The sequence below is a fragment of the Deinococcus betulae genome, from assembly GCF_020166395.1.
In the GTDB taxonomy this organism is placed as follows: Bacteria; Deinococcota; Deinococci; order Deinococcales; family Deinococcaceae; genus Deinococcus; species Deinococcus betulae.
Genome location: NZ_JAIQXU010000030.1, coordinates 1 through 56,282, shown reverse-complemented (window position 1 = coordinate 56,282; position 56,282 = coordinate 1). Strand labels below are relative to the sequence as shown.

At 59.7% G+C, this 56,282-nt stretch carries 58 protein-coding genes and 1 pseudogene; 28 read left to right on the top strand and 31 right to left on the bottom strand.

The features are described 5' to 3' along the window. The first annotated feature begins 157 nt into the window (after positions 1-157). The 3 genes from K7W42_RS23335 (at position 158) to K7W42_RS18610 (ending at position 3,121) form a co-directional block, all read left to right on the top strand. Positions 158-949: an AraC family transcriptional regulator gene (locus K7W42_RS23335; RefSeq protein ID WP_224576546.1), complete on the top strand. Its 792-nt coding sequence runs from the start codon at positions 158-160 to the stop codon at positions 947-949. A gap of 72 nt (positions 950-1,021) precedes the next feature. Continuing rightward, on the top strand, positions 1,022-2,221 hold the full coding sequence (locus K7W42_RS18615; RefSeq protein WP_224576545.1) for an MFS transporter: 1,200 nt from the start codon (positions 1,022-1,024) through the stop codon (positions 2,219-2,221). Between the two features lie 339 nt (positions 2,222-2,560). Then, on the top strand, positions 2,561-3,121 hold the full coding sequence (locus K7W42_RS18610) for a dihydrofolate reductase family protein (RefSeq protein WP_224576543.1): 561 nt from the start codon (positions 2,561-2,563) through the stop codon (positions 3,119-3,121). Between the two features lie 160 nt (positions 3,122-3,281). Here the strand turns inward: K7W42_RS18610 and K7W42_RS18605 are convergent, their stop codons facing one another. Both K7W42_RS18605 and K7W42_RS18600 read right to left on the bottom strand, forming a co-directional pair. Further along, entirely contained in the window at positions 3,282-4,064 is a 783-nt protein-coding gene (locus K7W42_RS18605; RefSeq protein ID WP_224576541.1) for a carbon-nitrogen hydrolase family protein, read from the bottom strand. Between the two features lie 383 nt (positions 4,065-4,447). Then, entirely contained in the window at positions 4,448-5,359 is a 912-nt protein-coding gene (locus K7W42_RS18600) for a LysR family transcriptional regulator (protein ID WP_224576539.1), read from the bottom strand. 98 nt (positions 5,360-5,457) lie between these two features. Here K7W42_RS18600 and K7W42_RS18595 point away from each other — a divergent pair, with 98 nt between their 5' ends. The 3 genes from K7W42_RS18595 (at position 5,458) to K7W42_RS18585 (ending at position 7,584) form a co-directional block, all read left to right on the top strand. Beyond that, entirely contained in the window at positions 5,458-6,384 is a 927-nt protein-coding gene (locus K7W42_RS18595) for an EamA family transporter (protein WP_224576537.1), read from the top strand. Next, entirely contained in the window at positions 6,381-6,629 is a 249-nt protein-coding gene (locus tag K7W42_RS18590) for a hypothetical protein (RefSeq protein ID WP_224576535.1), read from the top strand. The genes K7W42_RS18595 and K7W42_RS18590 overlap by 4 nt, the downstream gene beginning before the upstream one ends. A gap of 157 nt (positions 6,630-6,786) precedes the next feature. After that, positions 6,787-7,584 (top strand): IS5 family transposase, encoded by a 798-nt coding sequence (locus K7W42_RS18585; RefSeq protein ID WP_224576534.1) that lies wholly within the window; start codon positions 6,787-6,789, stop codon positions 7,582-7,584. A 74-nt stretch (positions 7,585-7,658) separates the two neighbouring features. On the opposite strand, the gene K7W42_RS18580 is transcribed toward K7W42_RS18585, so the two are convergent. The 5 genes from K7W42_RS18580 to kdpF form a co-directional block, all read right to left on the bottom strand. Then, complete coding sequence (locus tag K7W42_RS18580) at positions 7,659-8,762, bottom strand: universal stress protein (protein WP_224576533.1); 1,104 nt, start codon at positions 8,760-8,762, stop codon at positions 7,659-7,661. Positions 8,763-8,769: 7 nt separating this feature from the next. Continuing rightward, positions 8,770-9,378, bottom strand: coding sequence for a potassium-transporting ATPase subunit KdpC (kdpC, locus tag K7W42_RS18575; RefSeq protein WP_224576532.1), 609 nt, complete (start codon positions 9,376-9,378; stop codon positions 8,770-8,772). Positions 9,379-9,389: 11 nt separating this feature from the next. Continuing rightward, complete coding sequence (gene kdpB, locus K7W42_RS18570; protein ID WP_224576531.1) at positions 9,390-11,432, bottom strand: potassium-transporting ATPase subunit KdpB; 2,043 nt, start codon at positions 11,430-11,432, stop codon at positions 9,390-9,392. Further along, a complete protein-coding gene (gene kdpA / locus K7W42_RS18565; protein WP_224576530.1) occupies positions 11,429-13,120 on the bottom strand; it encodes a potassium-transporting ATPase subunit KdpA in 1,692 nt (563 codons plus the stop codon). Before kdpA ends, kdpB begins: the two co-directional genes overlap by 4 nt. An 85-nt stretch (positions 13,121-13,205) precedes the next feature. Beyond that, the gene (gene kdpF, locus K7W42_RS23330) at positions 13,206-13,286 is read right to left on the bottom strand and encodes a K(+)-transporting ATPase subunit F (RefSeq protein ID WP_224576550.1); all 81 of its coding nucleotides are present in this window, start codon (positions 13,284-13,286) and stop codon (positions 13,206-13,208) included. A 241-nt stretch (positions 13,287-13,527) separates the two neighbouring features. On the opposite strand from kdpF, the gene K7W42_RS18555 reads away from it, so the two are divergent. Together K7W42_RS18555 and K7W42_RS18550 are read left to right on the top strand one after the other, a co-directional pair. After that, the gene (locus K7W42_RS18555) at positions 13,528-14,952 is read left to right on the top strand and encodes a sensor histidine kinase (protein WP_224576529.1); all 1,425 of its coding nucleotides are present in this window, start codon (positions 13,528-13,530) and stop codon (positions 14,950-14,952) included. Next, positions 14,949-15,584 (top strand): response regulator, encoded by a 636-nt coding sequence (locus K7W42_RS18550; protein WP_224576528.1) that lies wholly within the window; start codon positions 14,949-14,951, stop codon positions 15,582-15,584. Before K7W42_RS18555 ends, K7W42_RS18550 begins: the two co-directional genes overlap by 4 nt. Before the next feature lie 444 nt (positions 15,585-16,028). On the opposite strand, the gene nucS is transcribed toward K7W42_RS18550, so the two are convergent. From nucS to K7W42_RS18535, 3 genes are all read right to left on the bottom strand, one after another. Then, on the bottom strand, positions 16,029-16,799 hold the full coding sequence (gene nucS / locus K7W42_RS18545; RefSeq protein WP_224576527.1) for an endonuclease NucS: 771 nt from the start codon (positions 16,797-16,799) through the stop codon (positions 16,029-16,031). A gap of 2 nt (positions 16,800-16,801) precedes the next feature. After that, positions 16,802-17,005, bottom strand: coding sequence for a hypothetical protein (locus K7W42_RS18540; RefSeq protein WP_224576526.1), 204 nt, complete (start codon positions 17,003-17,005; stop codon positions 16,802-16,804). Positions 17,006-17,071: 66 nt separating this feature from the next. Next, positions 17,072-17,632: a hypothetical protein gene (locus K7W42_RS18535; protein ID WP_224576525.1), complete on the bottom strand. Its 561-nt coding sequence runs from the start codon at positions 17,630-17,632 to the stop codon at positions 17,072-17,074. 123 nt (positions 17,633-17,755) lie between these two features. Here K7W42_RS18535 and K7W42_RS18530 point away from each other — a divergent pair, with 123 nt between their 5' ends. Beyond that, a complete protein-coding gene (locus K7W42_RS18530; RefSeq protein WP_157461665.1) occupies positions 17,756-18,121 on the top strand; it encodes an HU family DNA-binding protein in 366 nt (121 codons plus the stop codon). Between the two features lie 417 nt (positions 18,122-18,538). On the opposite strand, the gene K7W42_RS18525 is transcribed toward K7W42_RS18530, so the two are convergent. Together K7W42_RS18525 and K7W42_RS18520 are read right to left on the bottom strand one after the other, a co-directional pair. Further along, complete coding sequence (locus K7W42_RS18525; RefSeq protein ID WP_157461664.1) at positions 18,539-19,774, bottom strand: aminopeptidase; 1,236 nt, start codon at positions 19,772-19,774, stop codon at positions 18,539-18,541. Positions 19,775-20,003: 229 nt separating this feature from the next. Then, positions 20,004-20,381, bottom strand: coding sequence for a response regulator (locus tag K7W42_RS18520; protein WP_224576524.1), 378 nt, complete (start codon positions 20,379-20,381; stop codon positions 20,004-20,006). Positions 20,382-20,541: 160 nt separating this feature from the next. On the opposite strand from K7W42_RS18520, the gene K7W42_RS18515 reads away from it, so the two are divergent. From K7W42_RS18515 to K7W42_RS18505, 3 genes are all read left to right on the top strand, one after another. Further along, positions 20,542-20,820, top strand: a complete 279-nt coding sequence (locus K7W42_RS18515) for a hypothetical protein (protein WP_157461662.1) — start codon at positions 20,542-20,544, stop codon at positions 20,818-20,820. A gap of 414 nt (positions 20,821-21,234) precedes the next feature. After that, positions 21,235-22,386 (top strand): hypothetical protein, encoded by a 1,152-nt coding sequence (locus K7W42_RS18510; protein WP_224576522.1) that lies wholly within the window; start codon positions 21,235-21,237, stop codon positions 22,384-22,386. A gap of 346 nt (positions 22,387-22,732) precedes the next feature. Then, the gene (locus K7W42_RS18505) at positions 22,733-22,942 is read left to right on the top strand and encodes a hypothetical protein (RefSeq protein ID WP_157461660.1); all 210 of its coding nucleotides are present in this window, start codon (positions 22,733-22,735) and stop codon (positions 22,940-22,942) included. A 37-nt stretch (positions 22,943-22,979) separates the two neighbouring features. On the opposite strand, the gene K7W42_RS18500 is transcribed toward K7W42_RS18505, so the two are convergent. Beyond that, positions 22,980-23,381 carry a hypothetical protein gene (locus K7W42_RS18500; RefSeq protein WP_157461659.1) on the bottom strand — a complete coding sequence of 134 codons (402 nt, stop codon included), beginning with the start codon at positions 23,379-23,381 and terminating at the stop codon, positions 22,980-22,982. 152 nt (positions 23,382-23,533) lie between these two features. After that, the gene (locus K7W42_RS18495) at positions 23,534-23,758 is read right to left on the bottom strand and encodes a hypothetical protein (protein WP_157461658.1); all 225 of its coding nucleotides are present in this window, start codon (positions 23,756-23,758) and stop codon (positions 23,534-23,536) included. A 586-nt stretch (positions 23,759-24,344) separates the two neighbouring features. Between K7W42_RS18495 and K7W42_RS18490 the strand changes: the two genes are divergently transcribed. Beyond that, entirely contained in the window at positions 24,345-25,811 is a 1,467-nt protein-coding gene (locus K7W42_RS18490; protein ID WP_224576520.1) for a family 43 glycosylhydrolase, read from the top strand. Between the two features lie 210 nt (positions 25,812-26,021). On the opposite strand, the gene K7W42_RS18485 is transcribed toward K7W42_RS18490, so the two are convergent. The 5 genes from K7W42_RS18485 to K7W42_RS18465 form a co-directional block, all read right to left on the bottom strand. Further along, positions 26,022-27,251, bottom strand: coding sequence for a glycoside hydrolase family 64 protein (locus tag K7W42_RS18485; protein WP_224576519.1), 1,230 nt, complete (start codon positions 27,249-27,251; stop codon positions 26,022-26,024). Between the two features lie 244 nt (positions 27,252-27,495). Further along, positions 27,496-30,465 carry an ATP-binding protein gene (locus tag K7W42_RS18480; RefSeq protein WP_224576518.1) on the bottom strand — a complete coding sequence of 990 codons (2,970 nt, stop codon included), beginning with the start codon at positions 30,463-30,465 and terminating at the stop codon, positions 27,496-27,498. A gap of 137 nt (positions 30,466-30,602) precedes the next feature. Next, positions 30,603-31,763, bottom strand: coding sequence for a ligand-gated ion channel (locus tag K7W42_RS18475; RefSeq protein ID WP_157461579.1), 1,161 nt, complete (start codon positions 31,761-31,763; stop codon positions 30,603-30,605). Between the two features lie 84 nt (positions 31,764-31,847). Then, positions 31,848-34,187 (bottom strand): hypothetical protein, encoded by a 2,340-nt coding sequence (locus K7W42_RS18470; protein ID WP_224576517.1) that lies wholly within the window; start codon positions 34,185-34,187, stop codon positions 31,848-31,850. A gap of 194 nt (positions 34,188-34,381) precedes the next feature. After that, entirely contained in the window at positions 34,382-35,824 is a 1,443-nt protein-coding gene (locus tag K7W42_RS18465) for a hypothetical protein (RefSeq protein ID WP_224576516.1), read from the bottom strand. Between the two features lie 885 nt (positions 35,825-36,709). On the opposite strand from K7W42_RS18465, the gene K7W42_RS18460 reads away from it, so the two are divergent. The 3 genes and pseudogenes from K7W42_RS18460 (at position 36,710) to K7W42_RS18450 (ending at position 39,129) form a co-directional block, all read left to right on the top strand. Next, positions 36,710-37,003 carry an MliC family protein gene (locus tag K7W42_RS18460; protein ID WP_224576515.1) on the top strand — a complete coding sequence of 98 codons (294 nt, stop codon included), beginning with the start codon at positions 36,710-36,712 and terminating at the stop codon, positions 37,001-37,003. A 343-nt stretch (positions 37,004-37,346) separates the two neighbouring features. Next, positions 37,347-38,642 carry an IS701 family transposase gene (locus tag K7W42_RS18455; RefSeq protein WP_157461583.1) on the top strand — a complete coding sequence of 432 codons (1,296 nt, stop codon included), beginning with the start codon at positions 37,347-37,349 and terminating at the stop codon, positions 38,640-38,642. A 19-nt stretch (positions 38,643-38,661) separates the two neighbouring features. Beyond that, positions 38,662-39,129: pseudogene (locus K7W42_RS18450) on the top strand (hypothetical protein). A gap of 32 nt (positions 39,130-39,161) precedes the next feature. Here the strand turns inward: K7W42_RS18450 and K7W42_RS18445 are convergent. After that, the gene (locus K7W42_RS18445; RefSeq protein WP_224576514.1) at positions 39,162-39,899 is read right to left on the bottom strand and encodes a class I SAM-dependent methyltransferase; all 738 of its coding nucleotides are present in this window, start codon (positions 39,897-39,899) and stop codon (positions 39,162-39,164) included. Between the two features lie 246 nt (positions 39,900-40,145). Between K7W42_RS18445 and K7W42_RS18440 the strand changes: the two genes are divergently transcribed. Next, on the top strand, positions 40,146-40,388 hold the full coding sequence (locus K7W42_RS18440; protein ID WP_157461584.1) for a helix-turn-helix domain-containing protein: 243 nt from the start codon (positions 40,146-40,148) through the stop codon (positions 40,386-40,388). A 215-nt stretch (positions 40,389-40,603) separates the two neighbouring features. Here the strand turns inward: K7W42_RS18440 and K7W42_RS18435 are convergent, their stop codons facing one another. Continuing rightward, positions 40,604-40,741 (bottom strand): hypothetical protein, encoded by a 138-nt coding sequence (locus K7W42_RS18435; RefSeq protein ID WP_224576512.1) that lies wholly within the window; start codon positions 40,739-40,741, stop codon positions 40,604-40,606. 248 nt (positions 40,742-40,989) lie between these two features. On the opposite strand from K7W42_RS18435, the gene K7W42_RS18430 reads away from it, so the two are divergent. Together K7W42_RS18430 and K7W42_RS18425 are read left to right on the top strand one after the other, a co-directional pair. Beyond that, complete coding sequence (locus tag K7W42_RS18430; protein ID WP_224576510.1) at positions 40,990-41,601, top strand: hypothetical protein; 612 nt, start codon at positions 40,990-40,992, stop codon at positions 41,599-41,601. A gap of 226 nt (positions 41,602-41,827) precedes the next feature. Beyond that, positions 41,828-43,174, top strand: coding sequence for a glyoxalase superfamily protein (locus tag K7W42_RS18425; RefSeq protein ID WP_224576508.1), 1,347 nt, complete (start codon positions 41,828-41,830; stop codon positions 43,172-43,174). Positions 43,175-43,433: 259 nt separating this feature from the next. Here the strand turns inward: K7W42_RS18425 and K7W42_RS18420 are convergent, their stop codons facing one another. The 7 genes from K7W42_RS18420 to K7W42_RS18390 form a co-directional block, all read right to left on the bottom strand. Then, entirely contained in the window at positions 43,434-43,793 is a 360-nt protein-coding gene (locus tag K7W42_RS18420; RefSeq protein WP_255639471.1) for a nucleotide pyrophosphohydrolase, read from the bottom strand. A gap of 43 nt (positions 43,794-43,836) precedes the next feature. Beyond that, a complete protein-coding gene (locus K7W42_RS18415; RefSeq protein WP_224576505.1) occupies positions 43,837-44,286 on the bottom strand; it encodes an EVE domain-containing protein in 450 nt (149 codons plus the stop codon). Further along, positions 44,286-45,101, bottom strand: coding sequence for a bis-aminopropyl spermidine synthase family protein (locus K7W42_RS18410; RefSeq protein ID WP_224576503.1), 816 nt, complete (start codon positions 45,099-45,101; stop codon positions 44,286-44,288). The genes K7W42_RS18415 and K7W42_RS18410 overlap by 1 nt, the downstream gene beginning before the upstream one ends. Next, complete coding sequence (locus K7W42_RS18405) at positions 45,098-45,628, bottom strand: ImmA/IrrE family metallo-endopeptidase (protein WP_224576501.1); 531 nt, start codon at positions 45,626-45,628, stop codon at positions 45,098-45,100. Before K7W42_RS18405 ends, K7W42_RS18410 begins: the two co-directional genes overlap by 4 nt. 4 nt (positions 45,629-45,632) lie before the next feature. Next, the gene (locus tag K7W42_RS18400; protein ID WP_224576499.1) at positions 45,633-46,271 is read right to left on the bottom strand and encodes a helix-turn-helix domain-containing protein; all 639 of its coding nucleotides are present in this window, start codon (positions 46,269-46,271) and stop codon (positions 45,633-45,635) included. Then, positions 46,268-46,834 carry a DUF6932 family protein gene (locus K7W42_RS18395; RefSeq protein ID WP_224576497.1) on the bottom strand — a complete coding sequence of 189 codons (567 nt, stop codon included), beginning with the start codon at positions 46,832-46,834 and terminating at the stop codon, positions 46,268-46,270. Before K7W42_RS18395 ends, K7W42_RS18400 begins: the two co-directional genes overlap by 4 nt. 555 nt (positions 46,835-47,389) lie before the next feature. After that, positions 47,390-47,947, bottom strand: coding sequence for a helix-turn-helix domain-containing protein (locus K7W42_RS18390; protein WP_224576495.1), 558 nt, complete (start codon positions 47,945-47,947; stop codon positions 47,390-47,392). A 266-nt stretch (positions 47,948-48,213) separates the two neighbouring features. On the opposite strand from K7W42_RS18390, the gene K7W42_RS18385 reads away from it, so the two are divergent. The 4 genes from K7W42_RS18385 to K7W42_RS18370 are packed head-to-tail and all read left to right on the top strand — an operon-like array spanning position 48,214 to position 50,763. Then, complete coding sequence (locus K7W42_RS18385) at positions 48,214-48,519, top strand: PadR family transcriptional regulator (protein WP_224576493.1); 306 nt, start codon at positions 48,214-48,216, stop codon at positions 48,517-48,519. A 16-nt stretch (positions 48,520-48,535) separates the two neighbouring features. Further along, complete coding sequence (locus K7W42_RS18380; RefSeq protein WP_224576491.1) at positions 48,536-49,141, top strand: hypothetical protein; 606 nt, start codon at positions 48,536-48,538, stop codon at positions 49,139-49,141. A 7-nt stretch (positions 49,142-49,148) separates the two neighbouring features. Beyond that, positions 49,149-49,763 carry a competence protein CoiA family protein gene (locus K7W42_RS18375; RefSeq protein WP_224576489.1) on the top strand — a complete coding sequence of 205 codons (615 nt, stop codon included), beginning with the start codon at positions 49,149-49,151 and terminating at the stop codon, positions 49,761-49,763. A 52-nt stretch (positions 49,764-49,815) separates the two neighbouring features. Beyond that, positions 49,816-50,763, top strand: coding sequence for a hypothetical protein (locus K7W42_RS18370; RefSeq protein WP_224576487.1), 948 nt, complete (start codon positions 49,816-49,818; stop codon positions 50,761-50,763). A gap of 271 nt (positions 50,764-51,034) precedes the next feature. Here the strand turns inward: K7W42_RS18370 and K7W42_RS18365 are convergent, their stop codons facing one another. Further along, complete coding sequence (locus K7W42_RS18365) at positions 51,035-52,129, bottom strand: hypothetical protein (RefSeq protein WP_224576485.1); 1,095 nt, start codon at positions 52,127-52,129, stop codon at positions 51,035-51,037. A gap of 264 nt (positions 52,130-52,393) precedes the next feature. On the opposite strand from K7W42_RS18365, the gene K7W42_RS18360 reads away from it, so the two are divergent. Next, positions 52,394-53,398: a hypothetical protein gene (locus K7W42_RS18360; protein ID WP_224576483.1), complete on the top strand. Its 1,005-nt coding sequence runs from the start codon at positions 52,394-52,396 to the stop codon at positions 53,396-53,398. A 111-nt stretch (positions 53,399-53,509) separates the two neighbouring features. On the opposite strand, the gene K7W42_RS18355 is transcribed toward K7W42_RS18360, so the two are convergent. Continuing rightward, positions 53,510-53,983 (bottom strand): hypothetical protein, encoded by a 474-nt coding sequence (locus tag K7W42_RS18355; RefSeq protein ID WP_224576481.1) that lies wholly within the window; start codon positions 53,981-53,983, stop codon positions 53,510-53,512. A 30-nt stretch (positions 53,984-54,013) separates the two neighbouring features. Continuing rightward, positions 54,014-54,430: a hypothetical protein gene (locus K7W42_RS18350; RefSeq protein WP_224576479.1), complete on the bottom strand. Its 417-nt coding sequence runs from the start codon at positions 54,428-54,430 to the stop codon at positions 54,014-54,016. Between the two features lie 70 nt (positions 54,431-54,500). Here K7W42_RS18350 and K7W42_RS18345 point away from each other — a divergent pair, with 70 nt between their 5' ends. The 4 genes from K7W42_RS18345 to K7W42_RS18330 all read left to right on the top strand — a co-directional run. Then, positions 54,501-54,950 carry a hypothetical protein gene (locus tag K7W42_RS18345; RefSeq protein ID WP_224576477.1) on the top strand — a complete coding sequence of 150 codons (450 nt, stop codon included), beginning with the start codon at positions 54,501-54,503 and terminating at the stop codon, positions 54,948-54,950. Between the two features lie 25 nt (positions 54,951-54,975). Next, complete coding sequence (locus K7W42_RS18340; protein ID WP_224576475.1) at positions 54,976-55,251, top strand: hypothetical protein; 276 nt, start codon at positions 54,976-54,978, stop codon at positions 55,249-55,251. An 8-nt stretch (positions 55,252-55,259) separates the two neighbouring features. After that, positions 55,260-55,511, top strand: a complete 252-nt coding sequence (locus K7W42_RS18335) for a hypothetical protein (protein WP_224576473.1) — start codon at positions 55,260-55,262, stop codon at positions 55,509-55,511. Between the two features lie 445 nt (positions 55,512-55,956). Next, positions 55,957-56,282, top strand: a 326-nt coding sequence (locus tag K7W42_RS18330) for a hypothetical protein (protein WP_224576471.1), incomplete at its 3' end; no start/stop codon positions are given.

The following is a 56,282-nucleotide window of genomic DNA, read 5'->3' as shown; positions in this document are numbered from 1 at the left end:
TTTGCTTCAATGACTGCGAGATGTCAGGCCATGAGGCCCAGATCTCCCGTACTGGACGACCACTTTTCCACCACTCCGAAAACACATACAAAACTGTCCAGTCAGGCCATCTTGACCTCTGAGCCGCGTTTGTGACGTGATGTCATTATCCTGAAGCGTGTTCGCCCGCCCCTTGACGCCCGACCCCCGCCTGCGTGAGGCCGTGCGGCGTTTCTGGCAGTTCGAGGGGCCGACCGACCCGCAGGCACAGGAACATCAACAGTTTCCGCAGCACGTCTGGTATCTCGACTTTTGCAGCGCCAACTCCTGGCAACTGGGAACAGGTGGGCTGTGGACAGCCGCTCCAGCGGGGGCCTTGCAACCCTTAAGTGTGCAGTCACGCCGCATCACCACCCAGGGGTGTTTCCAGCGGCTGGCGGCGGAACTCTACCCCTGGACGGTGCAGCAGCTCTTCAGCTGGGCCCTGGAACACCCTGATCACCTGGCGCAGGCTCTGGAAGCGCAGGCCATCCGCGCCCTGCTCACGCTGAGCGACTGGGAGGGGGCGCTGGGCACTTTGCAAGACTGGTTGCTGCGACTCCTCGCGCAGTACGGTCGCGAACCGAGAAAGGGCGTGCAGGCCGCCAGAATCCTGTACAGCACGCCCGGGCAGGCAAATATTGGCCTGCTGGCCGAGGAGATGAACCTCAGTTCCCGGCAACTGGAACGCGCTTTTCAGACAGAACTGGGGGTCTCTCCCAAGATGCTGGCCCGCGCCATCCGGTTTGACGCGGTGGTTGAGGGACTGCGCCTCGGCTCAGCAGGACAGTTGACGACTCTGGCTTATGATCTGGGCTTTACGGACCAGTCTCACCTGACGCGGGAATTCAAGACCATGAGTCTGATGACCCCTAGCGCCTTCGTCCGGCAGATTGAGCGCCGTTGGACGGGAGGAGACGAGGAAGATTGACGGCCAGGCGGTTTCTCAGGTCGTCGCGTTTTTACAATTCTGAAGGTGGGTTGTCTCGCTAGCCTCCAGGGCATGAAGCGTTCTCCCCTGCTTTTTCTACTGGTTACGGCCTTTCTCTTTTCGGTGGGCATGTCGTTGGTGTTCCCGGTACTGCCCTTTATCGTCGCGCAATACGTCCCGGATGCGCGACAGCAGACCACCGTGATCGGCTGGCTGGCGGCGCTGTTCGCGCTGCTTTCGTTCTTCTCCAGCCCAGTGCTGGGGGCCGTGAGTGACGCCTACGGGCGGCGTCCAGTGCTAATTCTGACCTTGCTGGGCACCGCGCTGGGCAATCTGGTCTTTGGGATTGGGGGCAGCCTCGCGGTGCTGTTCCTGGGCCGTTTTCTGGAAGGCGTGACGTCTGGCGGCATGGGGGCGCTGATGGCCTATGTCGCTGACTCCACCAACGACGAGAACCGGGGCGCAGTGTTCGGGCAGATCGGCGCGACGGTGGGCGCGGGCATGATCGTCGGCCCCGCTCTCGGCGGTCTGCTGGCACACTTCGGTTACAGCGCTCCAATGTTCGTTGCGGCGGGTATTGCCGTACTGAACGCCCTATGGGGTTACTTCTTCCTGCCGGAGAGCCTGAAACCAGAGAACCGCCAGCACGAGTTCACGGCGGCTCACCTTAATCCGCTCACCCACCTGCGTTCGGCCCTGATCAAACCTCAGGTGCGCCAACTGGTCTTCACGGCCATGCTGTTCATGCTGCCCTTCACCTTGATGCAGATCGTGCTGCCAATCATGACCCGCGACACCCTGCATTGGGGGGCCGCCGAGATCAGCACGCTGTTCATGGTCTCCGGTCTCTGCGACATCGTTGGGCAGGGTGTTGTTCTGCCCAGACTGCTGGCCCGCTTCGGTGAGCGGCGCGTGGCTCTGGGCGGCATCGTGATGGGCGTGATGGGCGTGGTGGGCCTGCTGGCGCTGGCTGGACTGGTCGCCTGGCCTCATGCGGCGCTGTTTTACGCTGCCGTGATCGTGTTCGCGCTGGGCGAAGGGCTGTTTACATCCAGCATCAATGCGCTGATTTCATTGTCTATCCCCGAAGACGAGCAAGGCAGAGTACAGGGCGGCGTGCAGTCACTCTTTGAGCTGACCCAGATCGCGGGTCCCCTGGCAGGCAGCGGGATGTATGCCCACTTCGGCAGCGCCCCCACCTTTGGCCTTGGCGCAGGATTGGCCGCGGTGGCTTACGGGCTGCTGAGCGCCGTTCCGGCTCGGAAGGCCTGACGACAAGAGTTCAGACCATTGTCGAGCGAGGCAAGCAGACTATGGGCGAAATGTTGTCTGGGACACTGATCACACGCCTCCCTTCCTCAACTCTCCCGCGATGGAGCGAAACAGCGTGTTCGTCGGGCCGGTCTACACGGACTGCACAAACTGTTCCAACCATTGGTACACAAGTTCATCAGGCCATGGGACGACTTCGAGGAGTAAGCGAGGGCGCCACCCCGCGCGCGTGGTTATCACAGCCAAACGCTTGTCTGGGTTGACTTCAATTGGCGATATGCTCTAGGCCCGAGTGTGGTGCTGGAAAAATAAGAATCAGGGCTGAACGACAACAGGAGCATGATGCGAAAAGTGATCGTGACCGAGTTCCTCACGCTGGATGGCGTGTATGAAGACTCCACCTTATGGCAGCGTGACTACAGTCCTGACGACGGTGGATTTAAGCGTGCTGAACTTTTTGAGAGCGGGGGGCTCCTGCTGGGGCGCGTCACCTACGAAGGCTTTGCCCAGTACTGGCCCACCGCCAGCGGAACAGGCACCTTCGGCGAACGCATGAACACCCTGCCCAAGTTCGTCGCCACGACGACGAGGACCAACCTGAAGTGGAATGCCACGGCCCTCCAGGGCGATGTGATTGCGGGAGTGGAAGCATTGAAGCGTCAAGAGGGCCAGCCCTTGCTGGTGTACGGCAGCGGCACACTCGTCAAAACGCTCTTGAGGCACGGGCTCGTGGATGAACTTCGCCTGATGGTGTACCCGTTGGTGTTGGGCCATGGGAAGCGCCTCTTCTCAGAGGAAGACAGACTGCCGCTGAGGCTCATTGACTCAAAAGATATGGGAGCGGGCGTACTGCTGCTCACTTACGAACCCGTCCATGAGAGTGCCCCACAGCAGCCCTAAACCAGCTTGAGTTAGGCGCCGCCAAGGGTCCGGCCATACGCCAGCTCATCATTCGGACGGCACCCCCGTCTCCTCGCGCTGTCAGCAAGAGAGGGCAAACGAAAGGGAGGCTTTGTGGGGCCACATGCTGGGTCAGCAGGGGCATGACCTCCGGTCACGCTCAGGGGACAGGCCAAGTCTGCATCCCCTCAAGCTGGAGTTGCCCTGCCTGCGCCTTCCAGGTCACCAGGGCCAACGTTGGGCGCGTCGGATGAATCTCCCAGACCGATTCACCCTTGACGATGACCGCAGAACGCGCGCCAGAGAAATCCTGCGACCCATCCATACCGGAACGGTTGACCACGACCCACGGCACCCCCATCTCGGCAGAACGGGCTTCCCATTCACCCGCAGGGCCGTACAGCCCTGGGCCCCACGCCGAGGGCGCCACGACCAGTTGTGCGTCCTGCTGACTTAGGATGGCGCCCGTCTGAGGCAGAAAAGCGTCGGCACAGATGGAGAAGCCCACGCGAAATCCCATGACCTCGATCACTTGGGCACCCTCACCCGACGTGGCCCAGGATTCAGCACCTGGAATCACGAGCGTTTTGCGTGCCGTCCCCAGCCGCATCCCGTCTGGCCCGAAGACGAACACGGCGTTGAACAGGCGACCACTTGTGGGGTCAAACTCTGGATGGCCGACCATGAGGTGGAGCTGCGTTGCTTGCGCCAGCTCAGCCAACGTATGGGTACAAGCGTCCTGTTGCGGGGCAATCCAGTCGGCGCCCAGTCGGGGAGCAAAGGTGTACCCAGTCAACGCCAGTTCGGACGCGATCAACCAGTGGGCCTGCTGCTGCTGGGCGAAGTGGGCGGCGCGTGTGAGTGTGGCGAGGTTCGCGCTGAGTTCGCCGGGCTGTGGGAAGCCGTGGAACAAAGCCAGACGCAAGGAGGCAGGGACACTCATGGCTCCACTATCCCGTGAGACGAACAGGGTCAGACGACGGATGGTTCGGATAGGGGTGATGACGCGGCCTGGTGAAAGTTCGTTGTCCGGCACGTGAGTCCACCGCATCGCGCTGCGTTCCTGTCCGTCAGCACGCCGACGCTGAGCCCCTCAACCTGTCCGAACCAGAGAGGCTTTTAGGTTGAATGGCTTCGATGTCCTCACTACCATCCAGATGGACGCTCAGCTGTGCTACCTGCCAGTGGCCATGCTCTGGACCTCCGAGAGTACGGCGGACATTCGGCAGGCGTATACCCTCTACTTGGTCAAGACGCTTGAACTCTCCGGAGTCAGTTCCTTCGACACAATGTCCAGCAAGGTCAGATGGAGATACTGCCCTTTCGTCACGCTTGGCAGAGAGCCTGCTGGACCTGCGCGAACGCTGCCGTCTGCTGGTACTGCGTCACGGCTCGGATGAAGGCCTGAAGATGCGGCACCCTCGCCCGCCCCACCTTGAACAGCAGGCCCAATTGCCGCGTCAGCGGCGTGGGCAGCGCCCGCACCGTCACGTCACTCCCCAGCACCGCCAACCGGGGCATGATCGCCACCCCTAGTCCATGCCGCACCATCGAGACCATCACCTCATCCTCCTCGGTCTCCTGCAGCCGCGTCCCTGGCACCAGATGACCGTGCAGGTGCGCGTACAGCCGCTCATTGCAGTCATGCTGCGCCGGCGACACCAGTACCGGCTGAGCGTTGAGGTCTGCCCATGTGGGGCGATCTGCCGCCCACCCCGGCGGCACCACCAGCACATAGTCATCCTGAAGCAGTGGCATTGTTCGCAAAGCCGTCTGCACGGGCAATTCCTGACACGCCAGATCCGCCTGCCCCGCCTGAACCAGATGTTCCTTGCTTGCCCCTGAGGTCCCGTCCATCAACCGCACCTGTAAGTCAGGATGGGCCTGCCGCAGCAAGGCCAGGACCGGCGGCAAGAGATGGATACCCAGGCTCCGGTACGTCGCCACTGTCAGCGTGCCTGTCAGCGCCTGCCCGTCCGCCATGACCCGCCCAAAATCATCACTGTGCTGAAGGCTCAGCCGGGCGTGACTCAGGGCCCGTGTCCCCACCTCGGTCAAGGTCAGGCCCACCGACGAGCGCTGAAACAGCGCTCGCCCATAGTGCCGTTCCAGCGCCTGCACGGCTTCACTCAGACTGCTGGGGGACAGGTTCACCTGCTGCGCGGCCCGGCCAAAACTCCCCGCTTCGGCGGCCGCGACGAACGCCCGCAACTGAATCAGGGTGGGGGCCAGTGCCATACCCCAGTATAGAAAGCCATCGGAACTTCCGACGGCCACCCGTCGCCCTCCCGGACAAAGCCCGTAGGCAACCGCGCCCCCACTCGCCAGACTCAACCATGCTTCAGGCCACCCGCCCCCCGTTGCCCCCCATGCCCGCCCTCCTGCTGGCAGTCCTCAGCGTGCAGGGGGGCGCCGCCTTTGCCAAAGGCCTCTTCGCGCAGCTAGGCCCGGTCGGCGCCACCGGTCTGCGGATCGGCCTGGCGGCCGTCTTCCTTGCCCTGATCTTCCGGCCTCGCTGGCTCGCCCTGACCACTGCCCAGTGGCGCGTCCTGCTTTCCTACGGCCTGGTGCTGGGCGCCATGAACCTGCTGTACTACCTCTCACTCGCGCGGATTCCCCTGGGCCTGGCCGTCACCCTGGAGTTTGTCGGCCCCCTGGTGCTGGCCACCGTCACCTCCCGGCAAAAGCTCGATCTGCTCTGGGTGGCCCTGGCGGCCTCGGGGATCGTTCTGATTACGCCTTGGTCGGGAGAGAGCCTTGATACCTTGGGGATGGTCCTGGCCCTTCTGGCCGGGGCCTGCTGGGCCGTGTATGTCGTGCTCGGTGGCCGCGTGTCGCAAGTACTGCCCACGAGCGTCGGGGTGGCAGCCGGCATGCTGGTGGCCGCGCTGGCGGTCCTGCCAGTGGTGCTGCTCACGCACGCCTGGACTGGACTCACCCCACAGCTGCTCGGGGCGGGCGCTCTGCTGGCGATCCTGTCCAGCGCCGTCCCCTTTACCCTGGAACTCGTGGCGCTGCGTGCCCTGCCCGCGCGCACGTTCAGCGTTCTGCTGAGCCTTGAACCGGCGGTGGCCGCTCTCTTCGGATGGGCGCTCCTGCACGAAACCCTGCTGCCCAGTCAGTGGGTGGCGGTCGCATTGGTGGTGCTGGCCAGCGCCGGTGGGGCCTGGACCATGCGGCCTGCCCCCACGGCACCCGCTGAACCCCCCGCCGACATGCCCCCAACCCTCACCCCAGCTGTCCCCCGCCCAGAGTCCGCATGACCACCACCGCCACCTCATCCTCTGTCCGCCCCAGAGCCCACCTGTTCGGCGTGGCCCTGCTGCTGCTCGTGGCCTTCGTCTGGGGCAGCATGTTCGTGGTCGTCAAGCACCCCAGAACTCATGGCCTGGCGCTACCTGCTCGCCGCCCTCCCCATGCTGCCCTTCTTGCGCCGCCCCGCCTCTCCCCACTTGTGGCGGCATGGCGTGATCATCGGCACGCTCCTCTTCCTGGTGGTCGGCTCTAGGCCTGAGCTACCTCACCCTTTGGGCGGCCGGCCTCGTCCTCCTCCAGAAGTCCTGGCAGCCCGGCACCTTGAGACGTCCAGCCCTCCGACGCTTAGAGGCTGCCAAGGACAGGTTTGAAGTTCAAGAGCTGAACTCGGCAGAGAGCAGAATGGCTGTGTGACACGGCGAGGTTACCCAAGTGATGTGGACGACGACACCTACCTCTTTCTGCTGCCCTATTTGCTGCTGAGTCCGAATGACGCCAGGCAGCGGAAGTCTGTCATCCGTGACGTGCTGAACGCGTTGCTGTGGGTGGCGCGCACGGGGGCACAATGGGCGTATCTTCCCCATGACTTGCCACCCGCGGAGACGGTGCGCCAACAGGCGCACCGCTGGTTTGAGGCTGAGTGCTTTCAGAACGCCGCGCATGATCTGCGGTTGCTCTCCCGAGTGGGGCAGTCCAGGAACGGAGAACCGAGCGCGATCATCATTGACAGCCGGACCTTGCAAAGTACACCTGAAAGCGGGCACCGGGCGGGATTTGATGGGGCCAAGAAACGCCAGGGCACCACAGTCCATCTGGCCGTCGATATTCTGGGTTATCTGCTCGCGGTGCTCACGACACCCGCCAACGAGCAGGACCGGGCACAGGTCAAAAACCTGTGCCTCGAAGTGCAGGAAGCCACGGGCGTGAATGTCGAAGTCGCCTTTGCTGATCAGGCCTACACCGGTGCTCAAGCCGCTCTGGACGCAACAGAGGCAGGCAGAGAACTGGTGGTGGTCAAGCGTCCGGAGGCCACGAAGGGCTTCATCCTGCTGCCCCAACGTTGGGTCGTCGAACGGTCGTTCGCGTGGCTGTCACGCTTCAGGCGTTTGGGTCGAAACCTGGAACGCTTGCCGTCGACGCTGGTTGGATTTCACTTCCTGGCGGCCTCCATTCTGCTCTGCAACAATCTCAGACCGCTTTTCGCATAGGGTTCTTGGCAGCCTCTAGCTCACGCACTCTCTCTGCGCCACTCCCCTCTGCTTTTTGCCTTACCGCGCGGCTGCTAATCGCGACTAATGACATACACATCCACGTTTCTGGTCTCTTGTAACACCGTTTTAATGATGTCCCCCCGTAGAAACTCCGCCCAGCGGGAGCGACTGGTCTCACCCATCACCACCTGGGTGGCATGCAGCTGCTGTACGAAACGCACCAGCGTCGCCGCCACGCTGCCTTGCCTATCCACCACATGAAACTGGCCCCCGAGCGCTTCAGTGATCGCCCGAAAGGTACCCAGCATCCGACTCTGTTCCGGGGTCAGTCGTGGAGGCCGAATGGTCACCACATGGAGTTCGCCCTTCAGACGCTCGGCCAGTTGACCGCCTCGCCGAATGAGGCGTCCCCCAGTTTCTTCAGCCGCAATGGCCACAACCACGCGTTCTAAGACCCCTGGCTGCCCCTCCGGCGCATCCATCTCCACGACATTGGCCACCTGACGCAGCGCGATCTCGCGCAGGGCGGTCAGGTTGGCCGCCGTAAAGAAGTTGCCCAGCGCCTGATCAATTTTTTCAGGACCGTACACATGCCCGGCCTTCAACCGGGCCCGCAGATCGTCTGGCGTCAGGTCAATCAGGACCAGTTCGTCCGCCCCGTGCAGCACGGCGTCCGGCACCCGTTCGCGCACCCGAATACCAGTGAGGCGCGCCACCATGTCGTTCAGTGATTCCAGATGCTGCACATTCACGGTGGAGAGCACATGGATGCCAGCTGAGAGCAGCACCTCGACATCCTGCCAGCGTTTCTCCCGGGGGCTGCCAGGCGCATTCGTATGGGCCAATTCATCAATCAAAACGATGAAAGGCCGGCGGGCCAGGAGGCCATCCACGTCTAGTTCGCTCAGCAGCACATTGCCGTGCGTCACTTCCCGGCGGGGAAACAGCGGCAATCCTTCGGCGGCCTGAATGGTGCCGGCCCGTCCATGAGTTTCCAACACGCCGATCAGAGCATCCTCGCCGCGGTCCAGGCGCTCGCTCAGTTCCGAAAGCGCCCGGTAGGTTTTCCCAACGCCTGCCGCCATCCCCACGAACACCTTATGGATGCCCCGCGTGCGCCGCTCCTCCTGGTGCCCAGGCAGGAACAGCCGCTCTGGGGTCTGCGGGGCCGTCATGCCGTTCTTACCGTCCTGCATCCAGGGCGAGGTTCAGTGTCAACACATTGACGCCCGGTTGACCCAGGCCCAGAACCCCCCGCTCGGTGTGGGACTGCACCAGCGTCCGCACCTGATCGTCCGTCATTCCCCGTGCTTTAGCCACGCGCGCCACTTGTACCGCAGCTCCGGCGGACGTGATGTGAGGGTCCAGGCCTGAGCCAGACGCCGTCACCAGGTCCACCGGCACCTGCGTGACGGGGATGCCCTCCCGCTGCGCAATACTCTGCGCGCTGGCCTGAATGCGTTCACGTAGGGCTGGATTGCTCGTTGCCAGATTACTGCCCGAAGCATTGACTGGATCATAACCAGCACCCGCTGCACTGGGCCGCCCGACAAAATACTGGTCGCCCGAAAACGACTGGCCAATGAGACGGGAACCTACCACGGTGCCGTTCTCCTCTATCAGCGAGCCGTTGGCTTGCCTAGGGAAAAGGGTGCCCGCCAGGACCGTCGTGACTAGGGGGTAGAGCAACCCAGCCAGCAGCAACCAGATCAGCGAAAAGCGGAGCCAAGCTAAAAGACCGGGTTGATGACCACTGGAACTTAAGGATGGGATCTCTGTTTGCAGGGTCATAACCTCTCCTTTCAAGCGCCAACCAGGCCCAGCGCCAGGTCAATGAGTTTGATGCCCACGAAGGGCACGACCACGCCGCCCAAGCCGTAGATCAGCAGGTTACGGGCCAGTAGGGTGTCGGCCGATCCGGGGGTGTAGCGCACGCCTTTCAGGGCCACTGGAATCAGCGCGGGAATCACCAGCGCGTTAAAAATGACCGCCGACAGGATGGCGCTTTCGGGGCTGCGCAGGCCCATCACGTTCAGGGGCGCCAGGGCGGGCAGCTGCGCGGCAAACAGGGCCGGCAAAATAGCGAAGTATTTGGCCACATCGTTAGCGATGGAAAAGGTGGTCAGTGCGCCCCGAGTCATCAGCAGGCCCTTGCCGATTTCTACCACCTCGATCAACTTGGTGGGGTCGCTGTCGAGGTCAATCATGTTGGCCGCTTCTTTGGCCGCCTGAGTGCCGCTCTGCATGGCTAGGCCCACGTCGGCCTGAGCCAAGGCAGGCGCGTCGTTGGTGCCGTCACCCATCATGGCGACCAACTTTCCGGCGGCCTGTTCATCCCGGATCATCTGCAGCTTGTCTTCCGGGGTGGCCTCGGCCAGAAAACCGTCCACGCCCGCTTCTTTCGCTATGGCTTCAGCGGTGAGGGGATTATCGCCCGTGATCATGACCGTTTTCAGTCCCATGCGGCGCAACTGCTCAAAGCGTTCGCGCATGCCCGGCTTCACCACGTCCGACAGGGCCACCACGCCGAGCAGCCGCGCGTCCTCAATAACGACCAGTGGCGTGCCACCTGCGCGGGCCACCTCATCCACCAGGGGCCGCAGGGCCACGGGCACCTGACCACCGCGCTCGCCCGCCAGACGCATGAGCCGGTCCGACGCCCCCTTGCGGATGCTGGTACCGGCAAAATCCACGCCGCTCATCCGGGTCTGGGCGGTGAACTCCACGAACTCCGCTCCAACAGGCGTCTCAACCGTGACACCTTGCTGCCGGGCCAGGGTCACAATGCTCTTGCCTTCGGGCGTGGGGTCGGCCAGCGAGGCCAACGCTGACACCCGGGCCAACTCCTCTTCCGTGACCCCGGGGAGCGGCGCAAACCGCGTGGCCTGCCGGTTGCCGATGGTGATGGTGCCGGTCTTGTCTAGCAGCAGCGTGTCCACGTCGCCGGCCACTTCCACGGCCTTGCCGCTTTTGGCGATCACGTTGGCCTGCAAGGCGCGGTCCATGCCCGCAATGCCGATGGCCGGCAGCAGGCCGCCGATGGTGGTGGGAATCAGGCACACCAGCAGTGCCACCAGCGTCACCACGTTCACCTCGGCGCCCGCAAAGCGCGACAGGGGGAGCAGGGTGGCCACCACGATCAGGAACACCAGGGTCAGGGCGGCGAGCAGGATGCTCAGGGCGATCTCGTTGGGGGTCTTCTGGCGACTGGCGCCTTCGACCAGGGCAATCATGCGGTCCAGAAAGCTCTCGCCGGGCTGCGAGGTCACGCGAATCACGATGCGGTCCGACAGCACCCGGGTCCCGCCGGTCACGCCGCTGTGGTCGGTGCCGGCCTCGCGGATCACGGGGGCGCTCTCGCCCGTGATGGCGCTTTCGTCCACGCTGGCCAGGCCAAAGATCACCTCACCGTCGCCGGGAATCATCTCGCCCGCCTCGACGACGATCAGGTCACCGCTCGCCAGCTGGGTGCTGGGCACCACTTCCTCACGGCCACCCATGCGCCCGTCCAGCAGGCGCCGGGCGGGGGTATCTTCACGCGCCGAGCGCAAGGTGGCGGCCTGCGCCTTGCCACGGGCTTCAGCCAGCCCCTCAGCAAAGTTAGCGAACAGCACCGTGAACAGCAGCAGCACCGTGATGGCGAACTCGTACCCCCAGGGCTGGCCGGTGGCGGCGCTACGGACCGTCAGGATCAGGGTCAGGACGCCGCCCAGCAGCACCACAAACATGACGGGGCTTTTCACCATGGCGCGCGGGTCAAGCTTGATGAAGCTGGCGCAGAAGGCGTTGAGGAGAAGGTCTGGAGAGAACACGCTGTTCTTCTGCGGAGCCGGCTGGGTAGTCATCGGGGGCCGTCCTGGGTGGTCGATGAGGGGGCGGACAAGGTCAGGTGTTCGGCCACTGGGCCGAGGACCAGTGCAGGGGCAAAATTCAGGAGTTGCAGCAGCAGCATGACGCTCAGGAGCATGCCGGCGAAGACGGGGGTATCCACCCGCAGCGTGCCGCTGGTCTCGGGCGCGGCCTTCTTCGCGGCAAGGAAACCGGCAATCGCCAACGGCCCCAGGATGGGCAAGAAGCGGGCGAGAATCAGAACCACCGCGCACGTAACGTTCCACCACGGGGTGTTGTCCCCAAGCCCTTCAAAGCCGCTGCCATTGTTGGCAAACGCCGAGTTGTACTCGTACAGCACCTGCGACAGGCCGTGAAAGCCAGGATTAGAATTGCCGGTCACGCTGGGCAGGGCCAGGGCAGCGGCAGTACATCCCAACACCACCAAGGGTTGCAGCAGGATGATCAGGGAGGCGACCTTGATTTCCCGCGCCTCAATCTTGCGGCCGAACAGTTCGGGAGTGCGGCCCACCATCAGGCCTGCGATAAAGACGGTCAGAATCACGAAGACAAGCATGTTGATCAGGCCTACGCCAATCCCGCCGTATACATCGTTCAGGAACATGCCCAGCTGCGGGACCAGGCCGCCCAGGGGGGTAAAGGAGTCCAGCATCGCGTTGACACTGCCACTGCTGGTCTGCGTGGTGATGGCGCCCCAGAGCGCTGAAGCGTCGGTCCCAAACCGCACTTCTTTGCCTTCCATATTGGGGCCGAGGGCAGCCAACCCAGTGAGGGCGGCATTCGGCTGCCGCTCGGCCAGGACGGCGCCCAGCGTCAGGCCAGCGGACAGCAGGCTCATGACAGTGACCAAGACCACCCCGAAACGTGGTCGGCGCAGGAACAGGCCAGTGGCCACCACCAGGGCAATGGGAAACAGGATGATGGAGATCATCTGCAGCAGATTGGCGAGAGGGGTGGGATTTTCCAGTGGAACGGTCGAGTTCGGGCCGTACCAGCCGCCCCCATTGGTGCCCATCTGCTTGATGGCTACCATGGCCGCCACCGGGCCGACCGGGATGGTCTGGGTCGTAACGGTCTGCCCTTCAACTGTCACGGGCTGAAGAAGCTGTGCCGTCTTGGCCCCATCGAAGGTACTGGGCACGCCTTGCCAGGTCAGGAGGACGGCAAGTACAGCGGAGGCGGCGGTCAGCAGCGCGGCGCCGCGCGTGACATCCAGATAGTAGTTGCCAACGTTGGTCTCGCCGCGCAGCCCACGCAAGACCGCGAACAGGGCGGCCATCCCCACCGCTGGGGTCACGATTTGTAGGGCAGTGATGCCGACCAGCTGCGAGAGGTAAGACAGGCCATTCTGACCGCTGTAGTGCTGCTGGTTGGTGTTGGTGATGAACGACGCGGCCGTGTGCAGTGCCGTGTCCCAGCGCAAGTTGGCAATACCGTCGGGATTAAGGGGCAAAGCCCCTTGGAAGACATAGATCAGGTAAGCGGCGAGACCCAACAGCAGGTTGGTTCCGAGCAACGCGGCGCCGTACTGCTTCCAGGTCATTGTCTGCGCTGCATGAATACCGCTGAGGCGCAGGAAGCCGGCTGTGAACCGTGAGGCCGGCGCCGCAAAGATCCGGGCGATCAGGGCGCCGAGTGGAAGGGCGAGCCCGATGGCACAGAAGTAAGTCAAGAAGATATCCATTACAGCTTCTCCGGAAGACCGAGAAATGCAGCGGCCGCCCCGAACAGGGCCAGCAGCACTAGACAACCAAGAATGAGGCCCATCGTCAGAACTTTTCGGCGCGGAGGAGGGCGTAAAGGAGGTAGGCTGCCAGCGCGACCACCAGAATCAAAAGCAGAAAGTCCATACTGTGAATTCTTCTTGCCAGACCGCTTGACCGGTATGGTTCTTTTGGCCAATCGAATGGCCAAATGGCCAGTGGTGGACGGGCGCAGGAGTCAGTAGGCTGCCCAAGAGCGGAGTGCTGAGCCACGACCCCTCCACCACTTATGTCCACCTTTTCCCACTGGCGCTTCACACCTCGGTCTTCTCCTAAGGGTGCGAGATTTCGTCTAGGTCAGCGTGGCTTACTGGCCGTCACCCTGCTGTTGATTGCCCTCATTACTCTGCTGGACATCCTGACGCCCGCTTCTCTGGTCGTCGCCACCCTGCTGAGTGCGCCGCTGGCGCTGGCCGCCCTGGGCCTCTCGCGTTCCACTACGTTTGTGCTCCTCGGCTTGATCTTGGCGAGCAATGTGATTGCTGGGTGGATGAATGCCCTGCGGGACGGCATGAGTACAACAGACCTCGGCAACCGCTTGGTCAGTATGCTCGCCGCAATTCTTGTGGCCGGCCTCACGCTGCGGGCCCGGCAAGTCAGCCTGCAGGCGGCACAATTGGCCGAAGAAGAGCGCCGTCTGACCCGGGAGCGAGGCCTGCGAACACTGGTGGAAGCGGTCAGTGGGCCATTTGGACAGGCCGAGTTTGTCTCACGCGCAGCGGAGGCGCTGCGGACGCTTGCCGGGGCTCAAGTGGTCGAAATCGGCAGTGTGGACCGGGCGATGCTGCGCGAGCCGCACGCGATCAGTCCGTCTGATGGGGTGTCGCGCTTAGGGACACGGCTTTCACTGGAGGCCCTGACCCAGCCGGCTGGAGTGGGTCCAGTCTGGGCGGTCTCCGGGGGCGACGTGCTGCTGGCGCGTCTTTCCCGGCCGCTGGAAAGCGATCTGCTGCTGCTGTTGACCCGCCCAACGGCACCCCTGGACGTGGTGCAGGAGGCAGTTCAAACGCTCCAACCTCTGCTGGACCGGACCGCTTTGTTAGACGACATCCATGCCCGGCAAGCCCAGCTCCAGGCCAGAGGGGAGGTGCTTCAAGATCTGATCTACGCTTTTTCCCATGACCTGCGCACGCCACTGCTGGCCAATGCTGTGAACATCCGGTCGGCCCTCAAGGGGGCGTACGGCCCATTGCCGGACGCTTACTGCGCGACGCTGCGCAACGGTTTAGAAGCGAACGCGACCTTACTCTCGTTGGCGGATCAATTGCTGCTGGTGGCCAAATACGAGAGTGGCGAGACCGACGACGAGGCGCAGAGTGTCAATCTGCGGGAGGTCATCCTTGGTGTTCTCGCGCAGCTTCAAGGGCCTGCGGCCGACCGAAGTATCACTTTCGAGACTGAACTGGAGGGCGTGACGGTGCCGGGGCGAAAACACGATGTGCGGCGCGCGGTTCAAAACTTGTTGGAGAACGCCCTCAAATTCAGTCCAGCCAATAGTGTCATTCGAGTGACGCTTCAACACGAGGGAGACGAAGCCGCCCTCCGAGTGCTCGACCAGGGGCCTGGCGTGCCGCCGGGCCGGGAAGCCACGCTCTTTCAGCGCTTCCGTTCTGGGGGGGCGGGCGGCGGAACAGGGCTGGGGCTCTATCTGACGCGCCGGATTGCTGAGGGGCACGGTGGGCACGTCACGTACCACCGGACCGTCCGGGCCCAGAGCGTCTTTACCTTGACCCTGCCGCTGGAGACCTTATGAGCTCAGACACAGTTCGTGTGTTACTGATTGAAGACCATGCGTTTACCCGAGATGGCCTCCGGGCAGCGATTAACTTAGAAGCGGATATGCGGGTTGTGGCGGAGGCGCGCAGTGGAGAGGAGGGCCTTGAACTGCTCGCTGCAGAAGGTGTAGTGGACGTAGCAGTCGTGGACATCGGCTTACCGGGGATAGACGGCATTCAAACCGCTGCGGAAATGGCGCGGCGATACCCGGCGGTGCGTGTTGTGATGCTGACGGCCCATAACTTGCGGGAGGAGGTGTTCGCGGCGCTGGCGTCTGGGGCCGCCGCCTACTGCCTCAAGAATGCCGATCCAGAGCTGTTGCTGCTGGCTATTCGGGCGGCGGCGGCTGGGAGCGCTTACTTGGACCCCCAAGTGGCCCATCATGTGCTGGGCGGGATTCGGGCCCCACAAACAGCGTCACCGCTCACGCCACGGGAAACGGAGGTGCTGCGGCTGATCGCTGATGGGCAGGGCAATAAGGAGATTGCGCTTCAACTGGGCGTCAGCGTCAGCACGGTCAAGGTTCATGTGCAAGACCTGCTGGTCAAGCTCAAGGCGGCAGACCGGACCCAAGCAGCAGTACAGGCCCTGCGGCGCGGCTTACTTTAGTTTCGTGATCTCTGCCGCGTGGCACCTCGACCGTACGCTCATTGGCTCACTAAATTACGACCTCCGAGATCTGACCTCTGTCCACAGAGCTTGCGCGAATGGACCGACAGAGCTGAAGCCTCATCGCGCCTCGAAGCGAATCAGGCAAAGGCTGCTCTGCGTTTTAGAAGTGACACCTGAGATTGACCTTCAGTGTCGCTAACGTCTGCACTACGGCCTCTTACTGGCTTCCCTCCCAGGCAGGGCGGCTGGTCAGGACTTCGTCCACCCCCAGAAGAGCGGGCGACCTTCCACAAGTGGGTAACGCTGAACGCACACGCTGCGCCGGTCACACCACGTCAAGAAGCCCAGCCCAACGGTTTTAGTAGAAGACGAGGCGTAGAGCCACCGCCCACCAGGAAATGACCATCGACCTTCCTGAAGATTGAGGGGACGCGAGTGTCTTCAGTCAAACAGCGAGGCCTGGACAGGGGAAGCTGTCGTCACCTGCGGCACCTGCACCACCACAAACTCCAAATTCCGGTCCTCCAGTTCCAAGCGCGCTGGACCCGTAATGTCGGGCGCCGCCAGAATGCCCCGCACCTCCACTGTCCGGTGCGTGCGCAGCAGCATCTCCTCCACCGACCGCACGTAGCGTGCCAGCTGCGACACCGCATCCTGCGTCGCTTTCCCCCGCTTCAGCTCCACAACCACGTACCGGCCCTGTGCATCCTGCGCGTACAGGTCAATACCGCCCGAGGACACAGGCAACTCCCGGTTCAGCACCCGCAAGCCTGGCTCAATCAACTCCGGCTGCCGCGCGAGGAGCTCCTGAAGCTGCTTCTCCGACCCTGACAGCACAAAGCCCGCCGGCTCTCGGATCTCCAACGCCTGCGCCACCTGTGGTTCGAGCCAGATGACCCGCACCAGCTCCTGCGGACTGCACCGCGCGGCCACCAGGATGCACCGCCCGTCCTCCACAAACGCCGTCAGCTCGTCCGTTTTCGGCTGCCAGTTCATCGGCTTCACGCCCTTGGGGGCGTGGACTTGGACGCTCCCGTCCGGCTTGATCAGCAGCAGATAGGCGCCGACATCCGCCGTACTGGCGGCGCGCCCGTGATACACCACCTCCGCGAGCCCAGCCACCTGAATCAAGCATTCCCGCGTCCGCAGGTGTCGAGTCAAGAACGTGGCCAGCTCAGCCGGCGCAGGCGACAGCAGTTGCTCACGCAGCATGCTCAGGCCACCACACCCGCTGGTCGGGGCAGCAGCACCATCTGCAACCCATCCGCGGTGACCGTACACCCCACCCGGTCGCCTGAGCGCACCCCAGCGGGCAAGCGTACAAGCGGCCAGATCTCCTGACTCTCGTCTGGCAGCAACACGGTCGTCAAGCCGCCGTTGATCTCCAGCACCTCCATGACCTCTTCCGCCTCGAACACACTCAGCAGTCTGGCAGATGGCGCACGCCCGTCCGCCGTCCAGGCACGATTCGGGCCTCGCGGCCTTCACTCCGCCTGGTGGCGCGCTCCTGCACTTCCCATCTGCCGCAGACGGGCGCCCTCAGGGCGCGACTGGAAATCAACTCGCGCCGCTTCCAGCAGCGGCGTCCAGTGCGCCCACGGATCACTGAGCGTCCGCCCCATACCGCGTCCAAAGACCATCGCAGGCGTGTGCCCTTTCAACCTGCGCTGACCGACCTGCATCCAGTCACGGCCTGCAGCCGTCGCTGTGGTGGGAAACAGGATGGTGGCCAGTTGTTCCAGACACGCCACCGGTGCCATCAGCCGCTCAAGGCGGTACCCGCGCTCACACAGGGCTTCCCACATCTCTGGAGTGAGCGTGAGCAGGCTCCGCATCAGGCCGGCGCCGTACTGGCGGCCCAACGCTTGATACCGGGGGGCCATGTCCAGGAGAGGCGCTGGCGGCACCGGCAGGAGACAGGCGACGACCTGACCGTCCCGAACGATCTCGAAGCCTTGCCCGGCCTGCACCTGGCGGAGCACCGCCTCCCAGTCCAGATGAGCCGTCGTCTGATCCAATCGTTGAAGCGGGCTGGTCTGTGTCACAAGGCGAAACTGGAGCAGGTCAAGCCAATACTACAGACGCGCAGGGAGAGCGGCACTGCATTGAGGCTTCCGGCACGCGCCACCCCTTGCACGCTTACCCTCCGGCCCTGCACACTGACGCGCATGACGAAAAAATCAACGAAGGCCCCCGCCAAGACACCTGCCGCCAAAGCCGCTGCCCCGAAAGCGGCCACGGCGGCCGCCAGTGAGTCCACGAAAGTCGGTAAGGCCCAACTCGTGAACCTGGTCGCCGAACGCACCGGCCTCACCCTGAAGCAAAGCGACGCCGCCGTCGTGGCCGCCCTGGACAGCATTGTGAATGCCGTCAGAGCGGGTCAAAGCGTGGGTCTCGCTGGCCTGGGCACCCTCAGCGTCAAAGCCACGGCGGCGCGCACGGGCGTGAAACCCGGCACGAGCGAGCGGATTCAGATTCCCGCCGGCAAGAAGGTGAGTTTCAAGGTCGCCAGCACCCTCAAGGGCACGCTCTAACCCACTGGCTGTGCGCGCCCCAGGGCATCGTCCCTGGGGCGCTTTCTGGTTACCGGCACAGGCCTAAGCCGGAACGATCCGAGCCTCGTCCCAATACCGCAAGAACGTCTCCACCTGCTTCAAGAAGCCCTGAAAAGCTTCCGCACACGATTGGTGCGGAGTCAGAGCAAAAATCGATGCCCTACACAGTATTTTCCGAGATTAAGGAATCGAAAGGGCCGCTGTGAGCGATTCTCTGGGCGCGTCCCAGTTCAGCTTTACACCTTCTAGGACAGAGTGCAGAGCCGATAGAATCGACGTTTTTCACCTCTCAATTTCAGAGGCCCCATTTGGGACAAGTGGGACGAGGGCTGAGCGTACAACAATTGGCAAATTGTGTCGTCAGGCCAATCAGCAACCAGAAGGACGCACCTCGCGTCAGAACGCCCAGCGGCCTCCCCGTATGAGCGGCTGACGCGAGCCGTCCTCTGCGATGCCGTCGACCTCTACATCCGCACTGCCGATCATGAAGTCCACATGTGTGAGACTGTCGTTGCCGCCCAGTGCAGCAATCTCCTCCAAGTTCAACTCAGGACCGCGCTCAAAGTTTTCGCTAAACGAAAATCCGAACGCCAGGTGACAGGCGGCGTTCTCGTCATACAAGCTGTCTAGGAAGAGCGTGCCCGTCCCTGCAACTGGTGACTGAGTTGACACAAGGGCGACTTCCCCCAAATACCGAGCCCCCTCATCCGTATCGAGCGCCCGCTGCAGCGCCGCTTCGCCCTCAGACGCCTGGGTAGAGACAATACGCCCATCTTTGAAGCGCACTTCAAGATCCCGCACTAGTGTGCCCGACAAGCTCAGTGGCTTGGTGGCACGGACCGTGCCGCTGACTTGCGTGCGGTGAGGCGCTGTAAACAGTTCCTCTGTCGGAAGGTTCCCAGCGAAGAAGATGCCCGCGGGGGTCGGCGACGCGCCGCCGACCCAAAGGTGCGTGTCAGCCAGACCAACGTTCAGGTCTGTGCCTGGGCCACGGAAGTGCACTGTGCGGTACCGGCGTTCGTTCAGAATCTCAGCACGCCGCGCTAGGGCCTGCAGGTGGTCCCGCCAGGCCTGGACTGGATCAGGCTCGTCCACCCGGTTCGCCGTAAAAACATGGTCCCAGAGGCGCGCCACCGCTTCGTCTGCCGGCAGCGCTGGAAACACCCGGCTGGCCCAGGCCGCACTTGGCGCTGCGGCGCGGCACCAGGCGAACGCGTTCCTACGCATCAGCTCAGTGAAGGGCCGCAGCGGCCCCTGACGGCCCAGACGTTCCCGGTCAATCAGGTCCGGATCGATGTCGGCCAGCAAGGTCGGATCGTCGGAAGTCACGTGCAAAAAGGCGTCGCCACGCTCAGCCGTTTCACGCCAGAGGTCCGCGCGCCACTGCGGGAAGGTGGACAAGGTTTCCAGGGCAGCGTGCTGGAAGCGGACGCGGGCAGTGAGGGCATCGTTCCAGATCACGTTGACAAGAGGCGCGCCCGCCTGATAAGCGTGCTTGGTGATCAGGCGCGCCAGCGGCGCACATTCGAGGTCAGTGCTGATGAGCAGACGTTGCCCAGCTTGAAGATTGACCCCGATGTAGACAAGCAGGGCCGCGTAGCGGTTGAGGCGTTCTTCAAAAGTCAGGGGCATAAGGCCACACCATAAGTGCTGGCTTGCCGAGCCTGCTCGTGGGTATGGCCTACCGTACCCTCCCTGAGATGGCCTACAGAACCTAGGGTCCACGCACCTGAACGCTCTTGGGCACAAGCACCAACGCCCACACAATATCGTTTGACCTCTCTGCGCTGTCGTGCGTGTCGATCCTTCACTTGGGCAGCCCACTGGCCGCTCGTATTGAATTCAATCGCACAGACGCTGGTCAAGCCGGAACGATGCGGGCCTCGCCCCAGTAGCGCAAGAAGGTCTCCACCTGCTTCAGGAAGCCCTGAAAGCTCGCCGCTTTGACCAGGTACGAACTCGCACACAGCGTGTACGCCGTGCGCACATCATCCCGGTCCCCAGAGGTCGAGAGCATTACCACCGGAATCGGCACCAAGCGGGGGTCCGCTTTCAGCGCCTGCAGCACTTCAAAGCCGTTCATGCCCGGCATGTTCACATCCAGCAGGATCACATCCGGCAGGGCCGCGGCAGTCCTGAGGTGAGCAAGGGCGGCCGCGCCCTGCCCGAAGACCTGGAGTTCACAGTCTGGACAGAGGTCACCGAAGGCCTCTATCGCGAGGAGCTGGTCATGCGGCATTGTCGTCAACGAGAAGGAAGCGCCGGGGCGTGACCATACCCGGCCAGCATAAAGGCTTCCTTAAGATACAATGAGCACATATCACAGTGTGAAGAGCGCAGGAGTTACTCACGCTGATGTCCAGCACGGCCTGGCAACGCGCAGGGCTACACTGCCCCAGATGAAGTGGCATTGGCTGCCCGCCGGCGCACGTCACGCTCGGCTCGCTGACGGCGACACCGCCGACACGGCGTGGACCCTTGAAGAGATCATGGGTGAGGCCGATGCCTCAGCGCCCGAGCTGGACTTGGTCTGGTTGATCGGCGGCAACGGTGCGGTCGGCCTTGCGCAGGGGAATGTCTATTTCAGGCCTCACCGCCCCGGTGTCGCGCCCAATGGTGTGGACCGCGCGTTGGCTGATCGCCTGGCCAGGCGCGCGGAATGCCTGCACAAAGGCTGAACTCGGGCAAGCCTTGAAGTCGTGCGGTCCAGCAGGCGGTCGTTGCGCAGCACAAAGCTCGCAGGCAGCGCGGCCATGATGGGCAGGGCAGCCGGGCGAATTCACTCCGCTGAGAGGCCCGCTGGCTGAGCAGCAGATGCAGTGCCCAGGGCGAGCAGAGCGGCAGACGACAACAGCAGGTTCATGGCCTGATGATGTCCCAGGGGCAGAGGGCTCGGGCGTGCGGTGACGACTGACCATGAACCGTTTGCGGGGACATGGCGTACACTAGACTTGGCCGCCTAGACGCCTATGCCCCCCGCAGTTGCACGGTGAAGTCCAGGCTGATGATTCTGACCTCTGCGCCCTCCTGGGCGGTGGCGGCTGGCAACGCGGGGACCGGCCGCCCACACGCGCCCAGAAAGGGACACCGCGATGCACGACCACTCGGCCAAGACCGTTGCCCAGGCCCTCCGTACTTACCTCACTGCCCACGGCCTCAATCCCCTCGGCCAGCAACGCGCCCTGCAGGTGATTGCGGCCCTCCACGGCACCGACTGGAATACCCTCAGCGCCCAACCCAGCCGGCCCCGCCTCGCGCCACCCGCCGACGCGCAGGCCCTGCAGCGCGCCCTTCGGCATTACGACGTCGACGTGTCGTCCAGCTGGGCCCAGGCAGCCATTGCCCACTTGGATGGCCAGCGCCCTGACTCCGTCGCGCAGTTGCCGGTATCGGCGCCCGTCACTGACCCCGTGCCGCTGGCCATTCCCCTGCTGGACCGCGACACGGTGTACCGGGCCGTCCCCAAATACCAGTCCCACCCCATTTACATTGATCGCCGGTCTCGCCTCACCACCCCCTGGCCCCTCCTGCCGCTGCCCGAACAGGTCAGCCCCGCCCTCCGGCAGCAACTGTGGCGAGCACACCTCCTGGAATGGACCCCGGAAACGGGCCTCCTCATTGACGGTGCTGCCCCCGTCATGTCCCTCCCGACCCTGGGACCAGGCCCCCTGAACGAAACCATTAAAGCGTGGTTGAAGACCCTAGAGAATACCGCCCCGGACCGTACGACCACCTACGAAGAGAATGGCCCAGCGCGGCAACTGATCCGACTCACGGTCCCCCGCTTGCTGGAGGTGCCCGCGTGCTTGACCTACCAGGCCCAGTCCGCGTACGGCCGCAGCCTCATGGCCGACGCCCGGCGCAACCTGACCCTCAGTTACGACGGGGCCACCACTTATGCCGCCCAGGCTAAGCGGTATGACGCCTTCATCACCGAGTGTGCCCTCGACGGCCGGGGCTCCAGGGCCCTGCGGTCTCACGAGATCCACCGTCTGACGGACCAAGAAGACCAGGTGCTGAGGGCTTTCCCCGATCGGCGGCCGCGCATCCGCGACCACAGCAGATACTGGAAAGTCGCGGCCACTGGCCAGCTCGTCTTGACGTATGAGCCGTACATGGTGATGGGGGACCCAGAGATCCAAACGGAAGCAGACGCGTTCCGCCAGACCGGCTGGACCGTGACGGTGCGCCGCGCAGCGTATGCCCCTGGGATTGCCATGATCATGCTGGGTGCGCCGGCGTGAAACGGTCAGCAATATCCGTGCGTTCAGCACGGCGAGCGATCATGCTCCAGAAGACGCGATGACCCCCGCGCCCATCTCGACTGCCGCCTCTACCGTGCTCAACTTCATGCGCCGCCGACCGCTGGATTGGTGGCGCAGTGCCGGTCAGGACCGCATCTGGTCGGACGCCGCTTATCCACCGGCGAAGGCGATGTAGCTGGTTCGAGCAGGCCTGTTGGCGTTGCGGAACTTTACGGAAGATCGCTAGCTCGGCTGATAGCGCCGAATTGACCTGAACAGCCCAGCATCCCACCAGCCGTCAGGCTGGGCCACGGCGCCCTGCGCCCAGCCCGCGTAGGCTGACCCTATGGCTCGGCTGATCTTAGAACTGACGAACGACACCCACCTCACCTTTGAAGCCTCGGACGACTGGGTCACGCAGGCCGCTCAGCGAGCTCGATCCGTCCAAGGGGAACACAACCGCATGTTCTGGTTCACGGACCCAGCTGTGCGCCCGAGTGCTGGCAGCGTATCCGGCATCCTCATCCACCAGGTCAAAGAAGACCTGGACACCTGACCGGACAGCCGGCCTGTAAATGAGCAGGCCGGCTGGCTCATGGCGTTGTGTATCGCCCTTGCTCCAGCACTTGTGCCGCCCGCTCCGCCCGGACCAGGGCGCGGTACTCGCGGCCGAAGAACCAGGACCCCAGCCCAAATACGGCCAACACGACTAACAAGGTCGACCAGCGGTACATCCACCGCCGCGCCACACCATGACCCACCCAGCCCAGCAGCAGCAGAATTAGGCACCCAACAGCCACCACGAAGGCCAAGTCGCCTGCCGCTGTCTCGGCTGGACTGTTCCACCACGCGTTGAAACCTGAAATCGCGGCCATGAGGAACGCGGCGCTGCCCACCAGGGTCACGACCATTGAAAAGGCGGCCAATGCGCCGCAGCCAGGATCCTGCGGCGCATCCGGCTTCTGGCCCTTTCTGTTGCTCGCCTGCTCCGGCATGCCCTCATCCTGCCTCGCCGGTCACCGTGATGCACGCTGATGTGCCTCAGGCATGCAAAGAGGATGGACGGGCTGCTCCGAGCCGTCCCTGTCTCCCCTGCCGGCAGCACACACTGAGGCAGGGAGAGGCGGCGCTGCACAGGGCTCTGCGTTCAGTCCTCTTCCCGCTCTGGCACATTGTCTAGTTCAGGTCGGTTGCTCATGCGAATCCACATCACTAAGACAATGGCGAGCAGCAGCGGCAGCGTCAACGTCAGCCAGGCCTGTGGTTCGCCCGCCGCCGCTCGCTCCACGAGCAGGAAGAGACTCGGCCCAGGGCTGTCGCCCAAGATCGACACGTCAGGGGGTGGTGCGGGGTGGGGAGCAGAGGGTGCCATCCGTCCACGATGCCCTGCGTAGGGGTGACGTGACGCCTCGGCACGCAGGACGCAGCTGGTCTAGCCAGGAAACGAGCGGACCGACCACGTGAGGAGGGTGCCCAGAATGAAGAGGGCAGCCAGGGCGGTGAGGATCCTACGCTGCTCCCCAGTCCGGGCTCGGTGCCACAGCAGGAGCACGGCAGCCATTCACCCCAAGCTGCACTGTGGTCAAGGCCTCAGGCGTCGCGGCACGCAGCAGGCTGGGGAGCGTGAACGAGGCCGGCAGACTGAAGCCCGCATTGAGCCCCGACGCGAACAGAAAAAGGCCCCCGTACACCTGCGCCGACCGCTGCTGTACCCGTGGCCGTGCGAGTGCCTGATGTGGCGCGGTCACCTCCGGCAGCGGCCTTAATGTGCCCCAGACGGCAGATGCGTGACACCGCTGTTGGCCGCTGATTGACAAGACTCAGGAGCATGTTTACCTTGTGAACGCTCACCACCACATCTCGTACAGCAGAAGGAGCTTACTCTGTGAGCCCTTGACCTGCATCTACGCCTGAAGCCGGTGTTCTCCAGCTCAGACCGTCCCCCTTGAGAGGCAACCATGAAACGCTGGCTTTCACCCATCCTGACTCTTCCACTGCTCCTAGCTGCCTGTGCCCAGCACGCCGCCGGGCCCACTTCTCAGCCGCCCGAGCCACTGCAAGGCCAGAGCACCCTCGGCCTGACAGGCCAGCTTGGGGCGCATGACCCGACACTGTTCAAAGCCGGATCAACCTACTGCGTCATGTCGACGGGTGTCGGGAATCCTACCCATCCGGGTGGCGTGTTGGTCCACCGCTCGGACGGCGGCCTGACAGGTGCCTGGAAGACACTGGGTGCTCTCCCCACGCCGGCTTGGGCTGTCACAACCTACCGCGCAGAAAACATCTGGGCTCCCGAAGTGGTCTATAACGGCAACGACGGGAAATACTACATGTATTACGCAGCGTCGCAATTCGGAACGAAAAACTCGGCCATTGGCGTGGCCACGAGCACCAGTCCTTGCTCAACCGGCGGCTGGACAGACCGAGGCCCTATCCTCAGGTCTGGAAGCACCACCGATCACAATGCCATTGACCCGTCTGTCCATTGGGACAGCGCCAGCGGATGGTGGATGGCCTGGGGGTCATTTTTTGGTGGCATCAAGCTGCAGCACATGAGCAGCATGACCACCTTCGACGGACCCGTGTATACCCTGGCCAATCGTCCTGGAGTGGCCAACAATCCGGTGGAGGCGCCTTCGATCGTCAAACGGGGGAACTATTACTACCTCTTCCTGTCCTGGGACAAATGCTGTGCGGGAGTGAACAGTACCTACAAGACGGTGGTGGGCCGCTCCACGAGGATCACGGGGCCGTATCTGGACAAAAATGGAGTTCGACTGGATCAAGGAGGAGGAACCGTCATGATGGGGCCCCGGGCGAACAAGCTTGGCCCGGGTGGCGGTGACGTCTACGTCGAGAATGGCAACATCTACTTCGCGCACCACTTCTATGATGCAGGAGAGAACGGCGCCCCCAAACTGGACATCAAGCTGTTGGAATGGAACGGCCACTGGCCCTACACCAGTGAATCGACCAACGGATACGCCCTCGCGAACGGCGGCATCTACCGGCTGGTGAACCAGGCTAGTGGCCTATGTCTTGACGTTCAGAATGGAGCAGCGAGTCCGAGTGCGCAGCTCCAGCAGTGGGGCTGTAATGGGCTCCCGGCTCAGAACTTCCGTGTGGAACAGATGGACGACGGCTTCTACCGCCTGCGGAGTGTCCTGGGCAATCAGGACCTGTGCCTGGACATCACTGGTGGCAGCAGCACGCCAGGGACGGATGTGCGGCTGTGGAACTGTAACGGTCAGTTTGCCCAGAACTGGCACCTGGAGGACATGGGCCAGGGCTATCACCGTGTGGTAGGCCAGCAGACCCGCCTGGCCTTGGACAGCGTCAATGCCAGCACCTCTGCAGGAACAGAAGTCCGAACCTGGGGCCTTAATGGTTTGGCAGCACAGAACTGGCGCCTCGAACGCAGATGAGGGGGGACTTGATCGCTCCTGGTGCGTGTTGAGCCAGGACGGTGTTCGCGGTCAGCAGCTCAAGCACCTTGGCGACCACCATATGGTCCTGTATCTGGTCGCCCTCCTGTTGCTGCAATGGCTGCGCCTGGCGCTGGAGAACAGAGGATGTCGTAGATTCAAACCATAACTATTGGCCGTGAAGATATAATCTCACGGAAAAGCTACGATCTACCAGCCTACTCGTAAGATGAGACCTTTGGGATCCTTCACCTCTTGGTAAGCAGCCTGCTGATTAAAATCGTCATAGGCGAATCCGTAGGCCAGCCCACCTATTGCCTGCTTATGCCAAAACTGCGCGTAAGCATTTGCGGGTGCCGTTGAATAATACTTCGCTGGAATCTTCCATGCACCTACGTCTTCATAGACTCCTCGGTTGAGCCCTGCACAACCGCTCGGATCCTCAGCCAAAGGCCCATTGCACAACAGAACATTTTGCGTGCTTGGTTTGGACTTCTTTTTCCAAACACGCTGTATATAGTTGTCAAAATATTTGGCCTGTGCTCCTCCCTCTCGGAACGCGCCGTGGATAGGAGCGACAATTCGGTAAGGCGCTTGCTGTCTTCCTAAAGCCTGGAAGGGCTCAGAAACTTGAGAGAGATACGCATCAAAAATCTGTGCTCGACTCACGTCCTCCCGTTCGCCAACAACCTGATCATATGTGCCATTTCGATTCACAAGTCGATGTTGAAGCGGAAAGCCAAATCCGTCCACACGAGTAGTGTTTCCATGGTAACCGCTATCGTCTATAGTAAATTCAATAAAATCGAAATAAACATTGATATTGGGATCAGAAGGATTGTCTATATTAGGCCCAGCAAAACCTGTATCAAACGTCTTGATATAGCAAGGACTACCAATACAGATATACAGTCGTCCAGATGTAATCTTTGGTATTTCTATCCAATCAATCTCACTCGTACGATGATAGATGTTCGCGAAGTTTGTACCGTTTTTACTCAGATGTCCGTTGGCATCATTGAGCGATCTTGAAAGAGAACGCAGTATCCCTCTCTTGTCCAAGTAGCTCCAGCGCCCATTCGATGGATTGATGCCCAAAATGCCCCAGTAAATATCACCGTTAGAGTAGTGTCCATTCGTTCCATTCATGATCTTCATGCTGATACTACCCTTACCTGTTGCCAAGGGAATATTGGATGCAAGAATGCTCCTGATGCTTTCGCTTTTAAATGCCTTATGGGCATCAAATTCCTCGACCTCATTCGTCTGACCTTCTTGGCCTGAATTTGCACTGCTCGACTCATTGTCTGATGATGAGCTGTCCACGCCCCCATCAGGAAAAGCATCTTTGACGCCTTCAGGGCTAGGCGCTGAAATCTGACTTGAGCAGGCGTTCAGGAATAGGGTCACAGCAATGATTGATAGAGTTAAATTCTTCACTTGTAAAGTATGTAATTTGTAGTATGAAGTGTATGCAAAAATCGATTTACGACTTTGACTACGTGTTGGACAGTTAATCTCTCGCTACACACTTCATACATTATAGGCCAGTCACACAGATATTTCAGCTTTCTCATTGAGAGAAGACAATGAAGTTTGGAACTTTAAATCAGAGAGGTCACTCATTGATCTCTAACGGTGACAAACATGCGGATATCCATTACAACAGAACGATCTGTTCTTTTCAGATGTGCGTCTTGGCAGCCTCTAGCTGTTGGCGCTGAGACCGCCGAGCGGGAAGAGTGAGGAAATACGGAAGCACAGCGCCTAACCTCTGACCCAAGCGCTGAGCCTCATCCCAGTGCGTTTGCGCCCTGTGCTGATGGCCCAGCCGAAGATGGGTATCGGCCAGGCCATGTAAGGCCAGCCAGCACGCTGGCCGGTGCCCATCTGCCGCGTCCGCTTCTGCCACAATTGCCGCGAAGATGGTCTGCGCCGCCGACCAGTCACGTCGCCGGAGCGCCAAGTGACCTAACCCAAGCCGAGCCATGTGTTCTCCTTGACGGTTCCCAGAATTTCTGGCCGCCTGAACATCCCGCTCGAAACACTCCTGCGCTTCCGGTAAGCGATTGAGAGCACTGAGGACAAAGCCACGGGCATTCACGTTGTCACGCACGGCGAGTCGGCCTTCTGAGCTGAACGTTTCATCGGCCCGGTCACAGTAATCAAGGGCCACTTGCAACGCAGACGAACGGTAGCCTGGACTCACTTGAAGCAGTTGAAGCAGCGCGAGGGCATTGAAGCAGGTGCTGGCATGTGGACGATAGCCTAAAGTCGTGAACATATGGAGGGCAGCGTGAAAGCACTGCTCAGCCGCATCCAACTGCCCGCGAAGGGTATGCACTTGCCCCATCAGGAGGTGAAGATCAGCGCGATTAAACGTGGCTCCCATTTGCTTGGCGAGAAATAACCCGCTTTCAAGATCATTTTGAGCGGCTGCTCCGTCGCCCTTGGCCAACACAACGCTAGCGCGGCGTCTGAGCATAGTGGCCAGAGGTGCAGGACGGCCCGTCTTTACAACGGCAGCGTAGAGTTCATCCATGAGGGCAGCGTGCTCAGCGTCTCCGCGCTGCTGGACCGCGAATTCCCGAACGTACAAAGCACACATGATGTTGTATTCATCCCCGGCGGCCCGAGCAGCAGCCAGAGCGTCCCCAACCGGCTGGGTGCCGCTGTACATCGCGAATGCTTCTGCCGTGATCAGGCCCCACGCGTGTGCTGCAGGCTCTTCTTTCACATAGGGCAGGAGCGAAAGGATCGTCGGCAGTTTCACAGCAGCCAGTCCCCGGTTATTCCACTCACGGTGGAGATTACGCGCCAAATACATGGCAGAGAGGTAATCAGCTCGGGCGGTTGCGCTGTCCAGTGCCGCAGCGAGATTTGGATACTCTGAATGGAACCAGTCCTGCCACTCCATTTGACGCTGACCGTCCAGCTGCTCATAGAACCCCGTATTTGACTGCTTGAGGAAGAAAGCGGCATGCTTCTCCTCTAGTGTTCGCTGCGCCACAAGGTTTTCGCTTAAATATTGACGAGACAGTTGCGCGATCAACGGGTGCTGACTGAACCGACCAGTCACGTCAACGCGGATCATCGACGTATCAACAAGGCCCTGTAGATCTTGAAGCGTCGCGCCGACCACAGCGGCTGCTGCAGCAAATGTGAAACCACCATGGAACACAGCCAATGCAGCAAGGACTTCCTGTTCTCGGGGCGTGAGGCGCTCCCAGCTTTGTTCTAAGACCAACCGCATACTCTGATGTCGCTCAGGCAGATCGCTCATTGGCGCACTCGGGAGGCCCAAGATAGCCTGTACATTCCCCAAAATAGCTTCTGGGGTCAGCGTGCGAATCCAATTCGCAGTCAGCTCAACCGCCAGCGGTAGACCGTCCACAAACGTGCACACCGCCTGCGCGTGTTCTAGGTCAAGGTCCGTGAATCGGTACACTGGGCGCACCCGCCGAGCTTGACCAATGAACAGAACAAGTGCGTCACTCATGGTCTGGCCTGGACGCGCTTCAATAAGCAAACCGCTTAATTCGAAGGCCGTTTCTGCTCGGAGTGCCAGGCGCTGTCGAGACGTGACCAGCACCTTCAGTTGAGGGCATTGCCGCAGGAGTTCAGAAATGAGAGAAGTTGCACCATACAAATGCTCGAATTGGTCGAGAACGACGAGAGCAGGGCGTTCGCGCAGGGCCATGACCACCACATCAAGCGCAGATCGGCCGGGCGAAAGTGGGGCACCGAGGATCCGGGCGACATAAGGCAGTATGTCCTCTGGCTGCTGGACTTCTCCTAAAGCAATCCACCACACCTGACTGTGGTAGATCTGCTGAGCCCGCTGGGCCACTTGAAGAGCCAGGCGCGTTTTCCCTGCACCGCCGATCCCGAAGATGGTCAGGAGCCGCACCTCTGGCAGATGAAGCGTTGAGTGAATCTGCTGCAGTAATTCCTGATGCCCCAGAAAGGGTGTGATTTCTTCGGGGAGATGAGGTCCAGGAAAGGCAATGAACTCCAGTTCAGCTGTGGGGGGAGGCCCCTCGATCTCCAGCCCGAGTGACCGGGCCTCACGGCTTACCAAGCCGGCATGCGGGCTATGACAAAGCGTCAGGAGGCGGTGCATGCGGCGCAGATCGTGCTCATCCCGAGGTGGAAGTCCAGGCAGGAGCCAGGCCGCTTCGGCGTGCCGAATCGCTTCGTTGATTCGGCATTGCCCTAACAGAGCTTCTGCGTCGTGAACAAGAATCTCCCAGAGTTGTTCAGCGATGGATTCTCGGGTGTCGATCAACCATTCTTCGAGTTCTGGTCCTAGAAGCGTGAGGGCGATATGGGTCAAGAACGGCTCTTGGTACAGCTGGAGAGCTTCACTCGCCCGCTTGGCCTGAATGTGACTGAGAAGCTCGGTCACATCGCTGCTGCACTGCACAGTCAGGCGATCGCCCCGTTCAATAATTAATCCGGGTGCGGCCTGGCGCACGAGGCTGATGAGGACACGGAGATTGCCAGCGGCACTGGTACTGTGCGGCCAGAAGAGGGCCCGCAGCCGAGCACGGCTGGTAGGCCCTTCGACAAGGAGGTAGGCGAGAAACAGCAGATGACGCGGTGCAATGCGTGAAGTTGACAGGTTCGTGCCACCCAGCGTGGTCAAGTACATGGTGTTCTCCATACCAAGAAATTAGTAGAGTGTAGACTCTAACAAATAAATTCAAATATTTCATATGAAGATGTCTTTTAAGTCCAGACACTATTCCATATCTTAATATAGCCATATCAATGTAGAGCGTCTAAAAATTATCGCAGTACATTAACAGCCAGAAATGCACCGCAAAAGATGATAGATGTAGAAATCATGGCAGCCTTCTCAAATTTTACAACTGATTCCCGGTCGCGTTTTGATATCTGCCACTTGACAAATACAGTGATAGCGATCACCGAGAGCATGCAAACATAGCAGGACAGGAACATCAGATCGATTCTCGTTAGGTAAGGTATTGTGGGTAAGTCATCATAAACAACAAACTGCACGGCAGTTAATGCTAGGAGTAGTGCCGTTAGAACTTGCAAACGACTTCCAATATCTTCAATTGGGAAGAAGTATGCTGAAAAGCAGATGAGCGATATGAAGAATATCAAGCTGATGACGAGATAGGTATAATGACTGTACTCTCGATCAGCCGTGAGATCGACCAATAATCTAGGTGAGGGTGCAGCGCGACCTACGTAGTTCTGTTCCTTAGCGATCAGTTGGGCGGATTTGAACTTCCATCCATCAATTCCATTATATTCATTTTTCGGAATCATAGTGTCAATGAGCTGAGTGGAGCCGAGATTGGAAAGTTGTGGATTGAACATAAGTGTCGTTTCTTTAGTGGTATTGTGTCTTGGCTCAAGGATCAACTTAATCTGCTGGGTGTCGAAGGGAAATTTCGAGAGATCAAAGTATGCGGAAAATTCACCATTATAACGTCGGCTTACTCTGTATTGCATGTCTGGAGAGGTTGGCTCGCCGTAATCCTCCCAAATCAGATTTAAGTCTCTGTCATTCACAAAGTCGATTAGTGGATCACTTGACAGCATTGGGTCATCTGTCTTTAAGGCTTCTGTGTTACTTCTATTGTTCCACTCGTAGCTCAGCGTGACGTCAGCTAGAAAATCCCCTTCAACGGGATCAATACTATAAATCTCATTGATAAGAACATCTACAATTACATTTTTATCATTAGTATCTATTTTAGATGCACTAGCGACGTTGGATATATCGGATTGAGCATGGGACGCCTGACAGAGAAAGATAGTCAGAATGAGAGCTATAAGTGCATTATTCTGGAAATTGAGGAATTTGTGTAAGCGACTGACAAATCTGTTTCTTATATATAAATTAGATATAGTATAAAATGTACAGTATAAAGCGTCAAATTTTGGAGGTAGTGCATTTCTATGTATTTGATTCATTCAATCTCCTCAGCACATATATCTCAATAGATTGATTCGTACATCTGGCCTGGAATATAAAACTCCAGGCCAGATGTAAATAGTCTATTTCTCAATAAATGGAATTACATCATAGTTAGAGAGATAAAGAGGAAGAATAACATTATATTTTGATGAAAATCCAACTTTATAAATTTGTCGGGTGGCGTCATAAGAGTCATATGCTTCTGGTGCGGAAATATGAGCGTCTAGTACCGATGGCAATCCTGAACTGACTATGTCCTGATTAATCTTCAGTACTCCAGGTCTGCCATTTTTCGTCTCTACGAATGAACCTTTATATGTTGACGCACCGCTGAGAAGGACAGCCGTTTTTGTCGTGTCACCCTCGCTGAGGAGATTGAAGTTGCACATCTGCTGAATCAAATTCAGTGATACCAACGGATTGACTTCATATGTAGCGTCAATCTTTGATACCACCTTTGCATCTGGCCTTCTCCATCCTTCTGTAGACACGGAACCCAGAGCTGGTGAGGCATACAACGTGGTCGGTTGCTTATTCGTAGGGGCATCAGCGGGGTAATCGAATAAATTTGATTCATACTGATTTTTTGGAATGTAGCCAGCTCGAGCACAAGCCCACAAATCCACCTTCTTAGCCTGGCTATCGATAACAATGGTAGGGAATGTCTTCTGCTGTGTGCCTGATGTGCCATCCTGGACGAAATAACCTTCGGTGACTATTCCATTGGCATCGGAGATAACATTCGCTGGAAAATATTTCTTAAACTTCATAACTATAGACCTAGTTTCACTCACATTACCTGTGTCAATAGATATTCGATATGGACTGTTAACAAAATAACTGAACACAGATTGATATCTCTGGACTTCAGTTTCAAAAGTCAAAATAGTTGAATCGGCAAAGGAGCTAATATTATCCTGTGTAAGATTAGGAAATTGTGACATTGCTGCTTCCAATCGCCTTTTTTCCAAATCTTTAAGTCCCGAGAAATAGTCTAAATATTGCCTATCCTTGTTTTTATATCCTGTGATTTTTCTTAACAAGTTTATTGATCTGCTAATAAGATATGCTTGATGAGATATATAATTTCTGAATAAATTAGTTGCCTCAATTGCATCACTTTCATCCATGATGAGGTATCGATTTTTAAGTGCTTGTACGTTAGTATAATACTCTCCATTATTTAACAAACTTCCTTTGGAGAAGGAAAAATGAAAGTAGTCGTCTCCATTTTCCAATATCCTCTCTGCTAAAAATGTCTCAATGAGACCTCGAGGAGCCGTAACTCGTCTGCGGCCAACATCTGATGCATTTTCATTTGTTCCAAATGGTTTCAGAGCTCTGCTGTAATCAAGGATCAATTTCTGATTTTGCCCGTCTAAACCATTCGATTGATTGAATAATATAGCTTGTAGTGAGCTATGGTTTTGTATAATTGCATCGGCGTCCTCCTCAGCTTCAATTCTCTGTCGGAGCTGAGGATTGTTCTGACCTTTGAGACGCTGATCCCTTTCAATATCATTTCTGAGAAGTGATTTGAATAGATCTTCTTGGGGGCTAAGTTGGCGAAGCTCATTAGCAAGTGTTGAGCTTACCGTTGTCGAAGATAAGTTATACTCTAATTTTGCGATCTCGGAAACAATATCATTCAAATCAAGAGTGGGCGAAGATGTGTTGAGTTTCTTATCTAGATACTCTTCAAGAAACGGTTTCGCCGCCTTAACCAATCCCGACTGCTCCCCCAAATCAGCAATTGCTCCGACACCAGCAATCAGGGCAGAGCCAAGAACTTTTCTGTAAGTTCTAGATGGAATTCCTTGGACTTTAATCTCGTTATTAAAACGATTCTGAGTCGTCTTGATGTACTGACTGAGATTTTTGAGCGAGCTGAGACCTTCAAACTGCGAAATATTTAATTCTGAAAGGTCAACGAAATACGAGTCGTCTCTCAACTCGCGACCTGGAGTTTTCAGGCCCAGATCCTCCGAGACTTGAGCAAAAGCAAGATCTAAATTACCTTGAGTCTGTTGATATCGCTCTGTCGCAAGAGTGGTAATAAGATTAACGTCGAGCGTATCGAGAAAGTCATCGGAATTCACAGTACGACTAAGTTGAATTTTTTTACTGTCTAACTCCCCGTTTGCGACAATCACGAACGGCTCTTTATTACTAGCAATATCCAAATCTATATCGAAAAATCCTTCATCATCAGATTCTGTTTTTATGAGTGTCCTACCATCTAGAGAGCGAATATCAATAGCTGTGTTCTTCAAAGCATCGTTAGGAGTGATATAAACGTACCCGCTAACGGATGTATGATGAGCGGGTGTGCTTGGAGTGGAAGGATTCGACTGCAATCCACAAGACGAGAGCAGAATAGAGACAGACAACACAGTAGTCTGCTTGAATAATGTATTCACGTTGTTTCTCCTTGTACCGCGATTTGTATTGAATACAAATCGACAACCATCTATGATTGCCAACAGTTGCCGAACTACATATTTTAAGATTAATATAGTGAGGCTTATCATGTTTTACGATGATACTGTCGCCTCACTATATTGAATGGAGAGTGCTATGCTACGATTTCTAACTCAATGACCAGTAAAGGATGCTAAACGCAGAATGCTGGCGAGGTGTAACCGTTAAGATTCGATGTCGCCGACGTATTAAAGATATTGAATCCAACGATGCTTGCATTCGCAGAATACTTCACTGAGCCTTCCGTAAAGCCGTTGATACAGAGCTTGGAGTTCGAAGCTGAGAGTTTCGCGCCAAGATTTACAGTAGTATCAATTTGCGCCCCCGCCTGCCCAACGAGTGGCGGATTTACGTAGAGATTAAGATTCATTTTGACCTGAGGATAAAATCGAGCCTCACCAGACCACTTGTTAGTAAGTGTATAACTTAGTTTATTATCGACAACGCCATAAGCACCGTTCCTAGCAAAGTTATCGACGCCACCACCAAACTTACCATTGTAAACTTGTTTAAAGCTGACCTCCCCTGTGATTTTTCCATCTGCATTCAGCGAGAGCGTCATCGTAGGCGCAGCTCGAAGTGTAATCACACCGACAGAGAAACTAATTTCGTCGAAGGTATAGGTCGCGAGTGGAATGCTCCATTTCATGCCTGGGCAATTCGCAGTTAAGCTCAAGCTCGAATCTTGATCGACTAAGACTACACCTTCCAACTTAACGTTAGGTACAACAGAATACCAGTGAGGAAAGTCAACTGAGACATCGGTATTTAAACGCAAGTTCATATTAATGCCACCGCTCAGAATGATATTCTGAGTTGTGTCTGTATCGCTACAGAGAATAACTTGTTTGGGTATATTAATCTGTATAGCTTTGAGATTAGTTATACCTTGGGCTTTGAGGTCAGAACGACTCACGAATTTTGTTGAAAGCCCGTTCAAATGATCGATTTCGCTCTTCAACGCTTCCTCGTCAAAATTCTCTGTGTTATGCTCTACGTCGGCATACTTAATGACCTGATCAATCGTGGCATGTTGCGTTGCAAGAGCGTACTGCGTTTCACTCCGCTTCTCTACGCTGACAACCTTCAGGAGTGCACCATTCGGGAAGACTGAAGAGGCTTGTGAGGTCAGAAAGTCACCGGCAAAGTATTCAAACGGTGCAGTTGAGCCGGAATCACGTTCAAGAATGATTACGTCTCCCTCCCTCTTGATTGGATGCCAGTGCCCTGCTGCATCGCTGGCCAAGCTCAGGGCCTGCATACCAACAGATTGCGCCATCACTTCTTCAGGAATTTCTTCCTTATCTGCTCGGAGGATCTTCAGATTGGGGACGAATTTAACCTGACCATCTTGAACTGTATTGATCGAGAGTGCGGAATCCTCGTCAACATAGGTGAAATCAATTTCGCTATCCTCGCCCGGATTGAGAGGATCAGTCTGTCCGGGGTCAGTCGGAGTCGTCGGCCCTGGTGGGGTGACGGGAGGAACAGACTGCGAGGAATCGCATCCTGACAAAAGAGCAATCGTAAGCAGGCCGATAAGGGAAGAGACAATCTTTTTGCTAACCATAGACATAATTCTCCTGACTGTCAAAGACAGAGTGAAGTTTGTATCTTTATTCGGAACATCGAAGATTTATTTGATCGAAACTCAATTGCGTTCCAGTAGAGACACCTAAATTGTGACTAGGAACTAGCACATTCCATGGGTTAGAATGTGGCTAACAAACGGACATTGCGATCTCTCCTAAGGGTATGCCAAAGAGACTCCTTCCCAATCTCGTGTAGAAGCTAAACACTCATAATTTTCAGTGAAAGGAAAACTACGCTGCCAAAATAGAGATGGAGAACGAAGGCGCTATTTGAGCTTGCCAACCGACGGAAAGAGACGAATTTCAATCGCAACATCCTGTTCAGAAGACGTGCGGTCAGCCTGGTAGTCCTTCAACGTTAAATCTCCGCGAAGTGATTTACGGGTGATTGGTTGGAAGACTGAGTAGAGGGTACAGAGCAGACCGTATCGAAAGCGTTATGATGCGTTATCGAGCCATAACGCCTTGTAACACCAGACAAAAACCTGAACTTTCTTGCATACGATCTACACAAGTAGTACGGATTAAGAACCGATAGATAGAACGCGGCCTTAAGGGACACGGGCCTGATCAGGCCACTGGTCTCTAGCCGATTGAGCCGGCATTGACTCCGTCCTTGACGACATCAAGGGCAACGGAACTACGAGTCTTCATTGGTCTTCAGTCTCGCTCCGCCCAGCGGGAGCACCTCGCATCCCGGAACCTGGATGCAAAGAGGCCTCTGCGTTTGATTCGGTGAAGAGGGGCAGAGGCCGTTACGAGCCTGCAACGCACCCGACTGTAGGGTCTAGGAGATGAGACACCTGCTGACACTGGCCGCAACCCTGAGTTTGAGCGCTCCCGCCCTTGCCGCAACATCCCCTATCTCCATGACCTATAGAACTGTGCATTACACCTGCTCAGGCGGTACCAAACTTGATGTGATTTATATCCGCTTTGCGACTCGGCCCCTGTTCGCGGTCGTGAATTGGCAGGGCAAACAGTACGGTCTGGCTGAAGCACTCAGCGCGAGCGGGTCAAGGTACGCTGGCCTGTACGGCCCGGCACAAGCACCGAACGGTCTGGAATGGTGGGAGCATCAAGGGCAGGCGGAGCTTAATGCCTTTACGAGCAGCGGCAAGACCAAATCCCTTCTCACAGCCTGTAAAGCACCGCGCGGCTGAGACAGACGCCCAGAACCATAAAGTCCAACGATACAGTAAAAGTACATCTGATCCGGATCAGATGGCTTAGCGATCCGCAGTCGTGGCGCTAAGAAGTGCTACATAGCCTTCACGCTGATGTCCCAACGCTCACAGCGTTGAGCGCTGGCTATCCCACCACAACGAGGAGCAGAGAGTCCCTCTCTCTATCAGGATCACCACCCTGTAGCGTCACTACCTATTTACCGCGAATAGGGGTTGACTCCGGGTTCAAAAGATGCGAGAGGGACGGTGCTTATCTGTACTTCGGGAAAATTCAGCAAGGTGACATCAAGGACAGCATCGGTGATGCTGTCCTTCTCCTATGCGTCGTCACCTGCCACGCTGGACCCGACACTTCCCGACTTGGTTCGAACCCTTTCAGGTCCATTTGCACCACAAGGCGAGACGACGTCTCGCCGCACTTTACGTTCAAGGTCTGTGCAGCGTGTCGCACCGGAAAAGTATAGTTCCCATGGCCGATCTGGTCGCACCTGGCGACGAGGATCGTTTTCAGCATTTCATCACGGACAGCCCATGGAGCACCGCCGCCCTCGAGCCCTTACTCTTTCAGCGAGCCAACCAAATGCTTGGCGGGAAAGGTGCAGTCCTGATCATCGACGACACCTGCTTGACCAAATCTGGAACCAAGTCGGTCGGGGTTACCAAGCAGTACTCCGGACAGGTAGGTGGACTGACCCAGTGCCAATGTTTGATCTCGCTCACGCTAGCCCAACACGATCTTCCTGTTCCTGTCAGTCTCCGCCTTTTTCTACCCCGTGACTGGACAGGTAACGCCCAGCGGATGGTTGATGCTGGTGTTCCTGAGGAACACCAGCACGCGCTGAGCAAATGGGCTGTCGCCATTGACGAACTCGACCGCGTCTCCCCGCACCTCAACTTCGGCATGGTGCTTGCCGATGCCGGCTACGGTGCCAACGCGCCGTTCCGGCAAGCGTTAAGCGACCGGAATCTTCACTGGTCCGTGGGTATCTATCGTTCTCAAAAGGCCTACCCCGCCGATGTTCAACTCTTACTAAGCCTGAAACCTGTTCACGGGCGTCAATCTAAATACCCGACGCCGTCTCACCCACGTCAAACCGTGGAAGAGATGCTGGCAGATGCCGTCTGGCATCAGGTCTTGTGGCGGCAGGGGACGAAAGCCGCGCTCTCTGGCCGCTTCGCAGCCAAATACGTCTGCTTGGCTGATGGGACGGAGTATCGGCAAGGTCAGCACTTACCAAGTCAATCGGCCTGGATCATCGGGGAGGAACGGCGTGGTGGCGAACGGAAATACTATGCCTGTAACCTCCCTCCCGAGACGGCGCTTCATCACCTCGTTGAGGGAACCAAGCGCCGGTGGGCGTGTGAATTGACCCATCGAGAATTGAAGCAGGAGGTGGGATTGGATCACTTTGAGGGCCGCTCATGGCGCGGGTTACACCATCATGCTCTGCTCTGCATGGTGGCCCTGCTCTTTCTCCAATGGTTGCGGCTCAGCCAGCCTGATGACCTCATAGGCGACTCGGTACCAACGATCCGAGATGAGCTGGCAGCAGGTCTGCTTCCAGCTTGCTACTCGCGGTGTTGTCCCTGTACCGGCCTATTCAGCGGCCCTTGAATTTTCCCGAAGTACAGTGATGGGCCGTCCCGACTTCACTCTACTACCGCTGAGTGTTGCCGTTACCCTGCTGAGCCGCTGGATTCAGCCGCACATTCCGCCCAAGCTCATCCATTCCCACGAGAAGCTCTCTGATGCTGACCTGCTGGCAGTCGCACTGCTTCAGAAGCTGCACAAGGCGCCGTATTTCAGCCGCTGGTGGCGCTTTGTGAAGCTCCATCATTTCCCAGGCTTTCCTTCTATGGTGGCCCAAAACAAATCGGAGATAAGGGGTATCAGTCAGGGACATGCCTGACACCTTTCAAACTCAATGCCAGACAGGCTGAAAGAATACGGGGCCGCGAGGAAAGCGATCGAGTCTGCCTTCTCTGTCCTTGCTGGTGCGGGACTGCGTTGGGGTCAGGTGAAAACGCACCTCAGCCTGCGGTTAAAGGTCGCGCTGGGCGTCCTGGCACACAACCTAAAGTTCATTGACCTCAGTGGCTGATCGCTACCCGGTCCTTGCCTCTGCTGTGCGATTCAACTTCCATCCTGCTGTTCTTGAGGCCGTCGGAACAGCGCTGCATGGAGGAACGGCATGTCGAAGACCTCTTCTGTCTGACCTGACTCGACCTGAAGAGCACCACCTTCCAAAAATTCCAACGAAGAAAAGACCTGGCGAAGATCGTCCATGGTGTACGCGATTCCGCCTTCAAGATGTCCCTGGCGCAGGAGCGTGACATCGTCTTCCTCACTGCCCATCTGCCCCCACGCAAAGGTGCAGATACCGAACAATCCGCCAGGTTTTAGAACCTTCTCCAGGGTCCGGAGATAAGACAATCGCCGATGCGGTGGAAGATGATGGAAGCAGCCTGAGTCATAGATCACATCAAAAGGCCCGCCAGAAATATGCTCGCGCAGGACATCTCCCTCAAGAAACGTGACATCTCCTTCGTTGGAGCGCGCCTGCGCTTGATTGACCGCATATGCGGAGAGGTCGATGCCGGTGGCTTGGTATCCCTGTCGAGCGAACCAGCGAGTATTGCGACCTAAGCCACAACCGAGATCAAGTGCCGTCCGAGCCTCCCCGGACGGAAGCAGACCTTGCCTCAACCAGGAGACCAAATTGGCATCAGGAAGATTGGAATTCAGAGGGTGAGTATCCTGGCTGAAAATCCGAATCCAAGGGTCGTCCTGCTCTCGCCGAGTCCAATCAGAGCCATCAGCAAATAGGCCATCAAGAGCGTCTAGGAGCTGGTCTAACGTCGCAATTCGCACTGCCGATTTTACCACGCTGAGGAATGATCCAGTCCTTTCATCGGCGAAGCTATGCGCTGAGGGGAGGGAATCCTAACTTGGTAGCGATGTAGCTCTGTGTCAATCCCTATTCGCGGTGACTTATGGCAGGTTGCTGGAGGAGGGCAACGCGAGGATAAGCGGCCAGAAAATCGAGCGGGCCATTGCGTGGATTCAGGACCATTTCGATGCCCGCTGAATATTGAGGCGCTGGCGCAGGGCAGCTATATGGGAGTGTCGACGTTCCATGCCCGCCTTAAGGCGGTGACGGGGCTGAGTCCGCTGCAATTTCAGAAGAACGTGCGCCTGCAAGAAGCCCGGCGGCTGTACAGCGCGGGTCTGGATGTGGGGGCGGTCAGCCGGCAGGTGGGGTACGCCAGCGCGTCGCAATTTACGCGTGAGTACACGCGGTTGTTCAGCACGACGCCGCGCCAGGAGATGGCCCACCTGCGGGTGAGTGGGGTCAAGTGACGGTTCAAGGCCTCGAGAAGTCCATGACGGCGCAGGAGCATTCGCTCAAGGCAGGTGTAGAACTGGTGCCAATGATTTTGATTTGGACGACGGCGGACACCGGTTGGCGCTGAGGGAGCTGCGGCAGAGCATCACCGTCGCACTTCCCATTCTAGAGGCGGGCCCCTCCGCGCTCCAACGCTACACGCCCTGCTTCACGCGTTGCGCGGTGAGCGTCAGGTGGTTGACCCCACCCGGGCGCCGAACGGCTGGCCTTCGTCTCCGGCGTGCGTCACGCGCCCCAGGTTCGTCACGACGCGGTTGCGGCCAAAGGCCTTGGCCTGGTACAGCAACTCGTCCGCTGTGCGCAACACCGCGCGCTTTTCCCCCTCAAGGCGCACCAGGTTCTTGATGGGTTCACCCCACCGCGGGGCCAGAGTGGGCGAGGCCGGGTCCTGAGCAGGCTCAGGGAGTCAGGCGGCCCGCCCGCGACGCATGGAATGCCAGGACGGCAAAGGTAGGCTCATGCCCTCAGGGTAGACGGGTGGTGACGTTGGCGCATGCGTCAAACAGCCAGGGCACTGAATGTGCGGGCCGGCGCCCTCCTGTACCCTGAAGGTCCATGACCGAACTGGCGCGTTACGTGCAGCTCCATCCCTATCAGGTGCTTTACGCCCTGCTGGCCCTTTGCGGGCTGCTCGTGATCAACGAAGTGCGCCACGCCCTGGAGAAGCGCACCCTGCGCCGCGCGCTGCTGCGCCCGGTGGCCGCTGTGTCGGCGGTGGCCACCTCGCCGGCACCCGGCGCCCCACCAAAAGCAGGGGGCGGGGTGGGCGCGGTCTTGGGCACCCTGCTGGTGATCGGCGCCGCCTTCTATCTGTGGCCGCTCATCCAGGGCCAGCTGGGGCCCTCCGCTGGCGCCGCACCGGTGTCCCAGGCGTTGAGCTCCGGGACTTACCGGGGGCTGGCCAGTGGTGCCGTTGGCAGCGCGAACATCACGCTGCACCTCAACCTGCTCTCCGAGCCCAAAACGGTGCAGGTCGAGACGCCCTTCGGCACCTATGGCTTCCAGGGCGAGATCAGGCCACAGACCGGCGGGACCTTCGTCTCCGGTCAGCTGGTCGATGGCAACGGTCTGGCGTTTGGGTCGCTCAAGGCCCATGTCACGTCCACACAGGTGACCGGCACCATCGGCGCTGGGCCCGTGCAAGGGAATTTGGACCTCCGGCGCTGAGCGAGCAGAAGGCTTCAGTACCGATGCTGCATCTTGCTTGACAGTGACCTGCTGGACTGGTTGACTGGCTCAGGCTCACTGACAGCCTGCATCCTGCACCCCTGCCGGGGTTTGGCGAATGGTCAGCGCACCACCTCTGAAGCACACTCTTCCTCCTCACTCCCCCATCCAGGCGGAGCGGGGCAACGCAGGAACCACGCTTCCGTCCGCCTGGACCGGAGTGACCATGCACCACGACGCCCCTTTCGCCACCCTCTGGTCAGCACTGGCCAAAACCCAGGCCCAAGCGCTGCAGGACGAATTGAACGCGCGCGGTCTCATCATCAAGCGTAGTCAGGCCATCGAGCTGCGCGCCCAGTTAGCGGCCCAACGCAGTTGGAACCACTACTCGGCCGCCCTTCAGCAGGGCAAAGGCGTGGTCAACCCCCTGCTGGGTCTCGAAGAGCGCCTCCAGGCGAGTCTCGCTAGGCTCGGCCTGACCCTGCCCCCAGGTGAGGCCCAGCAGGTCCTGGCCCAGATGGAGAGGGCAGGGCTGACCGTGCTTCACAGAGCCCTGATGACCGCCCAGGCTCATGTGGCCCTGTATCCCGTCACGGGCACGGTGTTGAACCTGCGGACACTGGATCATCAGCTGGCGGCCGTTGATGAGGGCGAGGTCATGCATGACCTGGAACGGGCCCGCCCACACTTCGGCGAGCTCTTTGAGGAGCCAGAACTGCTGCCTCTACTGGCCACCCTATGTGAACAGGAAGGCCCTGGGGTGCTGGCCGCGCTACACACCCCAGACGATGTGACCTGGGCCTACCTGCAAGATGAACGGCAGGCGGTGCTGTTCGCTCTGGCGCAGGCGACCTTGCCGGAGATCGTCAGCGAGCGGTTTGGTTGGAGCCGAGCGCGCCTACGCCGCACAGCCCCTCCCTCTTGGCCGCTTTCCGGTTCATCGCCGCAGGCTACTGGCGGTCGCTTCAGCTGGGCCCGGCTCTGGCTGCATGGCGAGGGCCTGGAGCCACGCCTAGCGCAGCTGGAAGCGCGCCTGCCGGCGGGATTTCCCTTCGGGGCCAGTCTGCCGACCACCCTGACACCAACCGAGGCCCACCTGGCCTTCTGGGACGCTCTGGAAGGGGCGGCCCTGCGGGCCCGGCAGTCCCCACCCCCTTCGCTGAATTGGCCCACCACCCTGGACGAGGGTGCCCTGAAGGCCTTGCACAGTTCGCTGGCGCGGGAAGTGCAGGCGGTCCTCCGGGGGGCGCGCACCCGGTTTCCAGAGGCAGCCCAGGCAGACATTCGCGCAGCGGTGGCGGCTGGACGGCCCGTGGTTGATCTTCTGGCCGAACTGGACGTCCTGTTGGAAGATGAACAGTGGCACGCTCGCCAGCGCGTCTGGCAACAAGTCCACGATCTGCGCGAGGTGCAGGTGGGTGACACCCTGTGCGTGAACGGTGGCCAGCCCTTCCAGGTGCGGGCAGTGGCAGGGGTCCAGGGCTTTACCCTCTCGGTCATGGATCACCAGGGAAGGTCACAGGCAATTGAGGACCGCGACCGCTTGGAGCGGCGGATCGTCGCCCAGGGGTAGAGGTCACATTTTGGGCATGCCCTAGCCCGTTTTCAGACGCACGTGGAGTGAGGGACACGCCTCTGCTGTTACATCTCAACGTCCCTCTGCGGCAGGCGGTCGGGTAATAACCACATTCGCCCGAAAATACCCGTTAAGCGCTCAAATGTTCTGCCAACCAACTTTCAACGGGCATTAGGGAGGCAATCGAGCAAGCAGAGAGTCTCGGGGTTTGCAGCTTCGCTCGATTGACCGCGAACTTGGCGCTATGGCGTTGGCTTCATTTACCCATCGGTTCGACCATACAGTAAGGCCCACCGTCAGCGCACAGCGCAGTCATCGGTTCAGGGTACTTGTCGGCGTTGCGTTTCATTTTCTGGGTCACGGCCTCAGTAACGTCAATGTTAAGCCGGTCGGCAATTTGAACCAGATAAATAAGGACGTCGGCCACCTCTTCCTGTACACCTTCCAGATCGGTAGGGTGAAACGACTCATCTTCCGTAAGCCACTGAAAGTGCTCTACCAATTCAGCGACCTCTACAGTGAGGGCCATTACCAGACTCTTGGGGTTGTGGTGGCGACCCCAGCCCCGACGCTCCGAGAACCGGCGAAGGTCCCGTTGCAGTACCTCTACATCCATATCTGACACAATTTCATGCCCTCATGAGCACCGCGTCTAGGGGCTAACTCGACAGCCAACTGTTCAACGCCTCCCACTCGTTCGCTGACACAGCGAAGTTTGTGCCCCGGGGCTGACGGAGGATCGCCAACTGAGTTAGCGCTGCATCGAACTCCAGGTACTTCTTGTAGAGCGGGCGGTCGAGTAGCACTTGGCTGTAGCGCACCTCGACGCGTGGCCAGACCTGATGCCCGCCTGCGGACTTCCAGTAACGCCGTCCCACAGTGGAATCCGGTTGATCCATAGGAGCGCTGATGACCTCGCCCACCGCATAAATGCCGGACTTCCGGCCTGAAATCCACACCAACACCCGGTCGCCCAATTTCACTTTCGATGCGTGTTGACGTAAGTTCCACAACTCCACCCGCTCTGCAGCCAGTGAAGCGGCGATATCGTACTGCTGGGGGTTGGCCTGGAAAATCCAAGTGGCAGGTGCTGTTGGCTCCGGCTGCACTAGGACGCCACCTGCGTTGACTGTACACGCTGACCGTCGCTCAAGATGTAGCGGGGATAGGGCGGCGCAACGGACCGGCCGTAGAAATAGGGAATCTCTTGATGAGGCACGTCTCTACCTTGCCACGGCAGAGGTAGCCGGTTTCCCCCTCGCGCATGAAGCGTCAGCAGCGCTGACCGTAACTGTGGATCGTCGTCGAGATGATAGCCGTGCCGCTCACAGAGCATTTCTATGGCGTCCCAACTGTACGCCTCGGCAAATTGCGTGGTGCGGGCAGCAGCGTTTTGGGTCCAGGGCCGCTGCGGATCGCAGGGCAAGACGACCTGCCCCAGCGACCCCGGGGCATTCGCCATCTCCATGGCGCGGGCCATGAACAACCTCACGCTCTCGCCGTCATTGCTCATCCCGTACGGTGGATTCGTATAGTAGGCGTCAAAAGCGCCAATGAGATGGGCAGGCACCATATCAAAAACGTTGTATAACTCGGCGTTCAGCAGGTGCGAAAAGCCGTATTCGGTCGCTATCAGTCGGGCCCGATCAAGAAGGCGCTCATCGAAATCAAGCAGGTGCATGCGTTTAGGTGCCGGTACAAGGCCACGGGAGGCGAACATCCCGATGAGTACACTGACGCCATCATGGTCGCCCATGAAGACGACGCGCCGGTCGGCCAGCCGCCGGGCCGCGACCTTGACACTCTCCACAAGGTCTGTTCCCACCATGGGAATCTGGTCAAACTCACGCAGAGATTCGGGCCGGGTGGCCTCCCAACGTCTCAGAAGCATTGTTTCCACCGAATTCTGGATAGCGGGTATCATGCGGCCTTCCTCCCCTGATAGTGGGGCCACAGACCCAGCACCTTGACGCGCATCTCGAATAGTTCTTTGCTTACTCCATACTCACGGGCCACGTCGGCAGCGGCGCGGTTCTTGTATACGGCTTTGGCCACGACGATGGCGGGCAGCAGCACGGCAGCCCCAGTCTGATACGCCTCCGACTCGGTTACGTTGGTGTGCTGCCGCCCCTGGTCGTCCCATTCCTCTACCGGATGCCGGTAGTGCAAGTGGCACAGCTCCTCAAGCAGGGTAATATTCCGGCGCTCAGCAGACATGTTCCGGTTGAGTACGATCACGGGCTGGCCCGCGTGCATGGTGACCATGCCCGAAAAATCACCCGGGTCGACGTCTCCATCCAGGTACTCGATACGGGCACCGAAGACCGCCGCTAGGGCGAAAGCATCCACTGGCCCGTCTGGACCGGCTCCCACCTGGGCACGCAGCACGTCGGCATTCTGCTGAAGGTGTTCAAGATGGTCATGCGTGAAGGGTGGGGCGGTCTTGGCCATAAGACTACTCCTGTCGTACCGCTGGACTGTCGTCCTCAGCAAGCGTGTTGAGCAGGTTATTCAGGGCGTGAGCAATCTGACGTGTCTTTTCAGGCGATAGGTTCTTCTTGGCTCGAAAATTCCCAGCGATGCGGTACAGCTCGCTGTCCACCTCAGAGGAAGGTACGCTGTGAGTTTCAAATGGGATGGTGTAGGCGGCACTCTCCGCAGTGGGAATAGTTGTATGCCGATCTTCTACAACGCGTAATGCAACACCCATCGCGTCGAGAATTGCCTGCGCGCGGTCAACCCCCACCTTCGAATATTCATTACGCTCGTCGCGGGAGACTTGTGCCTCGGAAACCTGGAGGCGCTCGGCCAGCTCCCTTTGTGAAAGCCCGCGGGCGATGCGAGCATGAATCAGCCAGCGCCCGATGTGCTTGAGGTCGCCCAGGGGGGTGAGGTGACCGCTCTTGGCGTTCAGATACGCCGCCGCGTCCTCTTCCAGACCCAGGAGGAAACTCTCGGTGGCTTGAAGCGCGATGTCTGCAGCTTCTACGGGAACGCCTTGCTCCTGAAAACTGGCCCGCTGGGCGTGGAAGTGGGCCCGGCCCTCCTCAATCTGCTGCAGAACCCGCTTGTACTCTGTGTCGTTCCTGATCATTGCACTCCTCCTTGTGGTTGAACCACGACCAGAACGCCTTTGGGTTCGTACGTGCCACGCTGTTGCCGAAAGGCGGCGGGAAAAAGTTGAGGATGCCCGTGGCGGTTGGGAATGCCAGAAGGCTGTCCGACATGCGGGTACAACTCCACGTGATGGCGATGCCACATCGGCAGCTGACGTTTCCCAGTGGCGACATCCAGCGTGCGTCTGTTCGGATTCCAGTCCCAAATTCGCTCAGGATCACCTGCGTTGAGTCGCGCCACTAGTATCGCCAACCCGTTCACGTCGTACTCGAAATAGCCGTCGATGTCGCTGGGGCGGTCTTTGGCCTCAACGAATGAGCCGTCGAGCACGATCGTGGTGACCCCGGCTGCCCACAACTGTCGCACCATTACCTCGCAGTGATCAACCAAACTCCGCCGCCAGGTTGTGTCCCACGTCGCGCTTGAACCGTCACCCTGAACAAGGTGGAAGTGCCGAATCTGGTCAAAGGTTACGTGGTAATCGCCAGCTGGCAGCAAACCGCGCTGGTCGAAGTTTGGGATGGGGTTCACCGGCGGCATGCTGCTAGGTTAACATATAAGTTGAATTTTGTAAACTTATATGTTAAGTACCTGTGGGTTTGGTAGCAATTACGTTAGGCTGAAACTGCCTCAATGCTGTGTTAGTCAACTCCCAACACGCTTTAGGGTGGCATTTGAGCGCGCAGAGAGAATCTAGGACTGGAAGGAAACCAGTTCGCTTTGTTGTGTTGCCCGCGAGCTTCGTGCGATTTTGTGACCGCTCTAGCATCAGCTACATATGATGTGCGGCCTACAGTTCGAGGTGTGGCTATTCAACAACCTCTGAACTTCTCTCACCTTAAAAACTCCAGTAGGACAGTAAAGACACTCTTAACGGGTGTTTTCGGGCGAATGTGGTTACTACCCGGCGGTGGACCTGCGGGTCCACACGGTCTCACGTGAAGTAGAGAGTTGCCGCTCTGATGGCTCTTCAAGAGGAGGCACAGCGTTCACACTCTTCGAGAAGGCGCTAACGGCTCAGGGTCAGGAGAAATGCAGCCGTGTTGGACAGTGGTGCTGCTGGTGCCGTGGAGGAGGACCCCGAAAGTCAAGGTGTCAGTTGAGGTAAGGGGCCGGATGTTCGGGCGTGCCGGGCAAGCCTGGTGCCCACAGGTGAATCAGATTGGCGGAGACAGCCACCCCGTACCCTTTGAACGGTCCGTCAAGCACGTGATAGGTGTCTGCGAGGACGGTTTCACCGGTATGTTGCAGGGTGCCAAGCGTGTGAGCACGAAATTTCGGGTGGCGCAGTTTGACCCACCAGAGCCCTGGGCTGTACCACACCAGGTCGGTGACGCCCGCAATTTCGGTTTCGCCATAGTGATAGACATGGCGGCCCTGTCCGCTGGAATCGAAGAACTGCTGGTCAGGCTGTTCGCTCATTTGAATCAGGAAATTGCGGATATCAACCGTGGAGGCGTCGCCCAAGTGGAGGGTCATGCCCATGACGGTGAGAATCGTGTCGAGATGGGGCGTGGGGATGCTGTTCGAGCCGCTCACATAGTTGGCGACACTCCCAGGCTTGATGCCAAGGCGGCGCGCAATTTCGCTTTGTGCCCCCCGTTTCTCTCGGATGGCAGCCTTCAGGGTGGTTTCAATGTCAGACCATTTCATCGCCTCTAGACTATCTGAAATATAAGTCTATAGACTGAAATATAACTGCCTATAGGCTATCTTTCGTAAGAAAGATTCTACGACCTGTGCGCCCAGCGCGAACGGACCACAAGCAAAGGGCAGCACATAGCCTGTTCAGATCCAGCGCTGGGCGCACTTTTGAGCTTTTGGGCGCACTCAACAGTCGCGCTTGGTAAAGTTGGCGGTCGCGTCAACCGGACTCCAGTCATTGACTAAGACCATGGGGGGAGTGTCATACTAAGACCATGGGTAAATTCAGAATGTCCCTGACCATCCTCCGGATCCTGGGGGTGCTGTACGCCGACCCCCACCGCGAGCATTACGGCCTGGAAATCGCCCGCGCGGCCAACGTCAGCAACGGGGCGCTCTACCCGGCCCTTGAGCGACTCACCCGGGCCGGCTATCTCACCAGTGCCCTCGAAGACATCGATGAAGCCGTCGAGGGCCGCCGCAAACGCCGGTACTACCAGCTGACCTCAGAAGGTCGGGCGCTCGCCGAAGCCGAACTCAAAGACGCCCCCCGACTGCCCGGCCGCCTCGTTCTGGGCTGAACGCAAAGGAGACCAGATGCCCGCCAATCCCACCCTCGACCGACTCATGGCCCTCCTCTGCCTCCCCCTGCCCCGACCCATCCGGGCAGACTACGAACGCGATTGGCTGGCCGTGTGCGAAACCCAACCCCATCCTCTCCTCAGCGCCCTCTCGCATCTCCCCGAGGTGATTGGCCTGTGCGCCTCCTACGAGGCCCCCGACACCCAAAGGGGCACCGTCAAGCGCGCAGACCGGCTGATGCTGCTCGCCTCCAGGTCCCTGGTGGTGCTGTCCGGCGCGCTGTTCAGCCTGTACCTGGTGCTGTACACCCTGGCCGATGCCTGGACGCCGTCCATGCAGACCTGGATGCTCACCCGCCTGATCGGCTGGGTGGTGGCCGCCTGGGTGGCGTGGCGAGGCCTGGGCCGCGACGTGCACTGGCTGCGCTCGACCCGAGGTGGGAGCGCGGTGCTGCTCCTGGGGCTGTTGGCCCCTTTCCTGATCGGCTGGTTCGTGCCCAGTACCGGGGACGTCATGGGTGTGGTGTGGCTCTGCGCGCTCATCATCATCCCGACCTGGGATGCCTACTGGGGCGTCCAGCATCCGCTGAAGTCGCCGGGTGTGTTCGGCCGCCACCGCTGAGGGCACCGTGATTTCTGCCCTGCTGATCCGAGACGGCCATGACCCCAAGCCGCTGGATATGCCCACCCTCCGCCAGAAACGAACCCGGGACGAGATCCTGGCGCAGACGTGGCAGTGCAAGTTCTGCGCCAAACCGATGACCCCCCGCATGGGCGCGATCCGGGCCTGGTACTTCGCCCACAAGCGTGAAGCGAGCGAGTGTCCATTCGAAGCGGAGAGCGAGAAGGAAAGTCCCCAGCATCAGGCGCTCAAACGCGCCGCCGGTGAAGCCCTCCGGCGTCACTTTGGGCAGCAGGTGGCCTCACTGGAATACGAGGTGCGTTTTGCCCACCTCGGCCGCATTGCCGACGCCCTGATCACCCTGACGGACGGCACGCGCGTGGCGGTGGAAGCCCAACTCAGTCCCCTGACCCTGCACCAACTGCAGGCCCGCACCGACAGCTACCTGCACGACGAGATTGAAGTGGTCTGGGTGTTCCAGGAGCAGGACCATGGCGGCCTCAAGGTGGGCGGTCTCTGGGACACCTGCCGGCAGTGGCTGCTGGATGAAGGCCACCTCGTGCTGACGGCCCGCGCCACGGTCACGCAGACCTCCGTCCCCCTTCCTCAATTGCCTGGGTGAGGCGGTGGCGGATGAGTGGAGCCTTAGTAGTCCTGAGGGCGATGCTGCCTTCATGGCCCATACCGCCAGGACGGACTTTGGATTCACGTGGCACCGGCAGGCGGTCACGCATGCGTTGAGGCTGGAGCAGCGCCGTGTCCAGGTGCCAGCGTGCACGAAAGCGCAGCAGCGGTGGGTCCTGACCCGTCACCAGTGGCGGCTCCGGGCGCTGGTGACCTTGGCACCTGGCTGGGCTTTTGCAGGCCAGCAGCGTGACCACGTCCTGATGACGCATCGTTGGTCGGCCCATGGGGTTTTCGCCAGGCTGGTGCGCCTGCTGCGCCAACGGGGGTGGGCGACCGTTGAGGTCATGCAGGCTGATCTGCACCGGTGGGGGGGCGAGGAGGCAACCCGCTTTTTTCCGAATCTGGCCCATCATCCCTTGACCTTCGTGCAGTGGCAGCCGGATGCCTGGACCGTCACACCCTGGGTTCGCCTGGAGGTGCCGTTTACCCCCTCTCTGACCCATCTCCCAGGGGCGACGGTCTACGAGCGTGCGGCCGCCGAATTCTGGATTCATCACCAACACATCCCTGAGCCGGAAGAAGAATGGCATTCAGGGGTGCGGCAGGTGGTACAGGAGGTGCTGAGCACCGGCGCCGTGCCCATCTGCTTTGAAGAGCATTCGCGAGGTGAGTTTCAACAGACCACCCTCGCCGGCGTCCGGCGCCTGCGCCTGATCGTGGAGCGCTTGCCGGACGGCCTGCATTTCACCCGCGTGAGCGCACTGGGGGAGGAGACCTACTCAGTGACTGGCCGCGCGTTCGTCATGGATGGGGTGGCGGGCGTGCAGGTCGTGACCGCCTGGGCCAGTCGCCGCTGGCAGGAAGCGCTCAGGCATCCGGACGATCAGCCCGGGTTCATCTGGCATCCTGTGGGGCTTCAGTTGAGAAACGAGTGCCGGGCGGCGAAGATCACCCCCTGGTCACCAGGAGAATCACTGCGGCCCCTGGGCCGTTGAAAAAGAACCTCGGGCCAAGGGACTGGACGTCCTCCAGGTGGCATCAAGGAGAGCATCCATCCACGTGGACCAGTGGTTTAACACTGCCCCAGGATCACTTCAACAGCGCATTCTCTCAAGAAGATATGTGGGGGCGGCTTCGTTTGAGCCCATCAGCAGGGGGTGACCGTGAGCAGATCTGGAGGCTGGCGATCGTCTCCATTCCCCGTGATGACGGCCCTCCTGGGTCGAATGGGCGCCCTGATCACCCCTGTGGCGCGGCGAACACGATTCACCAGTCGTCTGTGTCGCTCTCCAGTTCACTGCGAACGCCATGGCGGCTGATGACCTGCCCACGGTCGCCCACCTCGTAGTAGTCCACCTCTTCGTCCGAAAGAGGCAGGTGTTGGAGCAAGCCGTCCACATTCAGCGTGGAGGCGTGTACCGCAATAATGACGCGTGCTTCTGTTTGCATCGCCGCTTCGCAGTACGCCGCGACGTTGTCCGCCTGCGCGCTGAGCACGACCCAATGATGCCAATGGGCCCGTGCCCGTAAGTCCTGCACACCAGCGGGGGTATCGGGCAACAGGTGGCATGGGCCGGCCAGGGCTGGCCCGGCGCGCCCCAAGAGGGCTGGGGTATCCACCAGGAACACGGTGCCCCGTTGGGCACGGGCGTACGCCAGGGCGAGGGTCTGGCGTGCCAGGTCACTGCGGGGCGGACCATACACGACGTTCAGCTCTGAGTCGTGCACGAACCATTCAGGGGTGGGGGCGGCCTTCATGCCGCGGCGCAGGTCCACGCGCGTCACTTCTGCGCCCTCCCGCTGCACCGTGAGGCGGTGACTGGTTCCTGGCGCGGCCGCCAGCAGGGCGGCCGCCCAGGCGCCCAATTGTGTGCCCTCGTCCACCAGACCGGTCGCCGGCACGTGTGCCCCATTGCTTTTGATCCCCTTTCCGCGCACCCAGCTCAGGTGGGTGGCGTCCGAAAGGCGCTTGGTGGCCCGGTGTTCCACGTCCGCGGCCAGGGGAAGCAGTGGCCACGGGGACAGGGTGGTCTCGCTGCCCGGGAGGACCTGCAGGCCACGCCACACGCTCAGGGTGCGCGGGGATGAGGGAGGCGGCACATCCTTCGTCAGCAGGGTGGCCAGGAGTGTATGCACCGCCGCCTCCGACAGCGGACAACCGTACCGGTCCAGAGCACCGCGTAGCGCCAAAGCGGCGCGCGCTGGAGGCAGCATGGCTGTCCTGGGTCGGGCGGCCAGGGTGTCCCAATTGGGCAGGCCGTGCAGTGCCGCGACGCATTCCAGAGCGTGTCCGCGTTTCAGGTTGAAGGGGTGGGCGTGCAGCTGGGCGCTGAGGCGCGTGGCCAGGGTTTTGTGATGCATGGGTGGCCCTCCGGGAGTGCCGGTGGTCAGGGGTGCCCGCGTTCCCTGACCGCACTCCGGGAGAGGCTGATTCAGGGTGATCCTGCATGAGGCTCGCACTTCACCATGCGCCAAATAGGCGGCGGGCTGACGGGCGGCGAACCAGAGCCAACCTCAGCGTAATGTGCAGGGCCGCCCGCTGACAAGCGGAAAGGCAGGTGTGGCGAGAACAGGCGGGCTCATGCTGAGAACACTGGGGTGCTCGTCACTCGGTAGAGTGAAGTGGTGACCGACGCCGCAGGATCACCCTCGCCCCCCGGGGGCGGCAAGAAGAATTGGAAGACCGCGCTGCAGAAATCCGGTCTTCCGCTTGAACATTCGGTGGCCGGGGTGCTCAAACGCCTGGGCTTGAAGGTGCAGGTGGAATACAGCTATCTGCGGCGCAATGAGCGGAGCGAGGACATCACGTTCTCCGTGGACCTGCGCGCTGTTCACCGGGATGACGAGAAGGGGCTGGTGCTGTCGTTGCTGGTGGAGTGTAAGTACCGTACGCGTGGGACGCAATGGATCTTCGTTCCGAACGAGGATGAGGCGCCGTTCAATCAACACCTCCCGACGTATTTCAAAGGGATAGATCTCTTTACCCAATCCAGTGTGTCTACCCTGGGCGCCTACGACCTCTACCCCCAGGAACTGATGGTGCACCGTGGCCTGCAGCTTGCTGAGGCGGGCAATGTGGCGCCAAAAGGCCCAAACGAGGCTGCGGCGCAACTCCGCTACGCGTCATTGGAGCAGTCCCTGGAATGGACGGTTCAGCGCGTGAGCGATGTAAAGCATTTCGGTGCGGACCTGCCGAGACTGCCTGCGGTCGGCGTGTGCCTGATCGTGACCACGGCAGAACTGCGGGTGTTGAAGCCGCAGTTGACCCTGGAAGCGTTCGAAGCGGCTCGGCATCCGGATGAGGTCAGCGTGCCGCAGCCGTACGTGTTTCTCGACGCGCCACCAGACGGTGCCTTCCAGCGTCATGCCACCCGCCGGATCCAGGAGGAACTGAGTGACGCGGCGTTGGTGGCGCAGGGATTTGGGGACGTGCTGGAGCCACTGCGGGCGTCATCTGCGGTGACAGATCTGAATAGCTTCATTCTGGGAGAATCCCGCCTGGAGCCCCGCGTCTTCGTGGTCGTACAGTACCGGGCCCTGGAAGAAGTGATCGCCCAGATCTTGAAGGATTCCGAGCGGCTTCACATTCTGGACAAAGCAGCGACATGGGAAATTGACCGGAGAAAGTAAGGCACTCGTGGCTTTGCTTGACCCGGACCTGGGAGCGGACCGTCACCCTCCTGACAGAGCAGCACACCTGGCTGGTGCAGGCCATCGGCCAACTGTGGACCCAGCGTTGAACTAGGGCACATCGAAATGCGTGGGCTTGGTGGTGAGGGTCATGGCTTTGAACGCGGGTGTCTTTCCCGTAATCTCCAGGCTGCCAATCAACGTGTAAGCGCCAGGCTTAAGGCGGGCCGGTGCCTGGGTAGCCGACGCGCCAACGTACAGCGTCTGCCGGTAGACCTCACCCGCACTCTGCGGCAGGAGGCGCACCTGCGGGCCCAGCACCGTCTTGCAGGCCATGCCGGGGGTGCGGAACTGCCAGAGTTGCCGCCCGGTCGCGCGGTCGAGCAGGCGGTAGTTGACGCTGCACTCGCTCACGCCCCCTTCAAACGGCGTGGCCCGGTTATTGCGCAGCACAAAGCTGACGGGCAGAGCGGCGGTGCGGGGCAGCGCGGCCGGGAGAATCAGCTCGGCCGACAGACACGTGGGCTGAGCAGGGGCGGCTGCACCCGGAGTGAGGAGCGTGGCTGACAACAGGAGCAGCTTCATGGCCCGATGATGCCCCAGTCAGGCAACGAATCAGTTCGTCAATCGCCCGTGTTGGCCAGCCAGGTCCCTCACAGCGGCCGCTACCCCGGCAAGCATCCCGGCGGTCGTGGCGCCCTGCTCCAGGCCCAGCCAGGCGGCGGAGTGAATAGCATGGTAGGCGGCCTGCAGAGGCGCGCGGCGGGCCCGGCTGACTTCCTGGTACCAATCGCGGCCGTAGCCAATGACATCGGTGTGCGGGAAGCCCGCCAGCGCGGCGAGGTCCTGAGCATGCCGTTCAATCTCGGTCGCATACGCGTCCAGCAGGTCCGGCGTGAGTGGCTCATCACCGACCACTGGGGCGAACTCGATGGTGGCCAGGAGGCGCAGGGTGGTGGCGATGCAGGTGTCGAAGGTCTGCTGGTTGTGCACAGACGCTTCTTGGACGTGATGGGCGCCTATGACGGTCATGCCTTCAGGGTGGGGGCGCGCTGGTTCCGCGTCAAGCGCCCCTGTGGTGGGGTGACGTACGATGCCTGCCATGCCCTACATCAAACTCAGTGAGCAGGTGCAGGCCCTGAGCAACCCCCAGCGCAGTGACGCGTTCATCCGGCTGTTCCGTGACGCCGTCCGCGTCGGGGCCTTCGATGCGGCCGACCTGCCCGAGCGCTTTGAGCTGCCCAAGCAATTCCGGCGCCGGGGCAAAGACGAGACCTATGCCAAAACGGTGCGGGACATGGTCTTTGAGCCGACCCCAGCCTTCGAGGCATGGTTTGCGGAAACGAACGCCGCCCTGAATGAAGGCCGTCGCGGTGCCCGGACGCCCAAACCCAGTGTGGAAGCCATTGAAGCCGGGCTGGTGGATTTCAAGGCTCTTGCGGAGAAAACTCGCCGGAAGATCGAAGCCTCCTACGCCAAGGGCCAAGCCTTGGGCAACAGCCGGAAGAAGGCGCCCGCCAAGAAAGCAGGGCGCCCGGCCAAGAAAAAGTGAGGCCTGTCCAGAGCCGTCCCCAGACATGAGCGACCGAGGTCTGATCACCGTGGACATTTATCCGCTGAACCCCAGACTTCAGGTAGGGGTCTCCGCCATCGACCCGGCGGAACTGTATGGCCTGGATCCGGCGCGGGCGCATCATGCCGACCCTTACACGCGCCTGGCGTTGGAAGCTCTGTGGGTGCTGACGCCAGAGACCGTCCTGAATCAGACGCAGCAGCAGGGGCGTGACCTCCTGGAGATTAGGGCAACCGCCAGGCATATGCCCGGCCGGTGCAGCCTGGGCAGCAGGCCTTGAATGCCGCCATGGATCTGCTCTCGCGCTACGCCATTCGCGAGGTGGCCGGCCCAGACTGGCGGCGTGGGGCTCAGGTCGTCTTTCTGCAACTGCATGCTGCGTACGCCCAGCAGCTGGGTGAGGGCCTCACCGAAGTGGTCTACCGGGTCCGCCCGGCGGGGATGACAGGGTCAAGCATGGCGTGCTGGCCGGCGGAGGGAGTACTCGTCACGCCAGACAGTGTGCGCTGGTTGCCGGCGTTCAAGGTCGGGCGCGAGTGATATTGACGCGCTATCAGCCGAGCAGGCGCGGAGCCACCACGAGAACGACAACGGCGCACCCCGTGGCCCAGGCGGCCGTAATGTGCGTGCCTGGATGTCGCCATGAGTGGGCTGAGCTGTCTGCCGCGGCGTATGCGACGGCGGGCAGCAGGACGAATGTGTCGAGTGACCCTAGCTGAGCAGACGGCTAGATACCTGTGAACAGGTGCACAGCCTGATAGCCAAAAAACGCGGCCAACACGAGAAAAATCAGTGGCATGTACTCACGGTAGCAGGGCGTATCGCTGTCTGCAGACCTCATAGGGCCATTTTGCCAGTCGCGTCGCCTGGCGGAAGGATTGCTCGGTGAGGGCCGATGCGATATCCGGCAGCATTGATGTGAAAAGCCTAGAAACTCGCGAGTCGAGAACCGGCCAAGTTCTGAGGTGGACGCTACCCTCTCCTTATGCAAAGTCGGAAAGTTGCGACGTTCAGCGGCGATCATCATGGCCATATGCAGCGGTATCTTCGCGTGCTCCTGCTCGGCAACTTACGTGAGTATGTTGCCCAGGCCAGGGCAGTGCCTGGGGAGAGTACCGAGGTCTACCGAACAATGTTGAATCTTAGCTTGGCTGCGAACGGGTATTGGGAGCACGCCGTTCAAGGAGACGGTCCGGCGGCCAACAAGTTGCGGCAGTCAATGTCCAGAAATGTGGTGGTCAACCGCGAGATCACAGATGGTTACCGACATTTCCTGACGGATCGGGGACGCCACGTCACAGACCATACGCC

Bases quoted from the DNA above. Each gene is read 5' to 3' on its own strand.
- K7W42_RS18350 (WP_224576479.1), bottom strand. From the start codon at position 54,430: ATGACCGTCATAGGCGCCCATCACGTCCAAGAAGCGTCTGTGCACAAC.
- K7W42_RS18480 (WP_224576518.1), bottom strand. From the start codon at position 30,465: ATGTACTTGACCACGCTGGGTGGCACGAACCTGTCAACTTCACGCATT.
- K7W42_RS18490 (WP_224576520.1), top strand. From the start codon at position 24,345: ATGAAACGCTGGCTTTCACCCATCCTGACTCTTCCACTGCTCCTAGCT.
- K7W42_RS18430 (WP_224576510.1), top strand. From the start codon at position 40,990: ATGACCGAACTGGCGCGTTACGTGCAGCTCCATCCCTATCAGGTGCTT.
- K7W42_RS18580 (WP_224576533.1), bottom strand. From the start codon at position 8,762: ATGACGGCCCCGCAGACCCCAGAGCGGCTGTTCCTGCCTGGGCACCAG.
- K7W42_RS18530 (WP_157461665.1), top strand. From the start codon at position 17,756: ATGACGAAAAAATCAACGAAGGCCCCCGCCAAGACACCTGCCGCCAAA.
- K7W42_RS18465 (WP_224576516.1), bottom strand. From the start codon at position 35,824: ATGTCTATGGTTAGCAAAAAGATTGTCTCTTCCCTTATCGGCCTGCTT.
- K7W42_RS18610 (WP_224576543.1), top strand. From the start codon at position 2,561: ATGATGCGAAAAGTGATCGTGACCGAGTTCCTCACGCTGGATGGCGTG.
- K7W42_RS18605 (WP_224576541.1), bottom strand. From the start codon at position 4,064: ATGAGTGTCCCTGCCTCCTTGCGTCTGGCTTTGTTCCACGGCTTCCCA.
- K7W42_RS18380 (WP_224576491.1), top strand. From the start codon at position 48,536: ATGCCCGCCAATCCCACCCTCGACCGACTCATGGCCCTCCTCTGCCTC.
- K7W42_RS18505 (WP_157461660.1), top strand. From the start codon at position 22,733: ATGGCTCGGCTGATCTTAGAACTGACGAACGACACCCACCTCACCTTT.
- K7W42_RS18550 (WP_224576528.1), top strand. From the start codon at position 14,949: ATGAGCTCAGACACAGTTCGTGTGTTACTGATTGAAGACCATGCGTTT.
- kdpB (WP_224576531.1), bottom strand. From the start codon at position 11,432: ATGACTACCCAGCCGGCTCCGCAGAAGAACAGCGTGTTCTCTCCAGAC.
- kdpC (WP_224576532.1), bottom strand. From the start codon at position 9,378: ATGACCCTGCAAACAGAGATCCCATCCTTAAGTTCCAGTGGTCATCAA.
- K7W42_RS18510 (WP_224576522.1), top strand. From the start codon at position 21,235: ATGCACGACCACTCGGCCAAGACCGTTGCCCAGGCCCTCCGTACTTAC.
- K7W42_RS18495 (WP_157461658.1), bottom strand. From the start codon at position 23,758: ATGGCACCCTCTGCTCCCCACCCCGCACCACCCCCTGACGTGTCGATC.
- K7W42_RS18390 (WP_224576495.1), bottom strand. From the start codon at position 47,947: ATGAAATGGTCTGACATTGAAACCACCCTGAAGGCTGCCATCCGAGAG.
- K7W42_RS18440 (WP_157461584.1), top strand. From the start codon at position 40,146: ATGGGAGTGTCGACGTTCCATGCCCGCCTTAAGGCGGTGACGGGGCTG.
- K7W42_RS18600 (WP_224576539.1), bottom strand. From the start codon at position 5,359: ATGGCACTGGCCCCCACCCTGATTCAGTTGCGGGCGTTCGTCGCGGCC.
- K7W42_RS18455 (WP_157461583.1), top strand. From the start codon at position 37,347: ATGCGTCGTCACCTGCCACGCTGGACCCGACACTTCCCGACTTGGTTC.
- K7W42_RS18420 (WP_255639471.1), bottom strand. From the start codon at position 43,793: ATGGATGTAGAGGTACTGCAACGGGACCTTCGCCGGTTCTCGGAGCGT.
- kdpF (WP_224576550.1), bottom strand. From the start codon at position 13,286: ATGGACTTTCTGCTTTTGATTCTGGTGGTCGCGCTGGCAGCCTACCTC.
- K7W42_RS18355 (WP_224576481.1), bottom strand. From the start codon at position 53,983: ATGAAGCTGCTCCTGTTGTCAGCCACGCTCCTCACTCCGGGTGCAGCC.
- K7W42_RS18460 (WP_224576515.1), top strand. From the start codon at position 36,710: ATGACCTATAGAACTGTGCATTACACCTGCTCAGGCGGTACCAAACTT.
- K7W42_RS18520 (WP_224576524.1), bottom strand. From the start codon at position 20,381: ATGCCGCATGACCAGCTCCTCGCGATAGAGGCCTTCGGTGACCTCTGT.
- K7W42_RS18590 (WP_224576535.1), top strand. From the start codon at position 6,381: ATGACCACCACCGCCACCTCATCCTCTGTCCGCCCCAGAGCCCACCTG.
- K7W42_RS18345 (WP_224576477.1), top strand. From the start codon at position 54,501: ATGCCCTACATCAAACTCAGTGAGCAGGTGCAGGCCCTGAGCAACCCC.
- K7W42_RS18340 (WP_224576475.1), top strand. From the start codon at position 54,976: ATGAGCGACCGAGGTCTGATCACCGTGGACATTTATCCGCTGAACCCC.
- nucS (WP_224576527.1), bottom strand. From the start codon at position 16,799: ATGCTGCGTGAGCAACTGCTGTCGCCTGCGCCGGCTGAGCTGGCCACG.
- K7W42_RS18395 (WP_224576497.1), bottom strand. From the start codon at position 46,834: ATGCCGCCGGTGAACCCCATCCCAAACTTCGACCAGCGCGGTTTGCTG.
- kdpA (WP_224576530.1), bottom strand. From the start codon at position 13,120: ATGGATATCTTCTTGACTTACTTCTGTGCCATCGGGCTCGCCCTTCCA.
- K7W42_RS18525 (WP_157461664.1), bottom strand. From the start codon at position 19,774: ATGCCCCTGACTTTTGAAGAACGCCTCAACCGCTACGCGGCCCTGCTT.
- K7W42_RS18595 (WP_224576537.1), top strand. From the start codon at position 5,458: ATGCTTCAGGCCACCCGCCCCCCGTTGCCCCCCATGCCCGCCCTCCTG.
- K7W42_RS18515 (WP_157461662.1), top strand. From the start codon at position 20,542: ATGAAGTGGCATTGGCTGCCCGCCGGCGCACGTCACGCTCGGCTCGCT.
- K7W42_RS18370 (WP_224576487.1), top strand. From the start codon at position 49,816: ATGGCCCATACCGCCAGGACGGACTTTGGATTCACGTGGCACCGGCAG.
- K7W42_RS18335 (WP_224576473.1), top strand. From the start codon at position 55,260: ATGGATCTGCTCTCGCGCTACGCCATTCGCGAGGTGGCCGGCCCAGAC.
- K7W42_RS18385 (WP_224576493.1), top strand. From the start codon at position 48,214: ATGGGTAAATTCAGAATGTCCCTGACCATCCTCCGGATCCTGGGGGTG.
- K7W42_RS18405 (WP_224576501.1), bottom strand. From the start codon at position 45,628: ATGGCCAAGACCGCCCCACCCTTCACGCATGACCATCTTGAACACCTT.
- K7W42_RS18365 (WP_224576485.1), bottom strand. From the start codon at position 52,129: ATGCATCACAAAACCCTGGCCACGCGCCTCAGCGCCCAGCTGCACGCC.
- K7W42_RS18410 (WP_224576503.1), bottom strand. From the start codon at position 45,101: ATGATACCCGCTATCCAGAATTCGGTGGAAACAATGCTTCTGAGACGT.
- K7W42_RS18400 (WP_224576499.1), bottom strand. From the start codon at position 46,271: ATGATCAGGAACGACACAGAGTACAAGCGGGTTCTGCAGCAGATTGAG.
- K7W42_RS18500 (WP_157461659.1), bottom strand. From the start codon at position 23,381: ATGCCGGAGCAGGCGAGCAACAGAAAGGGCCAGAAGCCGGATGCGCCG.
- K7W42_RS18425 (WP_224576508.1), top strand. From the start codon at position 41,828: ATGCACCACGACGCCCCTTTCGCCACCCTCTGGTCAGCACTGGCCAAA.
- K7W42_RS18475 (WP_157461579.1), bottom strand. From the start codon at position 31,763: ATGAATCAAATACATAGAAATGCACTACCTCCAAAATTTGACGCTTTA.
- K7W42_RS18615 (WP_224576545.1), top strand. From the start codon at position 1,022: ATGAAGCGTTCTCCCCTGCTTTTTCTACTGGTTACGGCCTTTCTCTTT.